Annotated in this window: 40 protein-coding genes and 1 pseudogene; 20 read left to right on the top strand and 21 right to left on the bottom strand. The window is 64.4% G+C overall.

The annotated features are described in order from the left end of the window. Window positions 1–135 precede the first annotated feature (135 nt). The 6 genes from recC (at window position 136) to ACLEJP_RS21865 (ending at window position 11770) form a co-directional block, all read left to right on the top strand. Window positions 136–3618, top strand: coding sequence for an exodeoxyribonuclease V subunit gamma (gene recC, locus ACLEJP_RS21890; RefSeq protein WP_440809794.1), 3483 nt, complete (start codon window positions 136–138; stop codon window positions 3616–3618). Continuing rightward, the gene (recB, locus tag ACLEJP_RS21885; protein ID WP_440809792.1) at window positions 3615–7292 is read left to right on the top strand and encodes an exodeoxyribonuclease V subunit beta; all 3678 of its coding nucleotides are present in this window, start codon (window positions 3615–3617) and stop codon (window positions 7290–7292) included. Before recC ends, recB begins: the two co-directional genes overlap by 4 nt. An 8-nt stretch (window positions 7293–7300) precedes the next feature. Next, window positions 7301–9376 carry an exodeoxyribonuclease V subunit alpha gene (gene recD, locus ACLEJP_RS21880; protein ID WP_440809790.1) on the top strand — a complete coding sequence of 692 codons (2076 nt, stop codon included), beginning with the start codon at window positions 7301–7303 and terminating at the stop codon, window positions 9374–9376. A 77-nt stretch (window positions 9377–9453) separates the two neighbouring features. Further along, window positions 9454–10020, top strand: a complete 567-nt coding sequence (locus ACLEJP_RS21875; RefSeq protein ID WP_440809789.1) for a YfiR family protein — start codon at window positions 9454–9456, stop codon at window positions 10018–10020. Further along, entirely contained in the window at window positions 10017–11282 is a 1266-nt protein-coding gene (locus ACLEJP_RS21870; RefSeq protein ID WP_440809786.1) for a diguanylate cyclase domain-containing protein, read from the top strand. Before ACLEJP_RS21875 ends, ACLEJP_RS21870 begins: the two co-directional genes overlap by 4 nt. Further along, window positions 11279–11770 (top strand): OmpA family protein, encoded by a 492-nt coding sequence (locus tag ACLEJP_RS21865; protein WP_289130897.1) that lies wholly within the window; start codon window positions 11279–11281, stop codon window positions 11768–11770. The genes ACLEJP_RS21870 and ACLEJP_RS21865 overlap by 4 nt, the downstream gene beginning before the upstream one ends. 120 nt (window positions 11771–11890) lie before the next feature. On the opposite strand, the gene ACLEJP_RS21860 is transcribed toward ACLEJP_RS21865, so the two are convergent. After that, a complete protein-coding gene (locus ACLEJP_RS21860; RefSeq protein ID WP_170032673.1) occupies window positions 11891–12841 on the bottom strand; it encodes a LysR family transcriptional regulator in 951 nt (316 codons plus the stop codon). A gap of 132 nt (window positions 12842–12973) precedes the next feature. On the opposite strand from ACLEJP_RS21860, the gene ACLEJP_RS21855 reads away from it, so the two are divergent. After that, window positions 12974–14500, top strand: coding sequence for a CoA-acylating methylmalonate-semialdehyde dehydrogenase (locus ACLEJP_RS21855; protein WP_440809782.1), 1527 nt, complete (start codon window positions 12974–12976; stop codon window positions 14498–14500). 10 nt (window positions 14501–14510) lie between these two features. Next, on the top strand, window positions 14511–15398 hold the full coding sequence (gene mmsB / locus ACLEJP_RS21850) for a 3-hydroxyisobutyrate dehydrogenase (RefSeq protein ID WP_440809780.1): 888 nt from the start codon (window positions 14511–14513) through the stop codon (window positions 15396–15398). Between the two features lie 125 nt (window positions 15399–15523). Here the strand turns inward: mmsB and ACLEJP_RS21845 are convergent, their stop codons facing one another. After that, complete coding sequence (locus ACLEJP_RS21845; protein ID WP_003258412.1) at window positions 15524–15868, bottom strand: cupin domain-containing protein; 345 nt, start codon at window positions 15866–15868, stop codon at window positions 15524–15526. A 96-nt stretch (window positions 15869–15964) separates the two neighbouring features. Next, entirely contained in the window at window positions 15965–16906 is a 942-nt protein-coding gene (gene dmeF, locus ACLEJP_RS21840) for a CDF family Co(II)/Ni(II) efflux transporter DmeF (RefSeq protein WP_440809777.1), read from the bottom strand. A gap of 70 nt (window positions 16907–16976) precedes the next feature. On the opposite strand from dmeF, the gene ACLEJP_RS21835 reads away from it, so the two are divergent. Then, window positions 16977–17252 (top strand): metal/formaldehyde-sensitive transcriptional repressor, encoded by a 276-nt coding sequence (locus tag ACLEJP_RS21835; protein WP_225779277.1) that lies wholly within the window; start codon window positions 16977–16979, stop codon window positions 17250–17252. 182 nt (window positions 17253–17434) lie between these two features. Here ACLEJP_RS21835 and ACLEJP_RS21830 read toward each other — a convergent pair whose 3' ends face one another. The 7 genes from ACLEJP_RS21830 to ACLEJP_RS21800 form a co-directional block, all read right to left on the bottom strand. Then, window positions 17435–18367, bottom strand: a complete 933-nt coding sequence (locus ACLEJP_RS21830) for a phosphatidate cytidylyltransferase (RefSeq protein WP_170032663.1) — start codon at window positions 18365–18367, stop codon at window positions 17435–17437. Between the two features lies 1 nt (window position 18368). After that, the gene (locus tag ACLEJP_RS21825) at window positions 18369–18992 is read right to left on the bottom strand and encodes a lysophospholipid acyltransferase family protein (protein WP_440809775.1); all 624 of its coding nucleotides are present in this window, start codon (window positions 18990–18992) and stop codon (window positions 18369–18371) included. 10 nt (window positions 18993–19002) lie between these two features. Then, the gene (locus ACLEJP_RS21820) at window positions 19003–19434 is read right to left on the bottom strand and encodes a hypothetical protein (RefSeq protein ID WP_440809773.1); all 432 of its coding nucleotides are present in this window, start codon (window positions 19432–19434) and stop codon (window positions 19003–19005) included. Next, on the bottom strand, window positions 19431–20768 hold the full coding sequence (locus ACLEJP_RS21815; protein ID WP_440809770.1) for a dual specificity protein phosphatase family protein: 1338 nt from the start codon (window positions 20766–20768) through the stop codon (window positions 19431–19433). Before ACLEJP_RS21815 ends, ACLEJP_RS21820 begins: the two co-directional genes overlap by 4 nt. Next, window positions 20769–22523 carry a bifunctional alpha/beta hydrolase/class I SAM-dependent methyltransferase gene (locus ACLEJP_RS21810; RefSeq protein ID WP_440809768.1) on the bottom strand — a complete coding sequence of 585 codons (1755 nt, stop codon included), beginning with the start codon at window positions 22521–22523 and terminating at the stop codon, window positions 20769–20771. It abuts the gene before it with no gap. 30 nt (window positions 22524–22553) lie between these two features. Beyond that, the gene (locus tag ACLEJP_RS21805; RefSeq protein ID WP_440809799.1) at window positions 22554–23159 is read right to left on the bottom strand and encodes a CDP-alcohol phosphatidyltransferase family protein; all 606 of its coding nucleotides are present in this window, start codon (window positions 23157–23159) and stop codon (window positions 22554–22556) included. 300 nt (window positions 23160–23459) lie between these two features. Continuing rightward, window positions 23460–24344, bottom strand: a complete 885-nt coding sequence (locus ACLEJP_RS21800; protein WP_440809765.1) for a LysR family transcriptional regulator — start codon at window positions 24342–24344, stop codon at window positions 23460–23462. Between the two features lie 77 nt (window positions 24345–24421). Between ACLEJP_RS21800 and ACLEJP_RS21795 the strand changes: the two genes are divergently transcribed. After that, the gene (locus ACLEJP_RS21795; RefSeq protein ID WP_440809763.1) at window positions 24422–25186 is read left to right on the top strand and encodes a sulfite exporter TauE/SafE family protein; all 765 of its coding nucleotides are present in this window, start codon (window positions 24422–24424) and stop codon (window positions 25184–25186) included. Here the strand turns inward: ACLEJP_RS21795 and ACLEJP_RS21790 are convergent. Then, window positions 25176–25490 carry a putative quinol monooxygenase gene (locus ACLEJP_RS21790; RefSeq protein ID WP_225779269.1) on the bottom strand — a complete coding sequence of 105 codons (315 nt, stop codon included), beginning with the start codon at window positions 25488–25490 and terminating at the stop codon, window positions 25176–25178. The two genes, ACLEJP_RS21795 and ACLEJP_RS21790, sit on opposite strands and share 11 nt — an antisense overlap. A 154-nt stretch (window positions 25491–25644) precedes the next feature. On the opposite strand from ACLEJP_RS21790, the gene ACLEJP_RS21785 reads away from it, so the two are divergent. The 3 genes from ACLEJP_RS21785 to ggt all read left to right on the top strand — a co-directional run bounded on the left by ACLEJP_RS21785 (window position 25645) and on the right by ggt (window position 29100). Beyond that, window positions 25645–26235 (top strand): NAD(P)H-dependent oxidoreductase, encoded by a 591-nt coding sequence (locus tag ACLEJP_RS21785; RefSeq protein WP_440809761.1) that lies wholly within the window; start codon window positions 25645–25647, stop codon window positions 26233–26235. 183 nt (window positions 26236–26418) lie between these two features. Next, the gene (locus ACLEJP_RS21780; RefSeq protein WP_440809759.1) at window positions 26419–27315 is read left to right on the top strand and encodes a LysR family transcriptional regulator; all 897 of its coding nucleotides are present in this window, start codon (window positions 26419–26421) and stop codon (window positions 27313–27315) included. Window positions 27316–27432: 117 nt separating this feature from the next. Further along, entirely contained in the window at window positions 27433–29100 is a 1668-nt protein-coding gene (gene ggt, locus ACLEJP_RS21775) for a gamma-glutamyltransferase (protein ID WP_440809757.1), read from the top strand. A gap of 129 nt (window positions 29101–29229) precedes the next feature. Here the strand turns inward: ggt and ACLEJP_RS21770 are convergent, their stop codons facing one another. The 3 genes and pseudogenes from ACLEJP_RS21770 to ypfJ all read right to left on the bottom strand — a co-directional run bounded on the left by ACLEJP_RS21770 (window position 29230) and on the right by ypfJ (window position 32302). Then, window positions 29230–30093, bottom strand: a complete 864-nt coding sequence (locus ACLEJP_RS21770; RefSeq protein ID WP_440809797.1) for a methyl-accepting chemotaxis protein — start codon at window positions 30091–30093, stop codon at window positions 29230–29232. Then, window positions 30085–31014: pseudogene (locus ACLEJP_RS21765) on the bottom strand (methyl-accepting chemotaxis protein); the annotation flags it as partial. The pseudogene ACLEJP_RS21765 and the gene ACLEJP_RS21770, both read right to left, overlap by 9 nt. Before the next feature lie 397 nt (window positions 31015–31411). Beyond that, window positions 31412–32302: a KPN_02809 family neutral zinc metallopeptidase gene (gene ypfJ, locus ACLEJP_RS21760; protein WP_186685472.1), complete on the bottom strand. Its 891-nt coding sequence runs from the start codon at window positions 32300–32302 to the stop codon at window positions 31412–31414. A gap of 201 nt (window positions 32303–32503) precedes the next feature. On the opposite strand from ypfJ, the gene pcaH reads away from it, so the two are divergent. Both pcaH and pcaG read left to right on the top strand, forming a co-directional pair. Next, window positions 32504–33223, top strand: a complete 720-nt coding sequence (gene pcaH / locus ACLEJP_RS21755) for a protocatechuate 3,4-dioxygenase subunit beta (RefSeq protein ID WP_186685470.1) — start codon at window positions 32504–32506, stop codon at window positions 33221–33223. A 10-nt stretch (window positions 33224–33233) separates the two neighbouring features. Then, a complete protein-coding gene (gene pcaG, locus ACLEJP_RS21750) occupies window positions 33234–33839 on the top strand; it encodes a protocatechuate 3,4-dioxygenase subunit alpha (RefSeq protein WP_440809754.1) in 606 nt (201 codons plus the stop codon). Window positions 33840–33880: 41 nt separating this feature from the next. Here the strand turns inward: pcaG and trmA are convergent, their stop codons facing one another. The 3 genes from trmA to ACLEJP_RS21735 all read right to left on the bottom strand — a co-directional run bounded on the left by trmA (window position 33881) and on the right by ACLEJP_RS21735 (window position 37678). Continuing rightward, complete coding sequence (trmA, locus tag ACLEJP_RS21745; RefSeq protein ID WP_440809753.1) at window positions 33881–34966, bottom strand: tRNA (uridine(54)-C5)-methyltransferase TrmA; 1086 nt, start codon at window positions 34964–34966, stop codon at window positions 33881–33883. Further along, on the bottom strand, window positions 34963–36258 hold the full coding sequence (locus ACLEJP_RS21740) for an NCS2 family permease (protein WP_225779262.1): 1296 nt from the start codon (window positions 36256–36258) through the stop codon (window positions 34963–34965). The genes trmA and ACLEJP_RS21740 overlap by 4 nt, the downstream gene beginning before the upstream one ends. 199 nt (window positions 36259–36457) lie before the next feature. Next, entirely contained in the window at window positions 36458–37678 is a 1221-nt protein-coding gene (locus ACLEJP_RS21735; RefSeq protein ID WP_440809751.1) for an MFS transporter, read from the bottom strand. Window positions 37679–38034: 356 nt separating this feature from the next. On the opposite strand from ACLEJP_RS21735, the gene ACLEJP_RS21730 reads away from it, so the two are divergent. The 3 genes from ACLEJP_RS21730 to ACLEJP_RS21720 are packed head-to-tail and all read left to right on the top strand — an operon-like array spanning window position 38035 to window position 40647. Continuing rightward, entirely contained in the window at window positions 38035–39471 is a 1437-nt protein-coding gene (locus ACLEJP_RS21730; protein ID WP_289130878.1) for a cytochrome ubiquinol oxidase subunit I, read from the top strand. Between the two features lie 3 nt (window positions 39472–39474). Then, window positions 39475–40482 (top strand): cytochrome d ubiquinol oxidase subunit II, encoded by a 1008-nt coding sequence (gene cydB, locus ACLEJP_RS21725; RefSeq protein ID WP_225779259.1) that lies wholly within the window; start codon window positions 39475–39477, stop codon window positions 40480–40482. Window positions 40483–40491: 9 nt separating this feature from the next. Next, complete coding sequence (locus tag ACLEJP_RS21720; protein ID WP_012274180.1) at window positions 40492–40647, top strand: DUF2474 domain-containing protein; 156 nt, start codon at window positions 40492–40494, stop codon at window positions 40645–40647. 129 nt (window positions 40648–40776) lie between these two features. Here the strand turns inward: ACLEJP_RS21720 and ACLEJP_RS21715 are convergent, their stop codons facing one another. Together ACLEJP_RS21715 and ACLEJP_RS21710 are read right to left on the bottom strand one after the other, a co-directional pair. Beyond that, complete coding sequence (locus ACLEJP_RS21715; RefSeq protein ID WP_440809747.1) at window positions 40777–41901, bottom strand: methyltransferase; 1125 nt, start codon at window positions 41899–41901, stop codon at window positions 40777–40779. 96 nt (window positions 41902–41997) lie between these two features. Further along, on the bottom strand, window positions 41998–42705 hold the full coding sequence (locus ACLEJP_RS21710) for an autoinducer binding domain-containing protein (protein ID WP_440809744.1): 708 nt from the start codon (window positions 42703–42705) through the stop codon (window positions 41998–42000). 212 nt (window positions 42706–42917) lie between these two features. Here ACLEJP_RS21710 and ACLEJP_RS21705 point away from each other — a divergent pair, with 212 nt between their 5' ends. Continuing rightward, window positions 42918–43694 carry a ferredoxin--NADP reductase gene (locus ACLEJP_RS21705; RefSeq protein WP_440809742.1) on the top strand — a complete coding sequence of 259 codons (777 nt, stop codon included), beginning with the start codon at window positions 42918–42920 and terminating at the stop codon, window positions 43692–43694. A gap of 34 nt (window positions 43695–43728) precedes the next feature. On the opposite strand, the gene mscL is transcribed toward ACLEJP_RS21705, so the two are convergent. Then, window positions 43729–44148 (bottom strand): large-conductance mechanosensitive channel protein MscL, encoded by a 420-nt coding sequence (gene mscL / locus ACLEJP_RS21700; protein ID WP_289130874.1) that lies wholly within the window; start codon window positions 44146–44148, stop codon window positions 43729–43731. Between the two features lie 176 nt (window positions 44149–44324). Here mscL and radA point away from each other — a divergent pair, with 176 nt between their 5' ends. Next, window positions 44325–45692, top strand: coding sequence for a DNA repair protein RadA (gene radA / locus ACLEJP_RS21695; protein WP_440809740.1), 1368 nt, complete (start codon window positions 44325–44327; stop codon window positions 45690–45692). 73 nt (window positions 45693–45765) lie between these two features. On the opposite strand, the gene ACLEJP_RS21690 is transcribed toward radA, so the two are convergent. Beyond that, complete coding sequence (locus ACLEJP_RS21690) at window positions 45766–47283, bottom strand: nucleobase:cation symporter-2 family protein (RefSeq protein WP_440809738.1); 1518 nt, start codon at window positions 47281–47283, stop codon at window positions 45766–45768. Between the last annotated feature and the right edge of the window lie 243 nt (window positions 47284–47526).

Genomic DNA, 47526 nt, shown 5'->3' with positions numbered 1-47526 from the left:
GCCAGGCAACCGCGATCCCTAAAACCCCGATCTCCCTGGCCAACCGCGTCGCCTGTTTCGCGGCTAAAGCCGCTCCTACACTGTTCGCGTGATATCGTTGCTCCTCAGCCACCAGCGCCTTGCAGAGACCTGTCGATGCCCAGCACCACCCACCTTCACCCCGGCTTCATGATCGTTCATGGCAACCGCCTCGACGACCTGCGTAGCCTGGTGGTGAGCTGGATGCGTCGTTATCCTCTGGCGCCGCTAGAAAATGAAATTGCTCTGGTCCAAAGCAATGGCATCGCCCAATGGCTCAAACTGGCCTTGGCTGAAGATCCATTGGAAGATGACCTTGGCGGCTGCGGCATCGCTGCTGCCATCGACGTACAACTGCCAGGCAGCTTCATGTGGCAGCTGTATCGGAGTGTGCTGGGGCGCGACGAGATTCCCCAGGTTTCCCTGCTCGACAAGGCACCGCTAACCTGGCGCCTGATGCGCCTGCTCCCGGCCTTGATCGAGCGCCAGCACTTCGAGCCGCTGCGGCGCTTCCTTACCGACGACAGCGACCTGCGCAAGCGCTACCAGCTTGCCGAGCGCCTGGCCGACCTGTTCGACCAGTACCAGGTCTACCGCGCTGACTGGCTCAGGGACTGGGCTGCCGGTGAGCACATCCTCAACACCGCCCGTGGCGAGCGCAAACCACTGCCCCCGGGGAACCGCTGGCAGGCCGAACTATGGCGGGCATTGCTGGAAGATGTCGGCGAGCAGGGCATGGCGCAGAGCCGTGCCGGCGTCCATCAGCGTTTCATCGAACGCATCAACAGCCTGGAACAGGCGCCGCCGGGGCTACCGCCCCGGGTTATCGTGTTCGGCATTTCCTCGTTACCAGCCCAGGCTCTCGAAGCCCTGGCCGGCCTCGCACGCTTCAGCCAAGTGTTGCTGTGCGTGCACAACCCCTGTCGCCACCACTGGGCCGATATCGTTGCCGACAAGGACCTGCTGCGCCATCAATACAAACGCCAGCAGCGCAAGCAAGGCATGCCCCTGCAACTGGACGACCAGTCGCTGCATCAGCATGCCCACCCGCTGCTGGCTGCCTGGGGCAAACAGGGCCGCGACTACATCAACCTGCTCGACAGTTACGATGACCCTGCCAGTTACCAGGGTGTGTTCAGTGATGGCCGCATCGACCTGTTCAGCGACGGCTCGCCAGCAACGCTGCTCAACCAGTTGCAGGACGACATCCTCGAACTGCGCCCGCTCGCCGAAACCCGCGAACTGTGGCCGGCAGTTGACCCGACGCAGGATCGCTCGATCCGCTTCCACATTGCCCACAGCCCGCAGCGTGAAGTGGAGATACTGCATGACCAGTTGCTGGCCCGCTTCAGTGCCGACCCCACCCTGCGCCCTCGTGACGTCATCGTCATGCTGCCGGCCATCGATACCTACGCACCGCATATCCGCGCCGTTTTCGGCCAGTTGCAGCGCAACGACCCGCGCTACATCCCGTTCACCCTGACCGACCAGGGCCAGCGCGGCCGCGAGCCGTTGCTGATTGCGCTCGAACACCTGCTCAAGCTGCCGGACAGCCGCTTCGCGGTCAGTGAAGTGCTGGACCTGCTGGACGTGCCGGCAGTCCGCGCCCGTTTCGGTATCCGCGAAAGCGACCTGCCCACGCTGCACCGCTGGATCGAGGGCGCCGGTATCCGCTGGGGCCTCGATGCCGAGCAGCGGGCCAGCCTCGGGTTACCTGCCGGGCTGGAACAGAACAGCTGGCGGTTCGGCCTGCGGCGGATGTTGTTGGGTTATGCAGTGGGTGTGGGAGAAGCCTGCGACGACATCGAACCCTACGATGAAATCGGCGGCCTGGATGCGGCCCTGATCGGCCCGCTGGCCGCCTTGCTGGAAGCCCTGGACGTGGCCTGCCAGGCTTTGTCCGAACCTGCCACGGTCAGCCAGTGGGGCGAGCGCCTGCATGCCTTGTTGCAGGTATTCTTCCTGGCCGAAGGCGAGCGTGACGAGTTTCTGCTGATGCAATTGCAGGATCTGCGCGACAACTGGCTTGCGGTCTGCGAGACCGTTGGCCTGCAAGAGCCGCTGCCATTGACTGTGGTGCGCGAAGCCTGGTTGTCCGGCCTTGACCAAAACAAGTTGTCCCAGCGCTTCCTCGCCGGCTCCGTAAACTTCTGCACCTTGATGCCGATGCGCGCCATCCCCTTCCGGGTGGTGTGCCTGCTGGGCATGAACGATGGCGACTACCCGCGTGCCCAGCAACCGCTGGACTTTGACTTGATGGCCAGTGACTACCGCCCAGGTGACCGCTCGCGTCGCGAGGATGACCGTTACCTGCTGCTGGAGGCGCTGCTCTCGGCACGCGACCAGCTCTATGTCAGTTGGGTCGGGCGTAGCATCCGAGACAACAGCGAGCGCCCGGCCTCGGTACTGATCGGCCAGCTACGCGACCACCTCGCGGCCGGCTGGCATCTGGCCAATGCACAGCAAGGGCAGCAAGTTGAGCCAGGCGAGCAACTGCTGCATGCCCTGACCCAGGAGCATCCGTTGCAACCGTTCAGCCCGCGCTACTTCGAAAAAGACAGCCCGCTGTTCAGCTTTGCCCATGAATGGCAGGTGCTGCACCAGCAAGGGCAGGAAGACGAGCAGGACCACCCCGGGCTGCCGCCCTATCAGAACGATGAAGCTTTGAGCCTGTCCATGCTGGGTGACTTCCTGCGCCACCCGGTGCGGCATTTCTTCAGTCAGCGCCTGAAGGTGTACTTCGAAGCGCTGGAGGCCCCGACCCCGGACGAAGAGCCCTTCGTTCTCGATGCCTTGCAACGCTACGGCGCGAGCGAAAGCCTGCTTGGTGCAGCGCTGGCCGAGCCGGACAATGCCGAACAGGCCCTGCAGGCGCAGGCCCGGCGCCTGCAGGCCTGTGGTCTGTTGCCTCTGGCGGGCTTCGGCGAGTTGCTGCAGCGCGAGCTGATTGAGCCGCTGCCGGACCTGCTGCAACGTCACCGCCAGTTGTTGCAGCGTTGGCCGCACCTGGTCGAGGGTGCGTTACCGGTGCATTTCCAGCATGGCCAGCAGCGTCTCGAAGGCTGGCTGGGCCGGGTGTTCCAGGCGGCTGACCAGAGCCTGTTGAGCATCTCGACCGTGCCCAACACCATCAGCGCGGGGCGCAATGCCCTCAAATGGCACCGCCTGATCATGCCCTGGGTCAACCACCTGGCCGCCTGCGCGGCGGGCTACCCCTATCACAGCGCACTGGTGGCCAGTGACCTGACCCTGCTACTTGCGCCATTGCCGCAGGCGCAGGCGGCGCAGTTGCTGGGCGACTTGCTGGTGGCCCGTCAGGCGGCGATGAACGCACCATTGCCGGTCGCGGCCAAGACCGCATTCGCCTGGCTGGCCCAGGACGACAGCGACAAAGCCCTGGCCGCCGCAACCCGCGCCTACGAAGGCGATGGGCGCACCAGCTTCGGCGAGCGCAGTGAAAGCGTCGCCCTGGCCCGCCAGTTCCGCGACTTTGCCGCGCTCACCGCCGATGAAACCTTCGAGGGTTGGTGCGAAACGTTGTACCGCCCGCTGTTCGACGCCCCTTGGCAGACCCTGGGCAACCCGGAGAAAGGCGCATGACCCAGGACCGTCCCCTGGCACTGAGTTTCCCCCTGCATGGCAGCCAACTGATCGAGGCCAGCGCCGGCACGGGCAAGACTTTCACCATTTCGGCGCTGTACCTGCGCCTGATCCTCGGTCACGGCGGCGAGCAGGGCTTCGATCGCGAACTGCTGCCACCGCAGATCCTGGTGGTGACCTTCACCGACGCCGCGACCAAAGAGCTGCGCGAGCGTATCCGCGCCCGCCTGGCCGAAGCCGCGCGGTTCTTCCGCGGTGAACTGCAAGCCGCTGATCCGCTGTTGCATCAACTGCGTGACGACTATCCGGAAGAGGCCTGGCCGCGCTGTGCCGGGCGCCTGGAAATCGCCGTGCAATGGATGGACGAGGCCGCCGTGTCGACCATCCACGGCTGGTGCCAGCGGATGCTCCGCGAGCACGCCTTCGACAGCGGCAGCCTGTTCACCCAGACCCTGGAAACCGACCACAGCGACTTGCTGGCGCAAGTGGTGCGCGATTACTGGCGGCGCTTCTGCTATGGCATGCAGGGCGATGCGCTGGCCTGGGTGCGCAACCACTGGGGCAGCCCCGACGCCTTGCTGCCGCGCATTCGCCCGCTGTTTGGCCGGGTGCGCGCCCAGCAGGAAGGGCTGGAACCGGCGGCGCTGATCGAGGCGTCGCTGCAGCAGCGTGGCGAGCAGTTGGCCCGGCTCAAGGCACCGTGGGCGCAATGGGCCGAGGAGCTGCGGCAGATCTGCCATGCTGCGGTGGCCGCCAAGCAGGTCGACGGCCGCAAGATGCGTGCGCAGTATTTTGATTCCTGGTGCGACAAGCTCTGCGCCTGGGCTGCTGACGAGCAGCTGGTCGAGCTGGAACTGGGTAGCGGCTTCAGCCGCCTGACGCCGGCGGGCATGCTTGACGCGTGGAAGTCCGGTGAGCCTCCTGTCCACCCGGCATTCGATGCCATGCAGGCCCTGCAACAACAGCTGCAGGCCTTGGAGAGCCCGGAGGCACCCTTGCTTGAGCATGCGGCCAGCTGGGTAGCGGCACGCTTCGAAATCGAAAAGCGTCGGCGTGCGGAAATGGGCTTCGACGACATGCTCATGCGCCTGCAGCAGGCCTTGGCCAGCGAGGCCGGCGAGCGCCTGGCCGGGCTGATCCGCGAACAGTTCCCAGTCGCCCTGATCGACGAATTCCAGGACACCGACCCGGTCCAGTACGGCATCTTCGAGCGCATCTACCAGATCAGCGAAAACCGCAGCCAAACCGGCCTGTTCATGATCGGCGATCCCAAGCAGGCGATCTACGCCTTCCGTGGCGCCGACATCTACACCTACCTGGCCGCGCGCCGTGCTACCAGCGGTCGCCTGCACAGCCTGGATACCAACTACCGCTCCAGCAAGGCCATGGTCGCAGCGGTGAATCAGTTGTTCCTGCAGGCCGAGGCGCGTGAAACCGGGCGCGGTGCATTCCTGTTCCGCGAGGCTGATGACAACCCGCTGCCGTTCATCGAGGTTCGTGCCAAAGGCCGGGGCGAGCAATTCCTGATCGACGGTGAGCCCTGTGCCGCCCTGCAATGTTGGCAGTTGGAAAGCGAGGAGCCGGTCTCCGGCAGCGCCTATCGCCAGCAACTCGCCGCCAGTTGCGCCAGCCACATCGTCGCCTTGCTCAATGGCGGCCAGCAGGGCAGCGCAGGTTTTCGCAATGCCGAGGGCGAATTGCGCCCCTGCCTGCCTTCCGACATCGCCATCCTGGTCCGCGATGGGCACGAGGCGCAAATGGTCCGTGCCGAGCTGGCCGCGCGTGAGGTGCGCAGCGTCTACCTGTCCGACAAGGACTCGGTATTCGCCGCCCAGGAAGCGCACGACCTGCTGGCCTGGCTGAAGGCCTGCGCCGAGCCCGATTCGGAACGCCTGCTCAAGGCGGCCCTGGCCAGCCTGACCCTCAACCTGTCGCTGGCGGCGCTGGACCGGCTGAACCAGGACGAGCGCGTCTGGGAAGACTGGGTCATGCGTTTTCGCCGTTACCGCGATATCTGGCAGCGCCAAGGCGTGCTGCCCATGCTGCGGCACCTGCTGCATGACTTCCAGCTGCCGCACACGCTGATCCGCCGCGGTGATGGTGAGCGGGTGCTGACCAACCTGCTGCACCTGGCCGAGCTGCTGCAGCAGGCCGCTGGCGAACTGGACGGCGAACAGGCGCTGATTCGGCATCTGGCCGAGCACCTGGCCAGTTCCGGCCAGGCCGGCGAGGAGCAGATCCTGCGCCTGGAGAGCGACGAGCAACTGGTCAAGGTGGTGACCATTCACAAGTCCAAGGGCCTGGAATACCCGTTGGTCTACCTGCCGTTCATCTGCACCAGCAAACCGGTCGACGGCAGCCGTCTGCCGCTGGCCTGGCATGACAGCCTGGGTAACGCTCATCTCACCCTCGCGCCCGACCCGGAACAGATCGCGCGCGCCGATGACGAGCGCCTGGCCGAGGACCTGCGCCTTCTCTACGTGGCCCTGACCCGTGCCCAGCATGCCTGCTGGCTGGGCGTTGCCGACCTCAAGCGCGGCAACCAGAAGAGCTCGCAGTTGCACCGTTCGGCGTTCGGCTACCTGCTCGGTGGCGGCCTCGCCTTGCCGGGCTCGGAGCAACTGGGGAGCTGGTTGCAGGCCCTGGCGGCAACCAGCCCGCACATCAGCTGCCCAGGCCTGCCGCAGGCGGACCAGCAGCGCTACCGCATGCCGCATGCCACGCGGGAGCTGCTGCCGGCCCGCAAGCCGCGCCGTGCGGTGGCCGAGCACTGGTGGATCGCTTCGTACAGCGCGCTGCGCATCGGCGAGCAGGCGCTCGGCGCCGACAGTTCGCAGGCGCAGCAGTTGTTCGACGACGAAAGGGCTGATGCGCAGATGTTGCGCGAGGTCCCGGCCGACAGTGGCGATATCCACCGCTTCCCGCGTGGGCCCAACCCCGGCACCTTCCTCCACGGCTTGCTGGAGTGGGCGGGTCGTGAGGGCTTCAGCCAGGTGAGTGGCAACCCGCAGCTGATCCAGGAAACCGTTGGCCAGCGCTGCAACCGGCGTGACTGGACCGGCTGGATCACCACCCTCAGCCAATGGCTGCAACGCCTGCTGGGCGAGGCGCTACCCTTGTCCGGCAAGGGCCTGAGCGTGACCCTTGGGCAGTTGCGCCACTATCAGGTCGAAATGGAGTTCTGGTTCGCCAGCCGTCAGGTCGATGCCGAACAGCTCGACCGCCTGGTGGCGCGTCATACCCACCCCGGCCTGGCGCGTCCAGCGGCGCAACCGACCTTGCTCAACGGCATGTTCAAAGGTTTCATCGACCTGGCGTTCGAGCTGGATGGGCGCTACTACGTGGCCGATTACAAGTCCAACTGGCTGGGCCCGGACATCCAGGCCTACGATGGCCTGGCCATGGAAAAGGCCATTCTCGAACACCGTTACGACCTGCAGTACGTGTTGTACGTGCTGGCACTGCATCGCCAGTTGCGCGCGCGCCTGCCCGAATATGACTACGACCGCCATGTTGGCGGTGCCCTGTTCATCTTCCTGCGCGGTGCCTGCAGCAGCGGCCACGGCGTGTATCACACCAAGCCGCCGCGTGAGTTGATCGAAAGCCTCGATGCGCTGTTCCGCGGCGAGCACCCGCCCATGCAACAGGACCTGTTTGCCGGAGCCATGATATGAGCCGCACCATGAGCCGAAGCCTCGTCGACCTGTTGCCCACCCCGCTGCAGGCAGAGCATTTGCTGGCCCTTAAGCCACAGCGCGACAGCGCTGACCTGCTGCAACTGCTGGACCGTTGGGTGGAGCGCGGCTGGTTGCGAGCCCTGGACCGCGCGTTCGTGTCGTTCCTGGAAGAGCGCGCTCCCGGTAGCGATCCCTTGCTGTTGCTGGCCGCTGCCTTGGCGAGCCATCAGCTGGGCCATGGCCATGTCTGCCTCGACTTGCAGCAAACCCTGGCAGAACCCGACTTTGCCCTGTCGTTGCCGCCCGAAGGTGATGCCTTGACCGGCCCCTTGCTGCTGCCCTCGCAATTGCTGGCCAACCTCGACCTGCACGCCTGGCGCCAGCGGATTGCCGCCAGCGCGCTGGTGGCCGCCGGTGATACCCCGGGGCAGCAAGCGCGACCGCTGGTACTCAGCGGCGAGCGCCTGTACCTGCGCCGCTACTGGAATTACGAGCGGCGCATCGACCATATCCTGCGCCAGCGCCTGACCCAGGCCGAAGCTGCACCGGCCGACCTGCCCGGCCGCCTCGCGCACTTGTTCGATGGGGGCGCGCCGGCAGGCCAGGTCGACTGGCAGAAACTCGCCTGCGCCCTGGCTACCCGCGCCGGCTTCAGCATCATCACCGGCGGCCCCGGTACCGGCAAGACAACCACCGTGGTACGTCTGTTGGCCTTGCTGCAGGCGCCGGCGGTGGAGCAGGGCAGGCCACTGCGCATTCGCCTGGCCGCGCCGACCGGCAAGGCGGCGGCGCGCCTGACCGAATCCATCGGCCAGCAAGTCGAACGCCTTCAGGTCAGCGCCGAGGTACGCCAGCAGATCCCTACCGAGGTCAGCACCGTGCACCGCCTGCTCGGCAGCCGACCAGGCTCGCGACACTTCCGTCACCATGCCGGCAACCCGTTGCCGTTGGACGTGCTGGTGGTCGACGAAGCCTCGATGATCGACCTGGAAATGATGGCCAACCTGCTCGATGCCCTGCCGCCACGGGCGCGCCTGGTGCTGCTGGGTGACAAGGACCAACTGGCCTCGGTCGAAGCCGGCGCGGTACTGGGCGACCTGTGCCGTGACGCCGAAGACGGCTGTTACACGCCGGCGACCCAGGCATGGTTGGAACAGGTCGGTGGCGAGTCGCTGGCCGGCAGCGGCCTCAAGACCGGTGACGCGCAGCGCCATCCGCTGGCCCAGCAGGTGGTGATGCTGCGCTTCTCGCGGCGTTTCGGCGAGGGCAGCGGCATTGGCCAGCTGGCGCGGCTGGTCAACCGCCAGGAAGCGCACGCGGCGCGTAGTCTGCTGGCAATGCCGCCAGCCGACGTGCACAGCCTGGCCCTGAAGCAGGTGCACGACCGCGCCTTCGACCGCCTGCTGCTCGACGGCCTCGGCCGCGGCAGCGATGGCCCGCAGGGCTACCGCAGTTATCTGCGTACCCTCGGACGCTACCGCCCGGCGTTCGATACCGCCGTTGATGACCCTGCATGGGAGCAATGGGCAGGCAAAGTGCTGCACAGCTTCGAGGACTTCCAGCTACTGTGTGCGGTACGCCGCGGGGCCTGGGGTGTCGAAGGCCTCAACGAGCGGGTGACGCAGGTGCTGCACAATGCCGGGTTGATCGACAACCAGCAGCCCTGGTACGAAGGGCGCCCGGTGCTGGTGACGCGCAACGATTACGGCCTGGGCCTGATGAACGGTGACATCGGGATCGCGTTGCGCCTGCCGGACGAGCAGGGTGAGCCCCTGCTGCGCGTGGCCTTCCCGCGCAACGACGGCAGTGGCGGGGTACGCTTCGTCCTGCCCAGCCGGTTGAACGAGGTGGAAACGGTATTCGCCATGACCGTGCACAAGTCGCAGGGCTCGGAGTTCGGTCATACCGCCCTGGTGCTACCGGATGCGCTGAACCCGGTGCTGACCAAGGAGCTGATATACACCGGGATTACCCGCGCCAAGCACTGCTTCAGCCTGGTCGAACCCCGCCAGGGCATTTTCGAAGAAGCGGTGGCACGCAAGGTTCGGCGTATTTCCGGGTTGATGCTCGAACAGGTCTGAATCCGCACGCGGTCTTGTAGGGCGGCCATATGCTATCGTTGCGCCGTAATCCTATAGGACCTTGAGAGATTTCCCGCATGAAGCTGGCCGTAAGGCGAGTGACAAGCTGTGTGCTTTCGCTATTGCTGGCCGCCCTGTTCCTTGCAGCAGGTCCTGCCCGGGCGGACACCGCAACAACCGTCGCCCAGGCGCAGCAACGCGCCAAAGCCGTCACCCAGGTGGTGCTCGGGATCTTCAGCTACGCCCGCTGGCCCGTCGAACCCTCACCCTTGCGGCTGTGCCTGGTCGGCCCGACCGAGTACGCCGATGACCTGATCAAAGGCCACGTCCAGGAGTCCGGCCAGCCGCTGCAGGTACGGCGCCTGCTGGCGACGGATAGCCAGGTTGCCCAGGCCTGCGATGCCCTGTATATCGGCAAGCTCGACCAGGGCCAGCGTGACCGGCTGTTCGAGCGCGTCAGTGGCCACCCGGTACTGAGCATCAGCGAAGCGGACGACCCCTGCACGGTCGGCAGCCTGTTCTGCCTGCGGGTCAGCGACCGACAAGTCGCCTTCGAGGTCAACCTCGACTCGGTGGCACGCTCCGGTGTGCGCATTCACCCCAGCGTGCTGCAGTTGTCGCAGCGCCGGGCGGTGCAGCCATGAAGCCGGTGCACAAGCGCGGCGCACGCCCGACCCTGCGCTCGGTGCTCGGCCGTGGCCACCTGAGCGTCGCTTTGCTCGCCGTTGGCCTGGCGGGCATTTCCCTGACCTTGCTGGGCGTGCTCGCCCTGCGCGTTTACGCCAACCACAACCTGCACCTGATCGCCCGCTCGATCAGTTACACCGTGGAAGCGGCAGTGGTGTTCGACGACGGCGCCGCGGCCAACGAAGCGCTGGCGCTGATTGCCAGCGCCGAGGAAGTGGCCGAAGCCAGGGTATTCGACAACGAAGGCCAGCAACTGGCGCATTGGCAGCGCGGCGATAGCGGCCTGCTCGCGCAGCTGGAACAGCAGGTTGCCAGCACCTTGCTGGATGAGCCGGTCAACCTGCCGATCACCCATCAGCAGCGGCAGGTCGGGCGCATCGAACTGGTCGGCCAGGGGCGTAGCCTGTTGCTGTTCCTGCTCAGTGGGTTGGCCGGCATCCTGTTCTGTACGCTGCTCAGCGCCTTGGCTGCGCAATACCTGTCGCGGCGTTTGCTCAGTGATATCGTCCGCCCGCTGCGCGGCCTGGCCAGTGTCGCCCATGCCGCCCGCCGGGAGCGCAGCTTCGACCGGCGCGTACCGGAAGCAGCGATTGCCGAGCTCCACGAACTGGGCAACGACTTCAATGCGCTGCTGGACGAACTGGAGGTGTGGCACAGCCACCTGCAGAACGAAAACCAGACGCTGGCCCACCAGGCCAGCCATGACAGCTTGACCGGCCTGCCCAACCGCGCCTTTTTCGAGGGGCGCCTGACCCGCAGCCTGCGCAATGCCGCGCGGCAGCAGGAGCACCTGGCGCTGCTGTTTCTCGACAGTGACCACTTCAAGCAGATCAACGATACCCTCGGCCATGCCGTGGGCGATGAAGTGCTGATCAGCGTGGCCGACCGTGTGCGCGCCCAGCTGCGTGAGCACGACCTGGTGGCGCGCCTGGGCGGCGACGAGTTCGCCGTGTTGCTGACGCCTTTGCATTCGCGCCAGGATGCCGAGCGCGTTGCCGAGAAGATCGTTGCCAGCATGAAGCTGCCGGTGCAACTGGACAGTGGCCGCAGTATCGCCACCTCGGTGAGTGTCGGTATCGCCTATTACCCGGATGACGGCAGCGATCCGGCCAGTCTTCTGAATGCTGCCGACGCGGCGATGTACCAGGCCAAGCGCAATCGCCGCGGGCACTGGCACGTCGCGCAGATGGAAAACAACAAACAGGAGTTGAACCCGTGAAGCAGGCTGTGCGTTTCCCCCTATGGGCCTTGGTGCTGGCGCTGCTGGCCTTGGCTGGTTGCCAGAGCACGCCGCCCAAAGGCCTGAGCGCCGAACAGATCGCTGTGCTCAAGCGCGAAGGCTTTACCCCGACCGACGAAGGTTGGGCCTATGACTTGTCCGGCAAGGTGCTGTTCGGCAGCGACCTGGACAGCCTCAACAGCCAGAGCCAGGCGATTGTCGAACGTATCGGCAAGGCATTGCTCGGCGTTGGCATCCAGGGCGTGCGGGTGGACGGGCATGCCGACGCGTCGGGCAAGGCGGCGTACAACCAACAGCTGTCCGAGCGGCGTGCGCAAAGCGTGGCCAAGGCGTTGGTCGCGGTAGGCATGCCGGCACGGAATATCCACAGCCGTGGCCTGGGCAGCAGCCAGCCGGTGGCGGACAACCGCACCAGCGCCGGGCGTACCGAGAACCGGCGGGTGTCTATTGTCGTGGCTTCCTACTGATTCCTGCCCTACGCTTACAGACCTACTTGCGAGAGCGGACTACAGGGTGCCTGGCACCGGCTCCGCCGGTGTTCGCGGGCAAGCCCGCTCCCACCCTATCGATGTTGCGCCCAAGCATGATCACTCCTGAGCAAAGCGCATCTCCCGCGTCTCGCCCATCAACAGCGGCGCATTCGCCTCGGTTACCCCGCGGATGTAATCCCACAGCAGGGTAATCCGCTTCAGCTTGCGCAAATCCTCCCGGCAGTACATCCAGAATTGCCGTGTCACCTCGATTTCTTCCGGCAGTACCGTCACCAGTCGTGGATCCTGCGCAGCCAGGAAGCAGGGCAGTATCGCCAGCCCTCGCCCTTGCAGCGCCGCCGTGTACTGGGCAATCACGCTGGTACTGCGTAAATGCGCGCTGGCGCTGGGTATCAGGTTGGCCAGGTACAGCAGCTCCGAGCTGAACGCCAGGTCGTCCACATAGCTGATGAACGGGTGCCTGGCCAGGTCGGCGATCTGGCGGATGGGGGCGTGGTTATCCAGGTATTCCCGGGTGGCGTACAGGCGCAAGCGGTAGTCGCACAGCTTGCAGCACACATATGGCCCATGCTCGGGTCGCTCCAGGGCGATGACGATGTCCGCCTCGCGCTTGGACAGGCTGATGAAGTGCGGCAGCGGCAGTATGTCCACCGAAATTGCCGGGTAGGCATCGACGAAGTGGCTCAGCTGCGGGGTGACGAAGAAACTGCCGAACCCTTCGGTGCAGCCCATGCGCACGTGCCCGGACAACGCCACCCCCGACCCGGACACCTGTTCGCAGGCCATGTGCAGCGTGCTCTCGATCGACTCGGCATAGCCCAGCAGGCGCTGGCCTTCGGCGGTGAGGACAAAGCCGTTGGTCCGCGACTTCTCGAACAACAGGGTACCGAGTGCCCCCTCCAGCGAGCTGATGCGCCGCGACACCGTGGTGTAGTCGACGCTCAGGCGCTTGGCGGCGCTACTGGCCTTGCGGGTACGGGCCACTTCGAGGAAGAACTTCAGGTCGTCCCAGTTGAGCGCGCTCAGGGATGTGAGGTCTTTTTGCATGATGATCCGGTTTTTTTGTGCGTTCTTGTTGGATGTTTGCACATCTATACTCGAAACAAGCCTCAGGACGCCACCTCGCGTTTGCTCGGCGCTGGCGATCTCGTCCCGACAATAATTCCAAGGAGAACGCAGATGAACGCACCGCAATCCCCTAACCAGACCAGAATCGACCAGGTCAAGCTGCTGATCGACGGCCAGTGGGTCGAGTCCAAGACCTCTGAATGGCGCGACATCGTCAACCCGGCCACCCAGGAAGTGCTGGCGCGCGTGCCGTTCGCCACCGCCGAGGAAGTGGACGCCGCCGTGGCCGCTGCCCAGCGTGCCTTCAAGACCTGGCGCGATACCCCGATTGGCGCACGCATGCGCATCATGCTCAAGCTGCAGGCGCTGATCCGCGAACACACCAAGCGTATCGCCCAGGTGCTCAGTGCCGAACAAGGCAAGACCCTGGCCGATGCCGAAGGCGATATCTTCCGCGGCCTGGAAGTGGTCGAGCATGCCGCCTCGATCGGTACCCTGCAGATGGGCGAATTCGCCGAAAACGTCGCCGGCGGCGTCGATACCTATACCTTGCGTCAGCCCATCGGGGTATGCGCCGGTATCACCCCGTTCAATTTCCCGGCCATGATCCCGCTGTGGATGTTCCCGATGGCCATCGTCTGCGGCAACACCTTCGTGCTCAAGCCGTCCGAGCAGGACCCGCTGTCGACCATGCTGCTGGTCGAGCTGGCGCTGGAAGCCGGCGTACCGGCTGGCGTGCTCAACGTGGTGCACGGTGGCAAGCAAGTGGTGGACGCCATTTGCACGCACCCGGACATCAAGGCGATTTCCTTCGTCGGCTCCACCGAAGTGGGCACCCACGTGTACAACCTGGGCAGCCAGCACGGCAAGCGCGTGCAGTCGATGATGGGCGCCAAGAACCACGCAGTGGTGCTGCCTGATGCCAACCGTACCCAAACCATCAACGCCCTGGTCGGTGCTGCCTTCGGCGCGGCGGGCCAGCGCTGCATGGCCACCTCGGTGGCGGTACTGGTCGGCAAGGCACGCGAATGGCTGCCAGACATCAAGGAAGCGGCCAGCAAGCTCAAGGTCAATGCCGGTTGCGAGCCTGGCACCGATGTCGGCCCGGTGGTTTCCAAGCGTGCCAAGGAGCGTGTGCTGGGCCTGATCGAAAGCGGTATCAAGGAAGGTGCCAAGCTGGAACTCGACGGCCGTGACGTCAAGGTGCCGGGCTATGAGCAAGGCAACTTCGTCGGCCCGACCCTGTTCTCGGGGGTGAAGACCGACATGCAGATCTATACCCAGGAAATCTTCGGCCCGGTGCTGGTGACCCTGGAGGTCGATACGCTTGACGAGGCCATCGCCCTGGTCAACGCCAACCCGTTCGGCAACGGCACCGGCCTGTTCACCCAGAGCGGCGCGGCAGCGCGCAAGTTCCAGAGCGAAATCGACATCGGCCAGGTAGGTATCAACATTCCGATCCCGGTACCGGTGCCGTTCTTCAGCTTCACCGGCTCTCGTGGCTCCAAGCTCGGCGACCTCGGCCCGTACGGCAAGCAAGTGGTGCAGTTCTACACTCAGACCAAGACCGTCACCGCCCGCTGGTTCGATGACGACAGTGTCAACGACGGTGTGAACACCACCATCAGCCTGCGTTAAGGAGAGCGTCATGCGTATCGCATTCATCGGCCTCGGCAACATGGGCGCACCGATGGCCCGCAACCTGATCAAGGCCGGACACCAACTGAACCTGTTCGACCTGAACAAGGCCGTGCTGGCCGAGCTCGCCGAACTGGGCGGGCAGATCAGCCCTTCGCCCAAGGACGCGGCGGCCAACAGCGAGCTGGTGATCACCATGCTGCCGGCCGCTGCCCATGTACGCAGCGTGTACCTGAACGAAGACGGCGTGCTGGCCGGTATCCGTCCTGGCACGCCAACCGTGGACTGCAGCACCATCGACCCGCAAACCGCGCGCGATGTCTCCAAGGCGGCTGCCGCCAAGGGCGTGGACATGGGCGATGCGCCGGTGTCCGGTGGCACCGGTGGCGCTGCGGCTGGCACCCTGACCTTCATGGTCGGCGCCAGCAGCGAGCTGTTCGCCACCCTCAAGCCGATACTGGAGCAGATGGGCCGCAACATCGTGCATTGCGGTGATGTCGGCACCGGGCAGATCGCCAAGATCTGCAACAACCTGCTGTTGGGTATCTCGATGGTCGGCGTGTCCGAGGCCATGGCCCTGGGCAATGCTCTGGGGATCGACACCAAGGTGCTGGCCGGCATCATCAACAGTTCGACCGGACGTTGCTGGAGCTCGGATACCTATAACCCTTGGCCCGGCATCATCGAGACTGCGCCGGCATCGCGGGGCTATACCGGTGGTTTTGGCGCCGAGCTGATGCTCAAGGACCTGGGCCTGGCTACCGAAGCGGCGCGCCAGGCGCACCAACCCGTGATCCTCGGGGCCGTGGCTCAGCAGCTGTATCAGGCCATGAGCCTGCGCGGTGAAGGGGGCAAGGATTTCTCGGCCATCGTCGAGAGTTACCGCAAGAAGGATTGACGCGCGAGGTGGACTTCATCGCGGGCCAGGTGGCCTTCCCTCTGTAACTGCGCACCAGAGGGAAGGGCGCCTGACCCGCGATTTTTTTTGCCTGTCCCGGCCCTGTCGCCGGCAAAGCCTACCAATCAGGCGAAGACGAAATACTTGCGCACAGTCTCGACCACTTCCCAGGTGCCTTTCATCCCCGGTTCGATCACGAACACGTCACCGGCCTTGAGGTGCTTCGGCTCTTCGCCTTCCGGGGTGATGATGCAGTAGCCATCGAGGAAGTGGCAGAACTCCCACTTCTCGTAGTTGACCTCGAACTTGCCCGGGGTACAGATCCAGGTGCCCATGATCTTGCTGCCGTCGGCCGAAAGATAGGCGTTGAGGTTGACGGTGTGCGGATCGCCGCCGATGCGCTTCCACTTGGTGGCGTCCACGACCGGTGTCGGGCAGGTTTCGCGCAGGACGGTGATGAAATCGGACATGGCACAACTCCTGGTGACTGGCTGAATGACCCGTCACCATAGGGCCATTGGCCGAGCCGCAGTTGCCTGGGCTCGACGTCCAGCTGTCTGGTCGCGCTATGCCAGGCGGTTGACCTCGACGGTGACATGCGCCAGTTCCTCGTGCACGCCCAAGGCCTGGCGCACGCTGTCGGCGCTGAGTTCGCAAGCCGTGGCGAGGCCGAGGATGCAGGCGTACTGGTCCTTGCCGACCCGCCACACGTGCAGGTCGGTAATGCTGGCCGGTACCGGCAACTGGGCTACCACTTCGCGTATTTCCGCCACCAGCGGTGCGTCCATCTCCGCGTCCAGCAGTACCCGGCTGGTGTTGCGCAGCAACCCTCGGGCCCATAGCGCCACCAGCAGCGCACCCAGCAGGCCCATGACCGGGTCGAGCCAGCCGGCCCCCCACAACTTGCCAGCCAGCAGGGCGACGATGGCCAGCACCGAGGTGGCGGCATCGGCGACCACGTGCAGGTAGGCCGAGCGCAGGTTCAGGTCGTGGTGATGATGGCCGTGGTCGTGCTGATGATCGTGGCCATGGTGATGGTCATGATGATGATGGTGATCGTCCCGCAGCAGCCAGGCGCAGATCAGGTTGACCGCCAGGCCCACGGCGGCGATGACGATCGCCTGGTCATAATGGATCGGCCCCGGTGCCAGCAGCCGTTCTACCGACTGGAAGGCCATCAGCCCCGCGACCCCGAGCAGCAGCAGGGCGCTGGAGTAGCCGCCGAGAATCTCGATTTTCCAGGTGCCGAAGGCGAAGCGCCGATCGCCGGCATAGCGCCGGGCAGCGGCGTAGGCCAGCAACGACAGGCCCAGGGCCAGCGCATGGGAACTCATGTGCCAGCCGTCGGCCAGCAAGGCCATGGAATTGAAGAACCAGCCGCCGGCAATTTCCGCCACCATCATCACGGCAGTCAGCCACACCGCCAGGCGGGTCTTGCGTTCGGCACCCAGGTTGCTGGTATGGAACTGGTGGCTGTGCTGCCAACGGTCTGAGGTTTGTGTCGCCATGGTTTATCATGCTTCCGGAATGTCGAGAAACATACTATACCCCAGTATACCTAGCATGGTGCGAAACCCAATGGCACATACCCTGAAGAGCAAGAAGCAACTGCTGACCCGGGTGCGCAAGATCAAAGGCCAGGCCGCTGCCCTGGAGACGGCGCTGGAGCAGGACAAGGACTGCCTGGCGATCCTGCAGCAGATCGCCGCCGTGCGCGGCGCGGTGAACGGGCTGATGGCCGAAGTGATGGAAGGGCATATCCGCGAACACCTGGTGGCGGACGGGCTGAGCACCGAGGAGCGGCAGGACGAGGCCGACAAGGTGGCGGCGTTGTTGCGTTCGTACCTGAAGTGACTACGCGGGCGTGGCGCGACCCTTTGTAGGAGATCTAGGGTTTTCAACAAGCCGGGTTGACGCCGTGCTAGTAGGAGCGGCAGCAGCCGCGATCACCGGCAAGGCCGGTGCCATCCACCGCGTTGCCTGCATCGCGGATAAATCCGCTCCTACAAGATTGCGTATACCCCTCGGGGGTATGGTTATGCCCACCAATAGCGCACAAAGTGGAAGAACACTGGCGCGGCAAAGCACACCGAGTCCATGCGGTCGAGCATGCCACCGTGGCCTTCGATCATGTGCCCCCAGTCTTTCACCCCGCGGTCGCGCTTGATCGCCGACATCACCAGCCCGCCGAAGAAGCCCATGGCGTTCACCGCCAGCGCCATCAGCGCGGCCTGCCAGAAAGTGAACGGCGTGATCCAGCACAGCAGGGCACCGGTCAGGGTGGCCAGCGCCACGCCACCGGCCAGGCCTTCGACGGTCTTGGAGGGGGACAGGTTGGGTGCCACCTTGTGCTTGCCGAACAGCTTGCCGCACACGTACTGCAGCACGTCGCTGATCTGCACCACCAGGATCAGCCAGGCGATCAGCAGCAGGTTGCGGCCTTCGTAGCCGGGGATGTCCAGGGTCATCAGTGCCGGCACCGACGACACGCAGTAGACCGCGATCATCAGCCCCCACTGCACCTTCGAGGCACGTTCGAGAAAGCGTGTGGTGTCGCCACCGAAGCTGGCCAGGATCGGCAACAGCAGGAACAGATACACCGGGATGAAGATACTGAACAGCCCGTACCAGTCCATGGCGATCAGCACGTACTGTACCGGCAGCGCCACGTAGAATGCCGCCACCAGCGCCGGGTAGTCGCTGCGCCGGGTCGGGGTGAGGGTCATGAACTCACGCAAGGCATAGAACGACACGCCGTAGAACAGCACGATCACACCGTACTTGCCGAACAGGAAGGCGATGCCGATCACCAGCACCATGACCCACCAGGCATTGATGCGGGCGTTGAGGTTGTCGATCACGGCGTGCGGTGCCGGGCCGGCGCGCCATTTCAGCAGGCGGCCGATCACACTGGCGAGCAGCAGCAGGGCGCCGATGCCGGCGAACAGCGAAAGGGTGTTGTGGTCCATGTCAGGCATCCTTGGGGGCCAGGTTCAGCAGGGCCTTGCTGGCCCGTTCGAGGAACGCCTGTTTGCTTTCATCAGCCTCCAGGTGCAGCGGTTCGCCAAAGCTCAGCGTGCACAGCAACGGCAGAGGCAAGGCGCGGCCCTTGGGCATCACCCGGTTGAGGTTGGCGATCCATACCGGTACCAGCTCGACCTCGGGATTCGCCGCAGCCAGATGGTACAGCCCGCTCCTGAACGGCATCAGCGGCTCATCGCCAAGGTTGCGCGTGCCCTCCGGGAAGAAGATCAGCGAGTCGCCCTGGGCCACGGCTTCGAGAATCGGCTGCAGTGGGCTGCCCTGGCCTTCACTGCGTTGCCGGTTGATCAACACGCCATTGAACACCTTGCGAATGACGAAGTCGCGGATACCTGGCCTGGCCCAGTAGTCGGCGCCGGCCACCGGCCGGGTGCGTTTGCGTAGCGGTGCTGGCAATGAGGCCCACAGCAGCACGAAATCGCCGTGGCTGCTGTGGTTGGCAAAATACAGGCGCTGTACCGGCAGCGGCGTGCAGCCCAGCCACAGGGCGCGTGCGCCTGTGATCAAACGGGCAGCGGAAGTGATGAGGTAAGCAGTCAGGCTGGCGAGCATGGGGCAGTCGTTATCCCTTCAAAGGCAGTGTCAGCAGGGTAGCCAAGGCCAGCGCCAACTGCAGGCCCAGGCATATGCCCTGGCGGCGCAGCAGGGCCAGTGCGGCCTGGCTGCGGGCAGGCCAGTCGCGCGAATCGGCGCCGTGCGGTTTGAGTTTCAGTTCGAACAGGGCGCGGTCCAGGGCCTGGGTGTCTGCCGGCAGGTCGGAGCTTTTGACCAGGTGGGCAAACAGGTCGGCATCTGTTGCCACGCGGATGGCCCAGTACTTGTGCAGTACGCCCAGTACCAACAGCACGCTGCACAGCAGGCTGGCCAGTGCTGGCAACGGCGCATTCAGCAATGGCGCCAAGCCGTAGGCGAGTGCCAGCAAGGTGAGGCCGTCAGACAGGCGCTCCAGCTGTTTGCCACGGCCCAGCAGGCAAGCCACCACCAGCAGGTTCATGGTTGTGCTCCGAGTTGTTGCAGGGCTTGGTGGTGTGCGTGACGCAAGACCACCCCTGGGCGAGCGTTGCTGATCAGCACCTCGGCCTGCCGGGCGTCGCTGCAGCGGCCGCTGAGCACCAGCCATGCGGCCACGGCGCTGGCGCTGCGCGAGTAACCCAGGGCACAGCAGACCAGCACCGGGCCTTGGGCGCGCAGGTGTTCGATGGCGTCGGCGGCCTGGTGCAGCAATGCGCTTTCCGGGGCGATCAGGTCCAGGGTAGGGAAACACACGTAGTCAACGGCGGACGCGACCTTTGCCGGAGCGGCCGCGCTGTCCTGAACCAGGCACGGTAGCTCCGCGCACAAATCGACCACCGCAGCGAACTGTGCGCCACGCCCGGGAATCCGCCCCAGATAGACGCCATCACACACTTCATCCGCCTGCGGGTGCCGCCAGGTCCACAACCGTGAATTGGCCCATGCCCCCAGCAGATAAGGTGCCAACAGCCAGCGGGCGGCATTCGACAAGCGCCCATCGGCACCTTTCTGGAACCCGCCAGCGCCGAACAGGCCGTAATTCAACGCCACCAATGCCAGCGACACGGCCGGCCAGGCCAGCCACAGCCAGGCACCACCCAACCCCATGGCAAGCACAACGCACACCAGCGCGCCCATGGCGTAGCTCAAGGCCATTCGCCAACGCTTGGCACTCTGCGCAAGGCGCGCCTGGCGCCAGGGCAGCCGACCCTGGTGCGGCCACAGCCAGACACACAAGAACCCCACCAGCGCCCCCGTCGGCACGTCGATGAAATGGTGCTGCCAGGTGGTCAGCACCGACACCCCGATCAGCGCCATCCAGCCATGCATCAGCCAGCGCCAGGGGTGGCGCTGCACATGCCGGGCGAACATCGTCCAGATGATGACCAGCAAAGCGATATGCAGCGACGGTGCCTGGTTGAACGGCTTGTCGAACCCCATCAGTACATCGAACATCCAGCCGTACAGGCCACCCAGTTCCGGCCGCTCGAAGGTGAAGCGCAGCGGCCAGAGCAGGAAGCAGCTGACGCTGATCACCTGTGCCGTCAGCAGGGCCAGGGCATGCCGGTCCATTTCCTGGCGCGTGCGCGGCAGCAGGAAGGACAGCCCGTAGAGCAGGTCGATCGACCAGTACGGGATAATCGTCCACGGCCACAACGGCGTGCGGCTTTCCCAGCCGAACACCAGGCTGCCGACATCATTACGCCCCATCGTGTGACTGTTGGCCAACCCGTAGCTGAGGAAAAACAGTGGCCCCAGCAGCAATAGCCAGCATACGCCCCGGCGCACCAGCCCGGGCTCGCGCGATGGGTTCATTCAGCGCACCCGTTGGGCCAGGCTGACACTGAAAATGCCCCATTCATCGATGCGCTGGGCCAGCTTGCGGAAGCCCGCGGCTTCGACCAACTGGTCCATCTCGGCCTGGCTGCGCCGGCGCATCACCCAGGCCTCGCCGCCGCGGTGGCTGGTGAGGGCGCGGGCGATCATCTCCAGTTGCGGGTGCCACGGTTGGCCGGTGTAGACCAGATAACCGCCATCCTCTACCGCGTCGGCCAGGCCGGCCAGCGAGTTGCCCACCAGCTGGTTGCTGGCGAACAGTTCGTACAGGCCGGAGACCACGGCCAAGGTCGGCGGTTGTTCCAGCGTCGCCAGGCTCTGGCGGTCGAAGGCATCGCCCTGGACGAAGCGGGCGATGTCAGCCAGGCCTTTTTCCGCGATCAGCGCGCTGCCTTGCTGCACGTTCAGCTCGCTGTAGTCGCGCAGCAGGATCGAGTCCGGCAGTTGCTCCAGCTCCTGCAGGGCCTCGAGGATGTAGCGGCCATGGCCGGCTGCGATATCGACGATATGCACTGGCCGTTGCTGTTCGCGCAGGCGGGCGATGGCCAGGCGCAGCAACTCTTCGACGTGCAGCTTGCGTTGGCGGATGCCCCGCCAGCCGATGGCATCGAGATAGTTGCGATCGACCAGGCGGCCCAGCTTGCCCTTGCCGGTCGGCTGGTTGCGGTACACGTAGTCGAGGGTGCTGCCCGAGTCGAAACCGGTGTCGAAGCCTAGCTTGACGCCTGCCGAAAGCCCCTTGCCCAGGCGCAGCCCGGCGCGGGTGGCGCGCCAGTAGAGATCGCGGGGCGAGTTGTGCGGCAATGGCGCAGCCAGGCTTTCCGCCTCGGCGCAACTGGCGCCGACCTTGTCGGCATCGAGCAGCGACGGCAGCGCCGCAGGGCTGGCGAAGCAGTGCTCGACGAACCGCTCGATGCGCCGCAGGGCATGGGCCCGGTCCCGCTCGCCCAGGGTGTCGTGGAAGAACCCCGGGAGGATGTGCATTTCCTTGCGCGCACTGCCCAGGCGCTCGAAGAAGCGTTGCTGCGGCTGGCGCTCGACCACGAAGTCGGCACCGGACACCAGCAGCTGGGTCGGCACCTGGATGGCCTGGGCGTCCGCCACCACGCGGTCGGCGGCTTCGTAAAGGCCTAGCAGCATGGTCACCGAAATCGGCCGGCTGATCAGCGGGTCGGCCAGGTACGACATGACCCGCTCGGGGTCGTGGGTGAGCAGGCGTGGCTTGACGTAGCTATTGACGAAGAAGTTGCCACGCAAGGCCTTCAGCAGCTTCAGGCCGGGGCGGGCGAACGGGACATACAGCTTGACCTTGAACGCTGGCGAAGCCAGCACCAGGCAGCGCACCTTGGGGGCATAGTCGTGGGCCCAGGTGGCGATCAGCACGGCACCGACACTTTGTGCCAGCACTACCAGGTCCTGCTCGGCGATACCGTGACGGGCCTGGATATGCTCGATGAAGGTCTGCACATCGCGCACGCTGGTGGCGAACCCCGGGCTGTCGCCGCGCGCACCGGGCGACTGGCCGTGACCACGGGCGTCCCAGGCAAAGAAGTCATAGCCAGGCATGTCCAGCTCATCGGCCAGGTGGGCCATGCGCCCGCCATGTTCGTGGCCGCGGTGGAACATCACCACGGCCCGGCGCGGCTGGTGTTCGTTGCGGGTGGCGGGCCAGTGACGGTAATGCAGCTCGACGCCGTCATGGGTAGTGAAATGCAGTGCTTGCGCTTGGCGCATGGTCAACATCCTTTTACGACGGCAGTAGGCTCAGCGGGTTTCGGCCAGCCCCTGGCGAACCCGGTTGTAGAGGGTATAGAGCGAGAGTGCGAGGATCACCAGCAACAAGCCGTTGATCCAGGCCCCGGCCAACAGGCCGAAGGCCACACCGGTGCCCAGTACGCCGAAGGCAAAGGCCCGGTCGCTCTTGCCCATGGGCCCGTCGTAGCGGCGCGAGGCACCAGCCAGCGGGCCCATGACCCCGGCGTACTCGCTGAAGGTGGCACTGAGCACCACGAGCACGACCAGGGTTGGCGATACCCCCGGCAGCAGGGCGAAGGGCAGGTACAGGGCGGTGTCGGCGATCACGTCGCAGAGTTCGTTGAGGTAGGCGCCGAGGGTGGATTGCTGGCCGAATTCCCGGGCGAGCATGCCGTCGATGGCGTTCAGGGCCATGCGCAGCAGCATCCATAGCGGCAGGAGTATGAACAGCCAGGCGACATGCGCCAGGGTGACCAGCAGCAGGCCCAGCAGCACTGACACCAGGGCAGCGGCGAGCGTGACCTGGTTGGCGGTGACACCGCGCTCGTGAAGGCGTCGCACCGACGGCCGCAGCAGGGCCTGGAAGCGCGGTTTGAGCTGGTAGATCGAGGCCACCGTGAAGTCCTTTTCGTTGGGCATTGGGGCGCTATTTTGGGTGAGTCTGCGTTGCGGGTAAAGCCGGACGCCTGATAGTCCGGTATTGGTTTGATGAAAATGTGGAAAGCCACTGATTTAGCGCTTTCGGCAACTATGGCGTTTCCCTGGGTGGCAGGTTTCCAGCCCTCGCCATCGGGCCAGGCGCTGCCGGCTTGGTGGCGCCGCTCTGCGGGATTTTGGCCGCTTGAGCGGCGGGCTGGCAGGAGGTTAATCAGATGAAATGCCTGGCTGATTCATCGGGAAGGTTGTGTATGAGGCTTATTTCCCTGCAATGGCAGCAACCAAACCCGCCGCATACCCCGGCAATGCCGCAAAATCCCGCGCGCACACCAGCAGCCGGCGGTTGGCCCATGGCTCCGCCAGCGCCACCCAGTGCAAGGGCAACATACCCTGCCAGCGCCGCACCGCTGCCAGCGGCACCACCCCCACACCGGCACCGCCGGCGACCATGCGAATCACCCCATCAAACCCTTCGGCCCGCACGCGTACCTGCATCCGTCGCCCCTCGCGCAGGGCTTGCTCTTCAAGGTACAGCGCCAGCGCACTACCGGCGCCGAGGCCGACATAGCCGTGCGCCAGGCTATCGCTGAAGCTGGGCGCGAGCGCACTGGCCAACGGATGGCCCGGCGGCGTCACCAGCACCAGCGGATCGTCGCGAAAAGGGCGGGTCTGCAGGTGCTCGCATGGCGCTGCGGTGGAAACGATGCCGAGGTCGGCCATGCCCCGGGTAATCGCTTGCACGATGCGCAGGCTCGGCAGCTCCTGCACGTCCACGCTGATTCCGAGATTGTCAGCCAGGTAGCTGGCCAGCAGTTCCGGCAGGTATTCGGTGAGCGCCGCCGTGTTGCACAGCAGGCGCACCTGGCCTTGCTGCCCTTGCGCATACTGGCCCAGGTCGAACTGCAGGCGTTCGACCTGCTGCGCTATCAGCCGGGCGTGCTGCAGCAGGGCCTGGCCGGCCGGCGTCGGCTGCACGCCACGGCGGTTGCGTTCCAGCAGGGGGATGCCCAACGAAGCTTCCATGGCGCGAATGCGCGCACTGGCTGCTGGCAGCGACAGGTGGCTGCGGCTGGCGCCGGCGGTGATGTTGCCGCACTCCAGGGTGTGCTGGAACAGCCTGAGGTCGATCAGGTCGAAATGCATCTGGCTCTGTCCTGGCAAGAGTCTGCCTGAGTATATGACAGATTTTCAGCCAGGCCGGCGCGCGCCATCATCGGCTGATGAATACCTTGCTCGCTTTCTATCAGGACCTTGGCCCAGCCCTCGCATCGCTGGTGGTGATGACCTTTCTGCTGGCCGGTACGGTGAAAGGGGTGATTGGCCTCGGCCTGCCGACCATCGCCATGGGCCTGTTGGGCCTGGCTATGCCTCCGGCGCAGGCTGCTGCGTTGCTGATCGTGCCTTCGACCTTCACCAACCTTTGGCAGCTGGCCAGTGGCGGGCATCTGCGGGCCTTGCTGGTACGTCTGGGGCCGATGCTGGCAATGCTCTTCATCGGTACCTTGCTGGGCAGCGCCTGGTTGGGGATCAACAGCGGCCCGTGGGCCAAACAGGCACTGGGCGCGGCCCTGCTGGCCTATGCGCTGTACGGGTTGGTCGGGGCGGGCCTGTGCCTGGCACCGAGGCGCGAGCGTTGGCTGGGGCCGGCCTGCGGCCTGGTGACCGGCGTGGTCACCGCAGCGACAGGGGTATTCGTGATACCGGCGGTACCCTACCTGCAGAGCCTGGCCCTGAACCGTGAGCAGATGGTCCAGGCCCTGGGCCTGTCGTTCACGGTGTCGACGCTGGCCCTGGCCGTTGGCCTGGCCGGGCAGGATGCCCTGGGTGGCCAGGCCCTGGGGGCCTCGCTGCTGATGCTGGCGCCGGCCCTGCTCGGCATGCTGGCCGGGCAATGGCTGCGCCAGCGCATCAGCGCACTGTTGTTCAAGCGTTGTTTCTTCATCGGCCTGGCCGCACTTGGCGGCCATTTGCTGATCAGCGGCTAGCAGACGAGGCGCTGAGCATGTCGATCATCTGGATGTCGAAATCGCGCTCCAGGTAGTCCATGCGCTTTTCGAAGAACGCGGTCATGTGCGGCAGGGCCGAGTGCACATCCAGCGCGGCCTTGTCGGCCCAGACCTCGAAGAACACGAACAGGCTCGGGTCCTGCTTGTCGCGCAGCATGTGGTACTCGATGCAGCCCGGTTCCTGGCGGCTTGGCTCGACGTAGGCGCGGAACAGGGTTTCGAATGCCTCGGCCATTTCCGGACGGGTCTTGGCTTTGAGGATGAAGGCGTACTGCTCAGTCATGGGTCGCTACTCGTTGACGGAAGGTAAGGCGATTCTACGGCAATAATGTGCCAGCCATTCGTGACTTGTGAGCAATTGTATTTTGCCCCCGCGCCACTGTATCCCCTGTCCGCGAGCCCCTAACCTGCCGACCTGAATTTTTCGCGAGGCTCACATGAAAAAGATCCTTCTGCTCAACGGCGGTAAACAGTTCGCTCACTCCGATGGCCGTCTCAACACCACCCTGCACGAAGCGGCCATGGCTCACCTGGATCGCGCCGGTTTCGATGTGCGCCAGACCTTCATCGATGGCGGCTATGACATTCAGGAAGAAGTACAGAAATTCCTCTGGGCCGATGTAGTGATCTACCAGATGCCAGGCTGGTGGATGGGCGCGCCATGGACCGTGAAGAAATACATCGACGAGGTGTTCACCGCAGGCCATGGCAGCCTCTATGCCAACGATGGGCGTACCCGTTCGGACCACTCGCAGAAGTACGGCAGCGGTGGCCTGGTACACGGCAAGCAGTACATGCTGTCGTTGACCTGGAATGCGCCGCAGCAGGCCTTCGACGACCCCAGCGATTTCTTCGAGGGCAAGGGTGTGGATGCGGTGTACTTCCCCTTCCACAAGGCCAACCAGTTCCTTGGCATGACTGGCTTGCCGACCTTCCTGGCGGTGGATGTGATGAAGCGCCCGGATGTGCCGGCGGCGCTGGCGGCCTATGCGCAGCACCTGGACAAGGTATTCGGCAAGGCGCAATAAGTGTTCGACTGTGCCTGCCTCTTCGCGGGCTTGCCCGCTCCCACAGGTACTCCACAAGCCTTCAGGCCTGTCTGATCCCTGTGGGAGCGGGCGAGCCCGCGAAAGGGGCGGTACAGGCAGCGCTGGACTTGGCCTCGACAAGCGGCTATCTAGTCCCTGCAGAGAGCAACCACAGGCGCCGATGTGAAAACCCGATCCGAAGAACTCCAGGTATTCGTCACCGTCATCGACTGCGGCTCGATTTCCGCTGCTGCCGAGCAGATGGGCCAGACCCCGTCCGCCGTCAGCCGCACCTTGTCACGCCTGGAAGGCAAGCTGGGCACCACCTTGGTCAACCGCACCACTCGGCGCATGGACCTGACCGAAGAGGGCCGCTTTTTCCTCGAGCGATCGCGCCTGATCCTGGAACAGATGGACGAGATGGAAGAGCGCCTGTCGATGAACCGCCAGACCCCTACCGGGCGTCTGCGCATCAACGCTGCTGCGCCGTTCATGCTGCACGCCATCCTGCCGTGGATCGGTGAGTTCCGCCGCCAGTACCCCGGCATCGAACTGGAGCTCAACACCGACGACCTGATCATCGACCTGCTCGAGCAAAGCACCGATGTGGCCATTCGTATCGGCGAACTGGCCGACTCCAGCCTGCACGCGCGCAGCCTGGGGTGCAGCCCGGTGCAGGTGCTGGCCAGCCCGGCGTACCTCGAACAGCATGGTACGCCGCAGCGGGTCGAGGACCTGGCCAACCATTGCCTGCTCGGCTTCAGCCAGCCCGAATCGCTCAACCACTGGCCACTGCGCCATGCCCAGGGCGACCGCTGGAGCATCCGCCCGGCGCTGATCGCTTCCAGCGGCGAGACCTTGCGCCAGCTGGCCCTGGCGGGCGAGGGCATCGTCAGCCTGTCGCACTTCATGACCCACGAAGACATCCGCAGCGGGCGATTGCGCGTGTTGCTCAGCGAAGCCAACAACGGCTATCGCCAGCCCATCCATGCGGTGTACTACCGCAATACCCAGCTGGCGCTGCGTATCCAGTGCTTCCTCGATTTCATCCAGCGCAAGTTGGCGATGTACGCCTGCTGAGTTGCCTGAACGCGACATAGCCTGCCCACAGGCGGCGAAACTTCCTGCTATTGATTGCGCAGCGGACACGCTTCGGCCTTACTGACTGCTCAACAAAAACAACACCAAGGAAGTGTCATGCGTATGGTTCCGTTCCAGTACCTGGCTCTCGCAGCCGCGATCCTGAGCTGTTCCTCGGTTCATGCCGCCACCCTGGAGGGCGGTGCAGTGGCCGCGCCCGATCAATATGGTGCACAGGTGGCCGCCGACATCCTCAAGAAGGGCGGCAACGCGGTGGATGCGGCAGTGGCCACGGCGTTCACCCTGGCGGTGACTTACCCCGAGGCGGGCAACATCGGCGGCGGCGGTTTCATGACCCTGTTCGTCGACGGCAAACCCTATTTCCTCGACTACCGTGAAGTGGCGCCCAAGGCCGCCACGCGCAACATGTACCTGGACGACAAGGGGGAGGTCATCGAGAACCTCAGCCTGGTCGGGGCCCGCGCAGCTGGCGTACCCGGCACGGTAATGGGCTTGTGGGAGGCGCACCAGAAATTCGGCAAGCTGCCCTGGAGCGAGCTGCTGACCCCGGCCATCGGCTATGCGAAAAACGGTTTCAAGGTGGCGGAAAAGCAGTACCAGTACCGCAACGATGCCCAGGGCATGTTCAAGACCGCGACCAATTTCAACGACTACTTCGGCAACATGAAGGTCGGCCAGCTGTTCAAGCAGCCAGAGATGGCGCAGACCCTGGAGCGCATCGCCGACAAGGGCGTGAGCGAGTTCTACCAGGGCAAGACCGCCGACCTGCTGGTAGCGCAGATGCAGGCCGACAAGGGCCTGATCACCAAGCAGGACCTGCAGGACTACAAGGCAGTATGGCGTGAGCCGATGGCTGTGAGCTGGCGTGGCAATGTGGTCTATACCGCGCCTCCGCCAAGCTCCGGCGGCGTCGCCCTGGCCCAGCTGCTGGGCATCAAGGAAAACCGCGCGGCGGACTTCAAGGGTGTGGCGCACAACTCGGCGCAGTACATCCACCTGCTGGCCGAGATCGAAAAGCGGGTGTTCGCCGACCGCGCCGACTACCTCGGCGACCCAGCCTTCACCCAGGTGCCGGTGACGCAGCTGGTGGCCAAGGACTACCTGGCCAAGCGTGCCGCACAGGTCAACCCGAAGGCCATTTCCGCGACCGACAAGGTCAGGCCGGGCCTGGAGCCGCACCAGACCACGCACTTCTCGATCGTCGACAAGCAGGGTAACGCGGTCAGCAATACCTACACCCTGAACCTTGATTACGGCAGTGGCGTGGTGGTGAAAGGTGCCGGCTTCCTGTTGAACGACGAAATGGATGACTTCAGTGCCAAGCCGGGCGCGGCGAATGCGTTCGGCGTGGTGGGCGGGGATGCCAATGCCATCGCACCGGGCAAGCGCATGCTGTCGTCGATGAGCCCGAGCCTGATGACCCGCGATGGCAAGGTCGAGCTGGTCATTGGTACGCCAGGCGGCTCGCGGATCTTCACCTCGATCTTCCAGGTCATGAACAACCTGTACGACTACGGCATGCCGCTGGACAAGGCGGTGGCGGCGCAGCGCGTGCACCATCAGTTGCTGCCCAAGGACACCCTCTACTTCGACAGCTACGCGCCGTTGACCGGGCCGGTGGCTGACGAGCTGAAGAAGATGGGCTATGTACTGGAGGACCAGGGCTGGGAGATGGGCGACATCCAGGCGATCCGGGTGAACGGTGCGAAGCTGGAGACTGCTTCGGACCCACGTGGGCGTGGGGTCGGGATGATCGTCAAGTAATAGCTGTTCCAACGCCGGGAGGGCTTTGCCCTCCATCGCGACACAAGGCCCCTTCTACAGGCGATCGCGGTCCCCTGCAGGAGCGGCCTTGTGCCGCGACGGGCCGCAAAGCGGCCCCGAACTGCAGGATCAGACGCGGAACTGGCTGACCAACGTCTGCAATTGCCCGCCCAACCGCGCCAGCTCCACGCTGGAGGCGGCCGTCTCGTCACTGGCCGCCGCCGTCTGCTCCGACACGTCGCGCACATTGAGGATGCTGCGGCTGATCTCTTCCGCCACCGCACTCTGTTGCTCCGCCGCCGCCGCAATCTGCTGGTTCATCGACTGGATGCTCGATACCGTGCTGGTGATGCTCTCCAGCGAGGCCCCGGCCTTGCGTGCCAGCTCGACGCTGCTGTCGGTCAGGGTACGGCTACCGTGCATGGCCGCCGCCACTTGCTGGGTACCGTGCTGCAGGCTGGCGATCAGTTCCTCGATTTCTTCGGTGGATTTCTGCGTGCGCTGGGCCAGCCCGCGCACCTCATCGGCGACCACGGCAAAGCCACGCCCGGCCTCGCCGGCACGCGCTGCTTCGATCGCAGCGTTCAGCGCCAGCAGGTTGGTCTGTTCCGCCACCGACTTGATCACGTCCATCACGCTGCCGATCTTCTGGCTTTCCTGCTGCAGCAGGTTCATGGCCTCGGTGGAGCGGTGCATGTCCTCGGCCAGGCGCTCGATCTGGCCAATTGCCTCGCCCACTACGCGGTCACCGGCGCGGGCTTCGTCATCGGCACCGGTGGCCGCATGGGATGCCTGTTCGGCGTTGCGCGCCACTTCCTGAACGGTAGCGGCCATTTCGTGCATGGCAGTGGCCACCTGGTCGGTCTCGACCTTCTGGCTGTTGGCACCGGCGCTGGTCTGCTCGGTCACCGCTGACAGTTCCTCGGCGGCGCTGGCAATCTGGGTAACGCCGTCGCGGATACCGCTGATCAGCTCGCGCAGGGTAGTGCCCATGCGCGCGATGCCTTGCTGCAGCACGCCCAGTTCATCGCGGCGGGTAACCCGCAGTTGCTGGGTGAGGTCGCCGCTGGCGATCTTTTCCACCGCCACCAGCGTGTCGCGCAGAGGGCGGGTGATCTGCCGGGTGATGAGTACGGCCGCCAGCACGCCGACCAGCAGCGCCAGCAAGGTGGCGATAGCCTGCAGGGTGCGGGCCTGGGCGCTCTCGATGTCGCGGCGTTCCAGCTGGATCTGGTACAGCGCGTCGCTGCGCTTGACGATGTCGGCACCCTGCACGGTCATTTCCGCGCGCGCGGTGGTGATATTGGCGACCGCATCGCGGAACTGGCGCACGGCGTCACGGTAGGCCAGCACCGAGCCTTCGAACTGTTGCAGGCGCGTGTCTTCGCCGGGCAGCTGGCGCTTGAGGCTGTCGATGCCGGCCAGGGCGGCATCCAGCTGGCGCAGGGCGGCCTGTTCGTTGGCGGCGCTGTTGTCGGCGATATAGCCGCGCACGTCGACGCGCACCTGCAGCAGTTGCTGGCGGGCGTTGCTGATCAATTGGTACTGGGCCAGGCGCACGCTGTCGGCTTCGGCGCGTGCCGTGACTTCCTGGCTCAGTGCGTCCATCGCCTGGTCGGCCTTGCTGGCCGAGCTTTCCATGGCCGCACGCGCAGTGCGGGTGGCATCGTAGCCTTGGCGCATCTTGTTCAGCGATACCTTGTAGGCACTGATGGTCTCGCCCAGCTCACCTAGCAGTTTTACGTTATCGGGGCTCTTGAACGTGTTGGCCAGATACGCCTGCTGCTTGCTGAAGGCGTCCAGCTTGGCCTGGGTGTTGGCGGCGGCCGCATCGTCACCGTTGGCGATCATGTACTGCAGGCGGGCAATGCGCAGGTCGGTCAGGTCCTTGTTCAACTGGCCGATATCACCCATCCAGTTGCTGCGGTCGATCAGGCTGCCCAGGCTGGTCCAGCCAGTCAGGGCCAGCAGGCCGGTGAGGATCAGTACCAGGCCGAAGCCCAGGCCCAGTTTGAGGTTGACGCTGATGTTGGCGAACCAGCTGTTCATGCACGCTCTCCAGAAGTTGTTTTCGCTCGATTTGTCTTCGATCGCCAGGCGTTGTTGTTCTGGATGCCTGCTGATTCGTGCAGGGGTTATCGGCCGTGATGAGGGAAGCTGAAACGCTTTTTCAGCAAAAAGATGTACAAGCGCTTTTGGGGTAGGAGCGGCTTCAGCCGCGATCACCGGCACCGCCGGTGCCAGCCACCGCGTCGCCAGCATCGCGGATAAATCCGCTCCTACAATGTTCGCGCCAGCCTGGTAGGGGGCGTCAGAGATTACGCGCGCTGAAGGTATCGCAACTGTTCACCTCACCCTCGGCGAACCCGGCCTTGAACCAGCGTACCCGCTGCGCCGAAGTACCGTGGGTGAACGAGTCCGGCACTACACGCCCGCGGCCCTGCTGCTGCAAGCGGTCATCGCCAATGGCATTGGCGGCGTTCAGGGCTTCCTCGACGTCACCTGGCTCCAGCCAGTTCAGGCGCTTTTGCGCCTGGTAGGCCCACACCCCGGCCAGGCAGTCGGCCTGCAGCTCCTGGCGCACCAGCAAGCCGTTGTCACCTTCCAGGCGTTGGCCACTGCGGCGTGCGGCGTCGACCTTGGCCGACACGCCCAGCAGGGTCTGCACATGGTGGCCGATTTCGTGAGCGATCACGTAGGCCTGGGCAAAGTCGCCGGCGGCCGCGAAACGGGTTTCCATCTCGCGGAAGAACGACATGTCCAGGTATACCCGCTGGTCGGCGGGGCAGTAGAACGGCCCCACTGCCGCTGAAGCAAAGCCACAGGCCGAATTGACCTGGCCGCTGAACAGCACCAGCTTGGGATCGCGATATTGCTTGCCAGCTTCGGCAAACAGGGCTTTCCAGGTATCTTCGGTGTCGCCCAGGATCGAGGCGACGAACTCGGCCTGCTGGTCGTTGGCCGGCGGGGCCTTGCCGCCCACGCTGCTGGGCGCCTGCCGTTGCTGCTGCTCCATCTGGCCAGTGAGCTGGCCAAGAATCTGCAGCGGGTCCTGCCCGGTGAGCCAGCCGATACCGACGATCAGCAGTACTGCGCCAAGCCCCAGCCCCTTGCCGCCGCCGAAACGCATGCCGCCGCCACCGCCACCTTCGCCTCGGGCATCGACCACATTGTCGCTGCGTCGGCCTTTTCGCCATTCCATGAAATGCTCTCCGGAGCGTGAAACAAGAAGACAAAGATTAGTTCACCACTGTGACCGGCGTCAGGCAAACGTGTTCATTCATAACCATCTGGTTATGTCTTAGGCGGCTGATTTCAATATCCACCGCGCGCAGCTTGCCCGAAACTGCAAGTCCGCCTGCCACGCCCAGGCGTTCACACAATTCCAAGAGAGGAAACCGGCATGCCCGCCCAGGACACCAGCCGCTTCGTGATCCGTGATCGCAACTGGCACCCGAAAGCCCTTACGCCTGACTACAAGACTTCCATTGCCCGTTCGCCGCGCCAGGCGCTGGTCAGCATTCCGCAGTCGATCAGCGAAACCACCGGCCCGGACTTTTCCCATTTGGGCTTCGGTGCCCACGACCATGACCTGCTACTGAACTTCAACAACGGTGGCCTGCCGATCGGTGAGCGCATCATCGTCGCCGGGCGCGTCGTCGACCAGTACGGCAAGCCTGTACCGAATACCCTGGTGGAAATGTGGCAGGCCAACGCCGGTGGCCGCTACCGGCACAAGAATGACCGCTACCTGGCACCGCTGGACCCGAATTTCGGTGGTGTCGGCCGTTGCCTGACCGACCGCGACGGCTATTACAGCTTCCGCACCATCAAGCCGGGCCCGTACCCCTGGCGCAACGGGCCGAACGACTGGCGTCCGGCGCACATCCACTTCGCCATCAGCGGCCCATCGATCGCCACCAAACTGATCACCCAGTTGTATTTCGAGGGTGACCCGCTGATCCCGATGTGCCCGATCGTCAAGTCGATCGCCAACCCGCAAGCGGTGCAGCAACTGATCGCCAAGCTCGACATGAGCAACGCCAACCCGATGGATTGCCTGGCCTACCGCTTCGACATCGTGCTGCGTGGGCAGCGCAAGACCCACTTCGAAAACTGCTGAGGACCCCGCCATGCCAATCGAACTGCTGCCGGAAACCCCTTCGCAGACTGCCGGCCCCTACGTGCACATCGGCCTGGCCCTGGAAGCGGCCGGCAACCCGACCCGCGACCAGGAGATCTGGAACCGCCTGGCCAAGCCTGATGCGCCCGGCGAGCATATCCTGCTGATCGGCCATGTGTATGACGGCAATGGCCACCTGGTGCGCGACTCGTTCCTGGAGCTCTGGCAAGCCGATGCCAAGGGTGAATACCAGGATGCCTACAACCTGGAAAACGCCTTCAACAGTTTTGGCCGCACGGCTACCACCTTCGATGCGGGCGAGTGGACTGCACATACGGTGAAGCCCGGCGTGGTGAAAAACGCTGCCGGCGTGCCAATGGCACCGCACATCAACATCAGCCTGTTTGCCCGGGGGATCAACATCCACCTGCATACGCGCCTGTATTTCGATGATGAGGCCGAGGCCAATGCCAAGTGCCCGGTGCTCAACCTGATCGAGCAGCCGCAGCGACGCGAGACCTTGGTGGCCAAGCGCTGCGAGGTGGACGGGAAGACGGCGTATCGCTTCGATATCCGCATTCAGGGGGAAGGGGAGACGGTGTTCTTCGACTTCTGAGTGAAGCCCGGGGCTGCAAGGCAGCCCCGGCTATCTGCAGGTCAGCGCCGAACCAGCAAAACCCCACTTTCCATGTGGTGGGTATACGGGAACTGATCAAACAACGCACAACGCTCGATGCGGTGGGTGTCGTGCAACTGGGCAATATTTGCCGCCAGCGTCTCCGGGTTGCAGGAGATGTACAGGATCCGTTCGAAACGCCGGGTCAGCTCACAGGTGTCCGGGTCCATCCCCGCGCGCGGCGGGTCGACGAATACCGTGCCGAAGTCATAGCCCTTCAGGTCGATGCCTTCCAGCCGACGGAACGGCCGCACCTCATTCAGTGCCTGGGTCAGTTCTTCCGCCGACAGGCGCACCAGCCGCACGTTGTCCACAGCGTTCTCATCGAGGTTGCTCAGTGCGGCATTGACCGAAGTCTTGCTGATCTCGGTGGCCAGCACCTGGCGCACGCGGGTGGCCAGCGGCAAGGTGAAATTGCCGTTGCCGCAATACAGCTCCAGCAGGTCGTCTTCGCGCGCGCCGATGGCCTCGTAGGCCCAGCTCAGCATTTTCTGGTTCACCGCGCCGTTCGGTTGGGTGAACGCACCTTCCGGTTGACGGTAGCTGAACACGCGGCCAGCCACGTCGAGTTTTTCCACCGCGTAATCGCGGCCGATCACCAGGCGTTTGCCCTTGGAACGGCCGATCACGCTGACGCCCAATTCGCCCGCCAGCTGCTGTGCAGCTACCTCCCAGGCCCCGTCCAGCGGGCGGTGATAGCACATCGTAACCATGGCATCGCCCGCCAAGGTAGTGAGGAACTCTACCTGGAACAGCCGGTTGCCGAGTTCTTCGCTGGCCTGCCAGGCCGCCTTCAGGCGCGGCATCAGGGCGTTGATGCGCTGGCTGGCGATGGGGAAGTCGTCGATCAGGATCGCCTTGTGCTTCTCGCCCGGGGCGAACATGGCGTAGTGACGCTGGCCGTCTTCACGCCACAGGCGGAATTCGGCGCGCAGGCGATAGTGCTCGCGCGGCGAGTCGAAGACAGCCGGCTCCGGCGCAGCGAACGGCGCCAGCAGCTCGCGCAGCCGGGCCACCTTGGCGTCCAGCTGGGTGGCGTAGGAAGAGGGGTCGAAAGCAGCACTCATGCGTTGAACCAGCCCAGCTTGATGACGAACAGGATGGAAAGGATCACCAGCGCCGGGTTCAGGTCGCGGTGGCGACCGGAGATCAGCTTGACGGCAGTCCAGGAGATGAAGCCGAAGGCGATGCCGTTGGCGATCGAGTAGGTCAGCGGCATGGCCAGGGCGGTCACCACCACCGGTGCGGCTTCGGTGACGTCGTCCCAGTTTATTTCCGCCAGGCCCGAGGCCATCAGCACCGCGACGAACAGCAGCGCCGGGGCGGTGGCGAAGGCTGGCACGCTACCGGCCAGCGGAGCGAAGAACAGCGCCAGCAGGAACAGCACGGCGACCACGATGGCAGTCAGGCCGGTGCGGCCACCGGCGCTCACGCCGGCGGCGGATTCGATGTAGCTGGTGGTGGTCGAGGTACCCAGCAACGAACCGGCCATGGCCGCGGTACTGTCGGCAATCAGCGCACGGCCCATCTTCGGCATGTGCCCGTCCTTGCCCATCAGCCCGGCGCGCTTGGCCACGCCGATCAGGGTGCCGGAGTTGTCGAACAGGTCGACGAACAGGAAGGCGAAGATGACGCTGACCAGGCCCACGTCCAGCGCGCCGGCGATGTCCAGCTGCAGGAAAGTCGGGGCCAGCGATGGTGGCATGGAGACGATGCCGCCGAACGGCGTCACGCCCATCACGATCGAGGCGATGGTGACGGCAAGAATGCCGATCAGCACCGCGCCGCGCACTTTCAGCGACTCCAGGCCGACAATCAGGAAGAAGCCCAGGGTAGCGAGGATCGGTGCGGGTTGCTTGAGATCGCCCAGGCCCACCAGGGTAGCCGGGTTATCGACGACGATGCCGGCGTTATGCAGGGCGATCAATGCCAGGAACAAGCCGATGCCGGCGGCGATGGCCGAACGCAGCGGTAGCGGGATGCTGTTCACGATCCACTCGCGGATGCGGAAGATCGACAACAGGAAGAACATCACCGCCGACAGGAACACTGCACCCAGTGCCACCTGCCAGGTGTGGCCCATGTGCAGCACCACGGTGTAGGTGAAGAATGCGTTCAGGCCCATGCCCGGTGCCAGGGCGATCGGGTAGTTGGCGATCAGGCCCATGGTCACCGAACCGATGGCCGCGGCCAGGCAGGTGGCGACGAAGATCGCGCCCTTGTCCATGCCGGTCTCGCCGAGGATGCTCGGGTTGACGAAGAGGATGTAGGCCATGGCCAGGAAGGTCGTGACGCCCGCCAGAATCTCGGTGCGCACATTGGTGTTGTGTGCTCTCAGTTGAAACAGCCTTTCCAGCATGCCCGCTCCCCGAGGCGCCCCAGGCGCCATCAATCTATCGACCCCAACAGCAAAGCACAGACCGTACCGGTTGCCGTGGTTTTGTGTGGGGCGGAAAAAAGCCGCGCATCATACCAGCATGCTCGGCACGGGCCTATGGCCATTGGGCAATGGGTTCTGTATAGCCGGTACCGACCCCTGCGCCGGCACGAGCTGTATCTCAGCCGTTATGCAACCGATCCCGCCTGGCCAGGGTCGGGAACAGTTTTATCCACACCCCGGTTACCAGCAGGGTGCCGACGCCGCCCATCACTACCGCTGGCACTGTGCCAAACCAGTGCGCCGTCACCCCCGATTCGAACTCGCCGAGCTGATTCGAGGCACCAATGAACAGGCCGTTCACCGCACTCACCCGCCCGCGCATCTCATCCGGCGTTTCCAGCTGCACGAAGGCGCCGCGGATGACCATGCTGATCATGTCTGCTGCGCCCAGTACCACCAGCACCGCGAGCGAGAACCAGAACGAGGTCGACAGGCCGAAGGCAATGGTCGCCACGCCGAATACACCCACTGCCGTGAACATCGTTCGCCCCACGTTGCGCTCGAACGGGAAACGCGCCAGCCACAGCGACATCAGCAACGCCCCCACCGCCGGCGCCGAGCGCAGCAGGCCCAGGCCCAGCGGCCCGGTCAGCAGGATGTCCTTGGCGAACACCGGCAGCAGCGCGGTGGCCCCACCGAGCAATACGGCAAACAGGTCGAGCGAGATGGCGCCGAGGATATCCGGCCGGCTGCGGATGAAGCGGATGCCGGCCAGCAGCGATTCGATGCTGGCACGCCCTCGCTGGGCTACCTGGCCGCGTGCCTCCAGGCTCAGGGTCAATAGGCAGGCGATGGCGTACAGGGCCACGGTCGGGCCGTACACCCAGATGCTGCCGAAGGCATACAGGAAGCCGCCCACGGCGGGCGCCACGATGGTGGCCGACTGGGTAGCCGATGCTGATGCCGCCACCGCGCGTGGGAACAGCCCGGCTGGCACCACGTTGGGCAGCAACGCCTGGGTCGCCGGCATCTCGAAGGAACGCGTGGCGCCGAGCAGGAAGGCCAGGGCGAAGATCAGTTCGCGGGTGACGTTGTCGGTGGCGCTGCCCACTGCCAGTGCCAGGGCGATCAGGCCCTGCAGGCTCTGGCACAAGGCGGCGACCTTGCGCCGGTCATAGCGGTCGGCGACATGCCCGGTGTGCAGCATGAACAGCACACGCGGGGCGAACTCGACCAGGCCGACCAGGCCCAGGTCGAGCACATTGCCGGTCAACTGGTAGAGGTGCCAGCCAATGGCCACGGTGAGCATCTGGAAGCCGCTGGCAGTGAACACGCGGGCCAGCCAGAAGGCCAGGAAAGGTCGGTGGTGACGTAGCAACTGGGGAGCGGAATCGGACATCGGAAACCTGGGGCCTCGGCGCGGTAGAGGGGCTCGCAGCGTATCATCTGTTTGTAACAAATGGTTGCTGTTTGCCCGGGTCGGCACTTTTCCAGGCCTTTTTGAAGAGGGTGGGGCAACCGGTCACGCGGCAATCAACCGCACGGCCCGGCGTGCCATTCAGGACTATGCTTTCTAGCATTCGTTGATCTGGATCAATCGTTGCCTTTGCAACGGTTGGCCGACGACGTGGCCCTCCGGGCCGGAATCCCTGCGATCGAACAGAACAATTCCAACACGCCGCACTCGATAACCGTGGGGGCAGTGGGCGACGGGGCCAGCGGCCCGGACGCCGGATTATCTGAAGAGGAAGCACCATGTTCGGAATAGAGGCCCTAGAGCTCGCCCGAATGCAGTTTGCCTTTACCGTTTCGTTCCACATCCTGTTCCCGGCCATCACAATCGGCCTGGCCAGCTACCTGGCAGTCCTTGAAGGCCTCTGGTTGCGGACCGACAAGCAGGTCTACCGTGACCTTTATCATTTCTGGTCGAAGATCTTTGCCGTCAACTTCGGCATGGGCGTGGTTTCCGGGCTGGTCATGGCCTACCAGTTCGGCACCAACTGGAGCCGCTTCTCCGACTTTGCCGGTGCCATCACCGGCCCCCTGCTCACCTACGAGGTGCTGACCGCGTTCTTCCTCGAGGCCGGCTTCCTCGGCGTCATGCTGTTCGGCTGGAACCGTGTCGGCCGCGGCCTGCATTTCTTCTCCACGGTGATGGTCGCGCTCGGCACGCTGGTCTCGACGTTCTGGATCCTCGCGTCCAACAGCTGGATGCAAACCCCGCAAGGCCACGAGATCATCGATGGCCGGGTGGTGCCGGTGGACTGGCTGGCGGTGGTGTTCAACCCTTCGTTCCCCTACCGCCTGATGCATATGGCCACCGCCGCGTTCGTTGCCACGGCGTTCTTCGTCGGTGCCTCGGCGGCCTGGCACCTGCTGCGCGGGCGTGACAACCCGGCGGTGCGCAAGATGCTGTCGATGGCCATGTGGATGGCCCTGATCGTGGCGCCGATCCAGGCGGTAATCGGTGATTTCCACGGCCTCAATACGCTCAAGCACCAGCCGGTGAAGATCGCCGCGATCGAAGGCCACTGGGAGAACGTGCCCGGCGAGCCGACCCCGCTGATCCTGTTCGGCATTCCTGACATGCAGGCCGAGACCACCCGCTTCAAGCTCGAAATCCCGGCGCTCGGCAGCCTGATCCTGACCCACAGCCTGGACAAGCAGGTGCCGGCGATGAAGGAATTCCCGCCGGAAGACCGGCCCAACTCGACCATCGTCTTCTGGTCATTCCGGATCATGGTCGGGCTGGGCCTGTTGATGATCTTCGTTGGCCTGTGGAGCCTCTGGCTGCGCAAGCGCGGTACGCTTTATACCTCGCGCCCGTTCCTGCACCTGGCCTTGTGGATGGGCCCGTCCGGGCTGATCGCCTTGCTGGCCGGCTGGTTCACCACCGAAATCGGCCGCCAGCCGTGGGTGGTATACGGCCTGATGCGGACGGCGGACGGGGTGTCCAACCACAGCTACGCCCAGCTCGGCTTCACCCTGGTGGCCTTCGTGGTGGTGTATTTCGCCCTGTTCGGTACCGGCCTTGGCTACATGATGCGCCTGGTGCGCAAAGGCCCGCAGACCGGCGAAGGTGACCAGCACAGCAGTGGTGGCCCAGGCACCAAACGCACCCCGGCGCGGCCGCTGTCCGCCGCCGATGATGGCCGTGAGGCCAACTCCGTCAGCCTGAGCAAGGAAAACTGAGCCATGGGTATCGACCTTTCGCTGATCTGGGCCGTGATCATCATCTTCGGCGTGATGATGTACGTGGTGATGGATGGTTTCGACCTGGGAATCGGCATGCTCTTCCCGTTCGTCAAGGGCGAGCGTGACCGCGATGTGATGATGAATACCGTCGCCCCCGTGTGGGACGGTAACGAAACCTGGCTGGTACTGGGTGGTGCGGGGCTGTTCGGCGCGTTTCCGATGGCCTACTCGGTGGTGCTGGAGGCGCTGTACCTGCCGTTGATCCTGATGCTGATTGGCCTGATCTTCCGCGGCGTGGCCTTCGAGTTCCGTTTCAAGGCCAAGGACGACAAGCGCCATATCTGGGACAAGGCGTTCATCGGGGGCTCACTGGTGGCCACTTTCTTCCAGGGCGTGGCCTTGGGCGCGTTCCTCGAGGGCTTCAAGGTGGTCGACCGGCATTTCGCCGGAGGTACGCTCGACTGGCTCACCCCGTTCAGCCTGTTCTGCGGCCTGGGGCTGATCGTTGCCTACACCTTGTTGGGCTGCACCTGGCTGATCATGAAGACCGAAGGGGCGCTGCAGCAGAAGATGCACGACATTGCCCGCCCGCTGGCGCTGGTGTTGCTGGTGGTGATCGGCATTGTCAGCCTGTGGACGCCGATCGCCTACCCGCAGATCGCCGACCGCTGGTTCAGCATGCCTAACCTGGTCTGGTTCATGCCGGTGCCGATCCTGGTGCTGGTGACCTTCTATGGCTTGCTCAAGGCGGTGGCGCGCAATGCCCACTACACGCCGTTCCTGCTCACCCTGGTGCTGATCTTCCTCGGCTACAGCGGCCTGGGCATCAGCCTGTGGCCGAACATCATCCCACCGTCGATCTCGATCTGGGATGCCGCGGCGCCACCGCAGAGCCAGGGCTTCATGCTGGTCGGCACGCTGTTCATCCTGCCGTTCATTCTCATGTACACCTTCTGGAGCTATTACGTGTTCCGCGGCAAGGTTACCCACGAAGACGGCTATCACTAGGAGGGCCGCATGATGACCGGCAAGCATGGCTTGGAAGATAAGAAGCCCCTGTGGCAGCGGCTGGGCTGGCTGCTGCTGATCTGGGCCATGAGCGTGGCAGCGCTGGGCGTGGCGGCCTGGGTGATGCGCCTGTTCATGGGGGCAGCGGGGTTGACCACCCATTGAACCGCTGGGGGCGCTTTGTGCCCCTTTCGCGACACAAGGCCGCTTCTACAGCGAGACGCGACTGAATGATCGCGATCCCTGTGGGAGCGGCCTTGTGCCGCGAAAGGCGCGCAAAGCTGCCCCAAAGGCCTACTTGCGGGCTTTCAGGATGACGAACTTGGGCGTAGCCGCCACCTGCTCCACGCCACGGAACAACCGCGCCAGCTTGCTGTGATAACCCAGGTGCCGGTTGCCCACGATATACAGCGCCCCGCCCACCACCAACGCCTCACGCGCCTGCTGGAACATGCGCCAGGCAAGGAAATCGCCCACCACCTGCTGCTGGTGGAACGGCGGGTTGCACAGCACCACCTCCAGCGACTGCCTTTCTACCCCGGCCAACCCGTCGGCTGCTTCGAACCGAGCCGGGCGCTCGCCCAGTGCGGCCTGCCAGTTTTCCCGTGCCGATTGCACGGCCATGTACGACTCATCAACCAAGGTGTATTGCGCATCCGGATTGGCCATGGCGCTGGCAATCGCCAGTACACCGTTGCCGCAGCCCAGGTCCGCCACCCGCGCACCGCCGAGGTCGCGTGGCAGGTGCGGCAGGAAGGCGCGGGTGCCGATGTCCAGGCCTTCACGGCAGAACACGTTGGCGTGGTTGACCAGCTCCAGGGCCGGTGTGTCGAGGCGGTAGCGGCTGGGGTAGGGCGAACGCGCGGCTGGCCGTGTGGCCACTGTAGCGGTCAGCAAGCGGGCTTTTTTCTGCGCCAGCGAGGCCTGCACCGGGCCGATGTATTGCTCCAGCAGGTCACCGGCAGCCCGTGGCAGGTGCTTGATCATCGCCCCGGCAATCACCTGGGCACCGGGCGCCAGGTGGCCTTGCAGGCGGATCAGTTGCTCTTCGAGCAGGGCCAGGGTCTTGGGTACGCGAACCAGCACGCGGTCGAGCGAGCCTTGCCAGGTTTCGCTGGCCGGGACGAAGGGCACACTGTCGAACGCCAGGCCATTGCGCGCCAGGTTTTTTTCCAGGGCCAGGTGCGCCAGGTGCGAATCGCCACTGCTGATCACGTGCAGCTTGCCCGCCAGGCTGGCAGCCAGGGCGCCGAAGCTGTCATTGAGCACCAGTACCCGGCAATCGGTCGCCGGGGCCTGTTCATGCAAGTGCGCAAGCAGGTACTCGTCGGCGGCATCGAAAGCCTGCAAGGGGTCGTTGGCCTGTTCCGGCTGGCGGATCAGGTCGAGTTCGGCGTAGGGGGTGGTCAACAGGGGCATGGCGTCTGGCTCGGCAGCGAATCTGCCCGTTGCGGTTCGCCCCGGGCTTTGCCGGGCGATTCTACAGGGCTTTGCCCAAGGTCGCAGGTTTGCCGGTCAGATCCAGCCGCGCATGGCGGCAATGGCAATGGCGCCGGCCTTGTTGGCGGCGTTGGTCTTGGTGATCACGCTGCGGATATGGAAATTCACCGTGCTTTGCGACAGTGACAGGATGCAGGCCACGTCGGCAGCGGTCTTGCCGGCGGCTGACCATTTCAGTACTTCCAGTTCCCGCTCGCTCATCCTCGGCTGGTGCAGGCACAGTGCATTGAGGTGGTGTTCGCCAAGCACCGCATGCAGGATGTGGCACAGCCACTGGACACTGCCGGCCTTGCGATAAAATTCGTCTTCGTCGATGCGGCCAGCGGGCCTGGCCACGCTGATCTGGCTTTCGTTGTGCTGCAAGTCGTGCAGTGACTGGGTCCAGCCATGGCGCAGGCCGCACTGGCAGGCCATTTCACGAAAATTCGGAACCTCGCGGTAAAGGTCGTCGGTCCAGAGCACGGGCATGGTCGAGTTGTGGCATGCGTTGGCAGCCGGGTCCTGCATGTAGAGCTCGTCGCGCTGGTACCACTCGATCCACCTGTTTGGATAGTTACTGTAAAGGTACAGCCGCGGCGTTTGTGTAGCGACCTGGATGCGAATGTTCAACCCAAGGTATTCCATGCCCAGATTCTGAGCCAGATGCACTGCGATATCGAATAGCTTTCTGGGGTTGCGCTCAGAGACAAACGCTTGAAGATGTTCGGGTTTCCATTGGGACATCGGAACTACTCCCTGTTGATGCTGTTTCCAATCCGTTTGGGCACCCGAAAGATTGTAGAAAAAACCTACCGGAGCGTTGGGATTTTTTTGTTATAGCGGGACGGTTTTCTGTAACGCCGGCACCTTCAGCTTCGGTGAGGCCCTACAAAGCAGTGGTTTTTATCCGCGCCACTTTGCGCGACACTGTGCGCACGCCAAACCTGGAGCCCGACATGACCGCTAGCGCCGAAAAGTTCACCCGCCAGACCCTGCTCGATGTTCAGCCGCTGACGGCGAACCTCTTCAGCCTGCGGGTTACGCGCGACGCGGGGTTTCGCTTCCGTTCCGGGCAGTTCGCCCGCCTGGGCGTGACCAAGGCTGATGGCAGCGTGGTCTGGCGCGCCTATTCGATGGTCAGCGCGCCGCATGACGAGCACCTCGATTTTTTCTCCATCGTGGTGCCAGGTGGCGAATTCACCAGCGAGCTGAGCCGGCTGGCGGCGGGCGATACCTTGCTGATCGACCGCCAGGCCTTTGGCTTCCTCACCCTCGACCGCTTCGTCGGTGGCCGCGACTTGTGGCTGCTGGCAACCGGTACCGGTATTGCGCCGTTCATGTCGATTCTGCAGGACTTCGAGGCCTGGGAGCGTTTCGACAACATCAAGCTGGTGTACTCGGTGCGCGAAGCGAAAGAGCTGGCCTATGTGGAAGAAATCGCCGGGCTGGAGCAGCGCGATTACCTGGCCGAGTTTGCTGGCAAGTTGCAGTTCATTCCGGTAGTGACCCGCGAGCAGCACCCGGGTGCCTTGAATGCGCGCATTACCACGCTGATCGAGAATGGCGAGTTGGAAAAGGCGGCGGGGCTGGAGCTGTCAGCGGAACATTCGCGGGTGATGCTGTGCGGTAACCCGGAGATGGTCGACGAGACGCGCAAGGTGCTGAAGGCGCGGGACTTGCAACTGAGCCTTAGCAAGCGGCCGGGACAGGTGGCGGTGGAAGCCTACTGGTAAGGGTGATTGGGGCTGCAAGGCAGCCCCGGCGATATCAAGGCAGGCGGTTCTGGTTCTGCGCCTTGAGCAGGTCGCGAATCTCGGTCAGCAAGGTTTCTTCGGCGCTCGGCACGGGTGGTGCAGTCGGTGCCACGGCCTCCTCACGCTTGAGCCGGTTGATGGCTTTTACCCCCATGAAGATGGCAAACGCCACGATAAGGAAATCGATCACGGTCTGGATGAACTTGCCATAGGCCAGTACCACAGCCGGTGCATCACCTTCGGCAGCTTTCAGGGTGATGGCCAGATCGCTGAAGTCGACACCGCCGATCAACAGGCCCAGCGGTGGCATGACCACGTCACCAACGAAGGACGAGACGATCTTGCCGAAGGCTGCGCCGATGATGATACCGACCGCCATGTCGACGACATTGCCTTTGACCGCGAAGGCCTTGAACTCACTGATCATGCCCATGTTTGGTTCCTTGTAACAAAAGGTAAGGTTTACGCAGTGTAAGCCACTTAAACGCTTCATGCGTTATATCCAGCGCTTCCGACTGCGGTTAGAACGAATAGTTTTGTCGCACCTCGAGGCGTTCGGGACACGTCCAGCTCGGCTATCATGGCGGTTTTTTCCAGGAGACCCCAGCCATGGCCAAGGCCAAGCGCTTGTATGGCTGCACCGAGTGCGGTGCGACCTTCCCCAAATGGGCCGGCCAGTGTGGCGAATGCGGGGCCTGGAACACCTTGGTCGAAACCATGATCGAAAGCGCGGGTGCCGCGCCCGGCAGCGGCCGCACCGGCTGGGCCGGGCAGCAGGCGCAGATCAAGACCCTGGCCGAAGTCAGTGTCGAGGAAATCCCGCGCTTCACCACCAGCAGCACCGAACTGGACCGCGTGCTGGGCGGCGGCCTGGTGGATGGCTCGGTGGTGCTGATCGGTGGCGACCCCGGTATCGGCAAGTCGACCATCCTGCTGCAGACCCTGTGCAACATCGCCGTCGGCATGCCGGCACTGTACGTGACTGGCGAGGAATCGCAGCAGCAGGTGGCGATGCGTTCGCGGCGCCTGGGCCTGCCGCAGGACCAGCTCAAGGTGATGACCGAAACCTGCATCGAAACCATCATCGCCACGGCGCGCCAGGAAAAGCCGCGGGTGATGGTGATCGACTCGATCCAGACCATTTTCACCGAGCAGCTGCAATCGGCACCGGGCGGGGTGGCCCAGGTGCGCGAGAGCACGGCGTTGCTGGTGCGCTACGCCAAACAGAGTGGTACGGCAATCTTCCTGGTGGGCCACGTGACCAAGGAAGGCTCGCTGGCTGGCCCACGGGTTCTCGAGCACATGGTCGACACCGTGCTGTATTTCGAAGGCGAGTCCGATGGCCGCCTGCGCCTGTTGCGGGCGGTGAAGAACCGCTTCGGTGCTGTCAACGAACTGGGCGTGTTCGGCATGACCGACCGCGGCTTGAAGGAAGTGTCCAACCCGTCGGCGATCTTTCTCAACCGCGCCCAGGAAGAAGTGCCGGGTAGCGTGGTGATGGCGACCTGGGAGGGCACCCGGCCGATGCTGGTGGAAGTGCAGGCGCTGGTCGACGACAGCCACCTGGCCAACCCGCGCCGGGTGACCCTGGGCCTGGACCAGAACCGCCTGGCCATGTTGCTGGCGGTTCTGCACCGGCATGGTGGCATTCCAACCCACGACCAGGACGTATTCCTCAACGTGGTGGGCGGGGTGAAGGTACTGGAAACCGCCTCGGACCTGGCGCTGCTGGCGGCGGTGATGTCGAGCCTGCGCAACCGGCCACTGGCCCATGGCTTGCTGGTGTTTGGCGAAATCGGCCTGTCCGGCGAGGTACGGCCGGTGCCCAGCGGTCAGGAACGCTTGAAGGAAGCGGCCAAGCATGGTTTCAAGCGGGCCATCGTGCCCAAGGGCAATGCGCCGAAAGAGGCCCCGGCGGGCCTTCAGGTGATCGCCGTTACCCGTCTGGAGCAGGCGCTGGACGCACTATTCGAGTAATTCGTAGCCTGTACCGGCAAATAAAAAGGGCCGACGATGCGCATCGGCCCCCACCTCACCGCTCAGTCAGCGGTCAATGTTCGGCGACCGCCGTGCGCCTGACCGTCTCATTGCCATGCTCGTCCAGTTCCAGCAGCGGCACTTCATTACCCTCGGCATCGAACAGCTTGCCATCCTTGAAGTAGTCGCCATCACGCAGCGCTGAAATGTCCGAGTACTGGATGGTGCGCTCGTAGGCGGCAGCGAACACCGACTGGTTTTCCGAGTTGCCGGCGGTGAAGTGGTTGAAGATCAGGTTCAGCAGGATGGCCATGATTGCCGCCGAGCTGATGCCCGAGTGGAAAATGGTCTCGAACCAGTTCGGGAAGTGATGGTAGAAGGTCGGGGCGGCAATCGGGATCATGCCGAAGCCCAGCGACGCGGCGACGATGATCAGGTTGACGTTGTTCTTGTAGTTGACCTTGGACAGAGTGCGGATACCGCTGGCTGCCACGGTGCCGAACAGCACGATGCCCGCGCCACCCAGTACTGGCGTCGGCACGGCAGCAATCACCCTGCCCATGATCGGCAGCAGGCCGAGCACCACCAGAATCACCCCGCCGGTGGCCACCACGTAGCGGCTCTTGACCCCGGTCACCGCCACCAGGCCTACGTTCTGGGCGAACGCGCTCTGGGTGAACGAACCGAAGATCGGCGCCAGGATGCTCGACGCCATGTCGGCGCGCAGGCCGTTGCCGAGGCGCTTGGAGTCGACCTTGGTGTCGATGATCTCACCCACCGCGAGGATATCGGCCGAGGTTTCCACCAGGGTTACCATGATCACGATGCACATCGACAGGATCGCGGCGATGTGGAATTCCGGCATGCCGAAGTGGAATGGCGTGGGGAAGGCGAACACCGGGCCTTCGGTGACCTTGCTGAAGTCGGTCATGCCCAGCGCCCAGGCGATCAGGGTGCCGACCACCATCGCCAGCAGGATCGACAGGCGCGAGATGGTCGCGCTGCCCAGCTTGCTCAACAGCAGCACGATGGCGAAGGTCAGGCCTGCCAGGCCGATGTTGGCCATGCTGCCGAACTCCGGCGAGGCACTGTTGCCACCCATCACCCAGCGGGCTGCGACGGGCATCAGGGTCAGGCCGATGGTGGTGATGACAATACCGGTCACCAGCGGCGGGAAGAACTTGGTAATGCGCGAGAACACCGGGGTGATGAGAAAGCCGATCAACGACGCAGCCATGACTGCACCCAGCACGCCCGGCAGGCCACCGCCACCCTCGCTGCTGAGAATGGCCCCCATGGTCGCCACGCCAGCGAACGACACGCCCTGCACCAGCGGCAGCTGGCAGCCGAAGAATGGCAGGCCCAGTGTCTGCAGCAGGGTGGCCAGGCCACCGGCAAACAGCGAAGCGGCGATCAGCATGCCGATTTCGGCACCGTTCAGGCCCGCGGCTTGCCCCAGGATCAGGGGTACCGCGACGATCCCCCCATACATGGTCAGCACATGCTGCAGACCATAGGCCAGGTTGGCCCCAAGGCCGAGGTTCTCGTCCTCGGGGCGCTTGGCGGGAGACGTGCTAGGGGACGTAGTCATGGAGCAGGCTCTCTGTTTATTGTTGTGTCGCTACTGTAGACATTTCTGACAAATGAATGCCACAAGAATTGTATACAATTTTTTGATCCGAGCGCGCACACGGGCACTGGCGCAAGGCACCAGAACCCAATGCAGGAGGCGTACCATGTTGGAAAAGACTGGATTAGAGGGGTGTGTACAAAGTGCCGCGACCCAGGCTGAAAGCTGTCTGGGTAGACAGGAAACACGCGGTGAGGAAATTCT

The sequence above is a fragment of the Pseudomonas sp. SMV7 genome (assembly GCF_052041995.1).
Taxonomy (GTDB): domain Bacteria; phylum Pseudomonadota; class Gammaproteobacteria; order Pseudomonadales; family Pseudomonadaceae; genus Aquipseudomonas.
Note: the sequence above shows the minus strand (reverse complement) of the source record. Positions and strands in the feature narration are given on the sequence as shown.

Coding starts and splice junctions, on each gene's coding strand:
- recC (WP_440809794.1), top strand. CDS start 136: ATGCCCAGCACCACCCACCTTCACCCCGGCTTCATGATCGTTCATGGC.
- recB (WP_440809792.1), top strand. CDS start 3,615: ATGACCCAGGACCGTCCCCTGGCACTGAGTTTCCCCCTGCATGGCAGC.
- recD (WP_440809790.1), top strand. CDS start 7,301: ATGAGCCGAAGCCTCGTCGACCTGTTGCCCACCCCGCTGCAGGCAGAG.
- ACLEJP_RS21875 (WP_440809789.1), top strand. CDS start 9,454: ATGAAGCTGGCCGTAAGGCGAGTGACAAGCTGTGTGCTTTCGCTATTG.
- ACLEJP_RS21870 (WP_440809786.1), top strand. CDS start 10,017: ATGAAGCCGGTGCACAAGCGCGGCGCACGCCCGACCCTGCGCTCGGTG.
- ACLEJP_RS21860 (WP_170032673.1), bottom strand. CDS start 12,841: ATGCAAAAAGACCTCACATCCCTGAGCGCGCTCAACTGGGACGACCTG.
- ACLEJP_RS21855 (WP_440809782.1), top strand. CDS start 12,974: ATGAACGCACCGCAATCCCCTAACCAGACCAGAATCGACCAGGTCAAG.
- mmsB (WP_440809780.1), top strand. CDS start 14,511: ATGCGTATCGCATTCATCGGCCTCGGCAACATGGGCGCACCGATGGCC.
- ACLEJP_RS21845 (WP_003258412.1), bottom strand. CDS start 15,868: ATGTCCGATTTCATCACCGTCCTGCGCGAAACCTGCCCGACACCGGTC.
- dmeF (WP_440809777.1), bottom strand. CDS start 16,906: ATGGCGACACAAACCTCAGACCGTTGGCAGCACAGCCACCAGTTCCAT.
- ACLEJP_RS21835 (WP_225779277.1), top strand. CDS start 16,977: ATGGCACATACCCTGAAGAGCAAGAAGCAACTGCTGACCCGGGTGCGC.
- ACLEJP_RS21830 (WP_170032663.1), bottom strand. CDS start 18,367: ATGGACCACAACACCCTTTCGCTGTTCGCCGGCATCGGCGCCCTGCTG.
- ACLEJP_RS21825 (WP_440809775.1), bottom strand. CDS start 18,992: ATGCTCGCCAGCCTGACTGCTTACCTCATCACTTCCGCTGCCCGTTTG.
- ACLEJP_RS21820 (WP_440809773.1), bottom strand. CDS start 19,434: ATGAACCTGCTGGTGGTGGCTTGCCTGCTGGGCCGTGGCAAACAGCTG.
- ACLEJP_RS21815 (WP_440809770.1), bottom strand. CDS start 20,768: ATGAACCCATCGCGCGAGCCCGGGCTGGTGCGCCGGGGCGTATGCTGG.
- ACLEJP_RS21810 (WP_440809768.1), bottom strand. CDS start 22,523: ATGCGCCAAGCGCAAGCACTGCATTTCACTACCCATGACGGCGTCGAG.
- ACLEJP_RS21800 (WP_440809765.1), bottom strand. CDS start 24,344: ATGCATTTCGACCTGATCGACCTCAGGCTGTTCCAGCACACCCTGGAG.
- ACLEJP_RS21795 (WP_440809763.1), top strand. CDS start 24,422: ATGAATACCTTGCTCGCTTTCTATCAGGACCTTGGCCCAGCCCTCGCA.
- ACLEJP_RS21790 (WP_225779269.1), bottom strand. CDS start 25,490: ATGACTGAGCAGTACGCCTTCATCCTCAAAGCCAAGACCCGTCCGGAA.
- ACLEJP_RS21785 (WP_440809761.1), top strand. CDS start 25,645: ATGAAAAAGATCCTTCTGCTCAACGGCGGTAAACAGTTCGCTCACTCC.
- ggt (WP_440809757.1), top strand. CDS start 27,433: ATGCGTATGGTTCCGTTCCAGTACCTGGCTCTCGCAGCCGCGATCCTG.
- ACLEJP_RS21770 (WP_440809797.1), bottom strand. CDS start 30,093: ATGGGCACTACCCTGCGCGAGCTGATCAGCGGTATCCGCGACGGCGTT.
- ypfJ (WP_186685472.1), bottom strand. CDS start 32,302: ATGGAATGGCGAAAAGGCCGACGCAGCGACAATGTGGTCGATGCCCGA.
- pcaH (WP_186685470.1), top strand. CDS start 32,504: ATGCCCGCCCAGGACACCAGCCGCTTCGTGATCCGTGATCGCAACTGG.
- pcaG (WP_440809754.1), top strand. CDS start 33,234: ATGCCAATCGAACTGCTGCCGGAAACCCCTTCGCAGACTGCCGGCCCC.
- trmA (WP_440809753.1), bottom strand. CDS start 34,966: ATGAGTGCTGCTTTCGACCCCTCTTCCTACGCCACCCAGCTGGACGCC.
- ACLEJP_RS21740 (WP_225779262.1), bottom strand. CDS start 36,258: ATGCTGGAAAGGCTGTTTCAACTGAGAGCACACAACACCAATGTGCGC.
- ACLEJP_RS21735 (WP_440809751.1), bottom strand. CDS start 37,678: ATGTCCGATTCCGCTCCCCAGTTGCTACGTCACCACCGACCTTTCCTG.
- ACLEJP_RS21730 (WP_289130878.1), top strand. CDS start 38,035: ATGTTCGGAATAGAGGCCCTAGAGCTCGCCCGAATGCAGTTTGCCTTT.
- cydB (WP_225779259.1), top strand. CDS start 39,475: ATGGGTATCGACCTTTCGCTGATCTGGGCCGTGATCATCATCTTCGGC.
- ACLEJP_RS21720 (WP_012274180.1), top strand. CDS start 40,492: ATGATGACCGGCAAGCATGGCTTGGAAGATAAGAAGCCCCTGTGGCAG.
- ACLEJP_RS21715 (WP_440809747.1), bottom strand. CDS start 41,901: ATGCCCCTGTTGACCACCCCCTACGCCGAACTCGACCTGATCCGCCAG.
- ACLEJP_RS21710 (WP_440809744.1), bottom strand. CDS start 42,705: ATGTCCCAATGGAAACCCGAACATCTTCAAGCGTTTGTCTCTGAGCGC.
- ACLEJP_RS21705 (WP_440809742.1), top strand. CDS start 42,918: ATGACCGCTAGCGCCGAAAAGTTCACCCGCCAGACCCTGCTCGATGTT.
- mscL (WP_289130874.1), bottom strand. CDS start 44,148: ATGGGCATGATCAGTGAGTTCAAGGCCTTCGCGGTCAAAGGCAATGTC.
- radA (WP_440809740.1), top strand. CDS start 44,325: ATGGCCAAGGCCAAGCGCTTGTATGGCTGCACCGAGTGCGGTGCGACC.
- ACLEJP_RS21690 (WP_440809738.1), bottom strand. CDS start 47,283: ATGACTACGTCCCCTAGCACGTCTCCCGCCAAGCGCCCCGAGGACGAG.